Origin of the sequence: Kribbella sp. VKM Ac-2571, assembly GCF_004362255.1 — a bacterium.
Lineage (GTDB): Bacteria > Actinomycetota > Actinomycetes > Propionibacteriales > Kribbellaceae > Kribbella > Kribbella pratensis.
In genome coordinates, this window is the sequence record NZ_SNWS01000009.1 from 165,170 (window position 1) to 222,840 (window position 57,671).

Here is a 57,671-nt window from a genome sequence, read left to right on the forward strand (position 1 = left end):
ATCGGCGTGGCCGCGATCGGCCTGCCGCACGTCTTCTTCATCCCGGCGTGCCTGACCGCCCTCGCGATCGTCGCCTTCACGATCCTCAGCACCCGCGAGAGCACCTGACCGGCGTCCCCGCGGGCGCGTCACACCAGGTAGCGGTCACCCGGGCGCACGATCCGGAGCCAGCGGCAGCCGTACGGCGCGAGCTCCAGCGACAGCGCACCGTCGTCGCCGACGTCCGTCGTACCGTTGTTCTCCAGCAGATCGACCGCACGCAGGCCGATGGCACTGCCGGCGACCGCCAGGCTGACCCGGACCGCCTCCGGGGCGAAGTTGTGCACGGCGACGATCGTGCCGTCCTCGTAGTCCGAGCGGTGCGCGAACACCGACCGCACTCCGGTCTCGAGGATCGTGCACGACCCCCAGGACAACTCCGGGCACTCGCGGTACCGCCGGATCAACAGCTTCATCCAGCTGAACAGAGACTCGGGGTCATGCCGCTGCGCCGCCACGTTCACGTTCTCCGGGCCGAGCTCGCCCTCGACCATCGGGGCAGGCAGCCGGGACGGGTCGGCCGTCGAGAAGCCGCCGGACGGATCAGCCGTCCACTGCATCGGTGTCCGGACGGCGTGCCGGTCCTCGGCGGCGAGGTTCTCCCCCATGCCGATCTCCTCGCCGTAGAACAGCACCGGCGTACCCGGCAGCGAGAACAGCAAGCTGTAGACCATCCGGAGCCGGGCCTGGTCGTTGCCCAGCATCGGCGGCAACCGCCGGCGCAGTCCACGGCCGTAGATCTGCATGTCCTTCTCCGGCCCGAACGCGTCGAAGACTTCCTGCCGTTCGTCCTCGGACAGCTTGTCCAGCGTCAGCTCGTCGTGATTGCGGACGAACGTTCCCCACTGCCCCTCTTCGGGCGGGACCGGCCGGTCCCGCAACGCCTTGACCAGCTCGGCCGGGTCGTTGCGCGCCAGCGACAGGTAGAGCCGTTGCATGCCGATGAAGTCGAAGCACATCGTCAGCTCGTCGCCGTCCTCGTCACCGAAGAAGCGCCGTACGTCGGGATAGGGCAGATTGACCTCGCCGAGCAGGATCGAGTCTCCGTGCCGCCGCTGCAAGAACCCCCGCAGGTCCCGCAGGTAGTCGTGCGGATCCGGCAGGGCGGCCGCGTCCTCGGCGCCGGCCGTGTCGATCAGGAAGGGCACCGCGTCCACCCGGAACCCGGACAGCCCGAGTTCTGACCAGAAGCCGACCACGCGCTCGATCTCCTCGCGAACCTCACGATTCGCGATGTCGAGGTCCGGCTGGAACTTGTGGAACCGGTGCAGGTAGTACTGACCCGCCGCCTCGTCGTACTGCCACAGGCTCGTCTCCTGTCCGGGGAAGACGATGCCCTTGTCCGCGTCCGGCGGCGGCTGGTCGCGCCAGACGTACCAGCCGCGGTACGGCGACTCGCGCGACGCTCGCGCACTCTGGAACCACGGGTGCTTGTCCGAGGTGTGGTTGACCACCAGATCCGCCATCACCCGGATGCCGCGGTCCCGGGCGAGCGTGATCAGCTCGACCAGGTCGCCGTGGGTTCCGAGTCGGTGGTCGACGCCGTAGAAGTCGGTGATGTCGTAACCGTCGTCCCGGTCCGGGGTCGGGTAGAACGGCATCAGCCACAGGCACGTCACCCCCAGTTCGGCCAGGTGATCGATCCGCTGGCAGACCCCGCGCAGGTCTCCCCGCCCGTCGCCGTCGGTATCGAAGAACGTCTCGACGTCGAGACAGTAGATGACCGCGTTCTTCCACCAGACGTCTGCTGTTTCGGTCAGGCGCATGTCAGGCCCGGTACCCGAGGGTTGGCGGAGTACACGCCCGGGAACCTGCGGGGTCATGACGATTCAGAACTCGGTGTGGCTGGGCACCGCGAACCTGCCGCGATACGACGTGCTCGATACCGATCAGGAGACGGACGTGCTCGTGGTCGGAGGCGGCCTGATCGGACTCACCACCGCGATCTACCTGCAGCAGGAGGGCCTCGGCGTCATCCTGCTCGAGGGTGGGCGCATCGGTGCGCGAACCAGCGGCAACACCACCGGCAAGGTCACCTCTCAGCACGGTGCGATCTATGCCGGGCTGCTGGACCGGCACGGCCGCGACAAGGCACAGCAGTACGCCACAGCGAACCAGGAAGCCGTCGACGGCGTCGAGGAACTGGTACGCCGGCTCGGCATCGACTGTGAGCTCAGCCGCGGACCGTCCTTCGTCTACTCGACCGGTGACACCGACCTGGCGCGCGAGGCCGAGGTGGCGGGCGAGCTCGGTCTTCCCGCGCATCCGGCCGACCCGGCGGAAATGGGGTTGCCGGTCACCGCGGCGACCGCTGTTCGCTTCGACGACCAGTTGCTGCTGCACCCGGCCCGCTACCTCGCCGGGCTGGCGACCGCCTTCAGCGCGGCCGGTGGACGGATCTTCGAGCAGTCACGGGTGACCGACCTGGACGGCAAGGGCGATGGGGTCGAGGCACGAACGGCAGCCGGCCGCCGCGTCTCGGCCCGCCATGCTGTGGTCGCGACATTGTTGCCGTTCGGCACGATCGGTGGGTACTTCGCGCGGAGCCGCCCGAACCAGTCCCACGGCATCGCCGTCCAGCTCCCTGTCGAGGCACCCACGGCGATGACGATCTCCGCCGACGCACCGACCCGATCCACCCGGCCCTGGCCAGGCGGTGGGCCGAACGGCCTGATCGTGGTCGGCGCGAACCACGAGACCGGCGGGCAGGAGGACACCAACACGTCGTACCAGAGCCTTGTCGACTGGGTCGACGAGGTGTGGGGCACGAAGGTGCAGCCGGAGTACCGCTGGTCGGCCGAGGACTACAGCACCCCGGACCAGCTGCCGTACGTCGGCAAGGCGCCGGGCTCGCCGGCCCTGATCGCGACCGGCATGCACAAGTGGGGACTCAGCAACGGAACCGTTGCCGCAGGCATCCTTCGCGACACCGTGCTCGGCCGGGACAACCCGTGGAGCGAGGTGTTCGACGCCGGCCGGATCGGCGACGCGCGGTCGGTGGCGAAGCTGGTCCAGGACAACCTGAAGGTGGGCAAGGAGTTCGCCGCCGGCCATCTCCGCCGGCTGCTCGGCCCCGGGCTCGACCATGTGGAGGTGGGTGAAGGCGGCCTGTTCGACGTCGACGGGAAGACGGTCGGCGCGTACGTGGATCTCGATGGCCGGCTGCACACCGTTGTACCGGTCTGCACCCACCTCGGCTGCCCGCTGCGCTGGAACCAGGGCGACTCCAGCTGGGACTGCAACTGCCACGGCTCCCGCTTCGCCCCGAACGGCGCCGTCCTGGACGGCCCGGCAACCGAACCGCTGGCAAAGCCGGAGGACCAGTAGCTACGCGCGCTCGAAGTGCAACAACGGCTGGTGCGCGATCGTGTACGCCAGCTACTTCGAGAAGGACCAGGCAGTCCCCGGCAGCAGCCTCGGCGGCCACCGGCACGACTGGGAGCACGTCATCTCCTGGGTGAACCAGTCGACCGACCAGGTCGACTACGTGACCACGACCCAGCACTCCAGCCAGGTCACGTACACCCGTTCACAGGTCCGGTTCGACGGTTCGCACCCGAAGGTCGTCTACCACAAGGACGGCGCCGGCACGCACTTCTTCCGGCTCGCCAACAGCAACGACGAACCGCCGGAGAACCACTACCACGACTGGCGCTACCCGCCGCTCGTCGACTGGAACGGCTACCCGAGTACGGCGCTGCGCGACACCCTGATGACCGCGGACTTCGGGTCCGCGACGATCAAGATCACCGACAAGGACGACCGGTTCCGCAACCTGCTGAACGCGTCCAAGCCGTCCGGAATCCCCTTCGATCCCTGGGCTTGACCGGACCGGCGTGCGCGCTCACCCGTGGGCGCGCACGCCGTCCGTCAGCGACTCCGCGATCAGGTCGATCATCGCGGCATGCCGGTTGGTCGCCGTCTCGGCCTGCCCCAGCGGCGCGAGCGCGACCGTGTCGAGGAAGACCCGGCTGACCACAAGCTCCGCGGCCGCCTGCACCCGCGCCGGATCGGCCACCACGTCCTCGGCGCCGGCGAGGACGCAGGCCACGGTCTCGGTCGCCTCCGCGAACAACTCGGCCGCCCGGGACGCGATCTCCGGTCTCCCCTGCGCTTCGCGGAACACGATGATCCGGGCCGCGCGATCGTGTTCCAGTTCCTCGGCCATCCGCGCCACGATCGCCCGCAACCGCCGCCGTACCGTCCGGCCGCGCGCCGTGGACCGCAGTACCTCACTGGGCGCCGGCCGCTCCTGCACCACCGCGAGCAACAGGTCCAGCTTGGTCGCGAAATGGTAGAACACCAGCCCCGACGGTACGCCGGCCTCGGTCGCGATCCGGGCCGTCGACGTGGCGTCGTACCCATGCTCGGCGAACAGCCGCTCGGCGGTCTCGATGATGAGCTGCCGTTTGGACGGCCGGGTCGCATGGCGCGGGTGCGCGGGAGCGGTCATGAGCCTGCCGGGTGGACGGCAGGCCAGATGTCACCTTTCCGTTCGGCTGCGAGCACCGCGGCTCGCTTGAGGGACTTGAAGACATAGTCCGGCACCCGCATCCCCTGCCGGTGCGCCCACATCAGCTCGTGCTCGGCCCGTCCGACCTGCCGCGCGTACTCGCGCAGTTCCGCCTCGCCGCCGTCACTCATCTCCAGCGCCTCCATCACGTTCCCGAAGTCGGCCACCTGACGCTTGTTGTAAGCGCCGACCACTTCGAACGTACGCTTCCGCAGCTCGCGCGTCAGCCATTTCTGCCATCCCGACAACTGGTCCCACAGCTGCTGCGCGGCCATCTGGTAGTACGCGAAGTGCCCCGGCTCCTGGCGGCGGATCGGCGCGATCACCGTGGCGGCGATGGCCCGCTCGCCCAGCCCGACGAGCCCGGCATGGAACTTGTTGTAGGCGATGACCGCGGAACGCTCGGTGGCCAGCCCGGTCAGGTAGTAGAGCATCCGGCTGACGTCCTGAATGCCGGGCACCCGGCCGAGCGCGCCGAGGAACTTGAGGCTGAACGAGACGTCCGCCAGGTTCGGTTCGTGCGGCTGCACGCCGATCAGGTGCTGCAGCTTGTCGAGGATCTGCCCGTGGCGGGTCTCCTGCGGCATCCACACGTCGGCGTAGAAGTGCCGGTCGACCTCGGGCGGATCGGGCAGCAGGATGTTCAGTTCGAGCACGTTGCGCTCGACCTCGAGCTCGACCCGGGTCATGTACGCCAGCACCGGACCGAACCGCTCGGCCAGCAGGCCGGGCTTCTTCATCGAGTAGTCGACGCTGCCGAGCGGGATCGGCGGGTGCTCCTCACCCAGCCGATCGACATGGTCGGCAAGCCGGGACTCTTCCCGCCGGCGGCGGTGATTCCTTGACCGGCGCGGGATTTTCAGATCGCTCAACGACATAAGGCGGCACCTCGCTCGTTCGACAGGGATGCCCGCTCGATCCCCCCAGAGGCAAGCCTAACAAAGTAACTGACTGATCAGTCAGTTCGAACTTGTGACCCCGGCAACAGAACAGCGGGCGGCGGTCCCTCGGGACCACCACCCGCTGTTGTCCGGTCTACTTCGCGAGCGTGTAGCGGACTGTGTCGTTGCGGAGTACGTCGCCGTTCACCTTGACCATGCGTACGACGTGTTGCGCGTTCTTCAGTCCGGTCGCGGAGAACACGGTCCGGTTCGTCACCCGGGTGTCGTTGTGCAGGTTCACCCGGCGTACGAGCTTGCCGTCGACGTACACGTCGGCGTCGCCCTGATCCGGTGCGAGCGCCGTACTCCAGTCGACCCCGGTCCCGGTGAAGGTGAGGCTGACCGACGCGCCGTCGGCCTTGGCGGCATGGATGTCGTCGCGGTAGTCGCCGCGGAACCGGACGTCGAGCGCGGTGTTCCCGACCGGCAGCGTCGCGAGGTACGCCTTGCTGATCGTCACGACGTTCCCGTCAACCGTGTAGTCGGTGCCCTTCACCAGATCCTGGCCCGCCTTCGAGATGCCGGCGAGTTCGCCCGGGTCGCGTCCGAGCTGCACGCTGACGTCGGCCGGCGCGTTCTTGTCGAACGCAGCGGTGTCCGGGTTCAGCAGGCTCTCCTGCCGGATGTTCAGCTTGTCGAGCAGCATGAACTGGCCGGACTTCTTCACACCGCGGATCGTGTGACTGCCGTTCGGCAGGTCCGACACGCTGTAGACGACCTGCTGCGGTTTGTTGTGCCCCTGCGCCGGATCCAGGTACGTGCTCACGGTCTGCTTGAACTCGCCGTCGATGTAGATGTCGACGTCACCCTGACCCGGGTCGGTCTCGGTCACGTAGTCGACGCCGGTGCCGACGAAGCTGTACGAGAACGAGTCACCGTTTCCTTCCGTCCATTGCACGTCGTCCAGGTAGTCGCCGAGACCACGCCCGGAGCTGTAGTTCCAGTTGCCGGAGTAGGCGATCTCCGGGCTGTTGTTGTTGACCTCCACGGTCCGGGTCGGGAGGTCGGCCGCCGCCGAGGACTTAGCTGACGAGTCCGTCACGCCGACGGTCAGCGCCTGCGAGACAGCGGGTACTTCGTAGTTGCTGTTGCGCTCCCACGCGCCGTCGTACGAGACCCGGAGGTCGTCGTCGTTCACGCTGATCGCGGCGCCCTTCTGCGGCGTGACCTTCAGCAGCCGGACGCCGTGGATCGGGACGTCCTTGGCGGTGAAGCTCGACGCGAAGGTGCCGACATCCTTGCGGGCCCACAGGTCACGCACCTTGCCGGCGCCGTTCAGGCCGAGGTCGGCGAAGTTCACCGTCATGTCGGCGTCGGTCTGGCCGAGGTTGAACAAGGCAACGGTGTACGAGCTGTCCGGGTTCAGCGCGAACCACACCTGCCGGTTCGTCTTCATGGACAGCGGGTGCGCCGGACGACCGGCCTGGTTGACCGCGATCACCTCGCGGTTCGTCAGCAGTTCGAGTCCGTACGAGTCCAGCCTGGTCATGTCGTTGCCGATGTACATCGGCGCCGCGGACACGGCCCAGAGCGTTGCCGCCGTACGGCGTTCGTCCTGGGTGAGACCGTCCATCTGGCCGTTGCCGACGTCGAGCGAGTCGAGATCGTTCCAGCCGCCCGGTCCCGCGTGCCGCCACCATTCGGCGAGCTTGGGGAACAACCGGTTGATGTTGGGCCAGGCGGTCAGCGCCGTGCCCGTGCAGTAGCACTCGACGTCCCACTCGATCCGCCAGCCGTTGGCGTACTGCTTCCAGGTGTCGGCGTAGTTGATGTCCAGCGCCCAGGACAGCTCGAGCCAGATGTTGTGCCGCTTCAGGGCCTGCGACCAGGCCTTGACGTCGTCGCGGGCGTCCACCGACAGGTCGCTGATCCCCGAGCCCGGGGTGACGCTGTCGAACTTGAGGAAGTCCAGCCCCCACGAGCCGAACAGGTCCGCGATCGAGTCGACGTACTTCTGCGCGCACGGCTTGGAGAAGTCGATGCGGTAGCCGATGCCCCAGTAATCGCCCTTCTGCAGCGGCAGCACCGGCAGGTCGCCGGTCGTACAGCCCGGGGCGCCGTAGATCGGCAGCTTCGCGTCGATGACGGCCTTGCTGATCCCGGGGATCGTGTAGAGACCGACCTTCTGGCCGTTGGCGTGGATGTGGTCGATGACCGCCTGCAGGCCGTTCGGGTAGAGCTTCTTGCTCGGCGTCGGCCGGCCGTACTCGTCGATGCCGTCGTTCCAGCCGGCGTCGATGTTGATGTAGTCGTACCCGTACGGCTGCAGCTTCGCGTGCATCGCGTCGGACTGGGCGATCAGCTGATCCGCCGTGATCCAGCTGCCGCCGTTCGGGTTGTAGACCTGCATGCTGTAGCTGCTCCAGCCCATGTAGGGATGCGCAGCTTTGTCCCCCGCCGGCCCGGACAGCTCAGCGGCAGCGGTCAGGCTGGTGGTAGGTGTCGCTGGTGCTGCTGTCGACGTACTCAAACCTGCCGGCAGCAGCCCGGCGACCACGAGCCCCGCAAGCGCGGCCCGCAACACCCTGCTCCGAACGGATCTGGTCATGGCGGTGACCTCTTCCCAGAGAACTCAGGAGAAAACCGAATCGGATAGGATATTGGGTCTATTACTTAACCTTGTCAAGATTCTGGGCGAAAGTGGCACAGTGATGACGCGCCGCGAAGTCCGTCGACAACTGCGGCGCCGGCGGCACCAGCGACAGCACCCGACCGGTCTGCCCCGACGCCGGCCAGTACGTCGAGGGCGTCGAGGGGTTGCCGGTCTTCGCGAAGTTGACCCAAGCGGCGCGCATGGAGTCGGCCAGTGCGGCCTGTTCCGCGTTCAGCGGGACCGGGAAGGGAGCGTTCGGGAGGTCGAACAAGTACCACATCTCCGAGCCGTGCGTGGCCACCGAGAGCAGGCCGGCCGGGGCGAAGAGGAACGGCGCGGTGTCGTCGTTGAACTCATAGCCGTACGTCGGAACTCGCCGTGCGGTCCACTTGTTCACCTGGGCCGCGCCACACGCGAACGTCGCGTCGCCGACCAGCGTGCCGAACGCCTTGTCCGGGGTCGCGTAGGCCGACAGCGGGTACTCCTCGGCGATCGCGGCGGCCTGGGACGGCGACACCCGCAGCGCGGTGGCGATGTTGCTCTCGTAGTTCGCCGCGGTGACCGGGCTGGTGTAGGGGACGTTGTAGCCGCGGCTGACGACGCGGCCGCCGAGCGTGAAGAGCGCTTCTTCGTCGTGGTTGCTGCCGTTCAGGATCGTCACGTTGTTGAAGCGGCCCGCAGCGAGCGCAGTACCGATCGACTCCTTCAGCACCGCGCCGTCGACCACGCCCGGGATGAGGGCGGTCGCCGTCGAGATGTTGTCGACCAGCGTCTGCACCGGGACCTTGCGCAGGCAGTCCGCCGACTGGTCGGGGCAGCCGACCTTCGTGGCGAACTCGTTGCCGAACGTCTCAGCCTTGGCCAGCGGCTCCTGCTCCAGGGCGAACGCTCCGCTCTCCACAATCGCCCGCTGGAACAGGCCCTTCGAACTGCGGGAGGTGACGTGCGCGAGTACGGACAGGCCGCCCGCCGACTCACCGGCGATCGTGACGTTGTGCGGGTCGCCGCCGAACTGGCCGATGTTGCGCTGCACCCAACGCAGCGCGGCCTGCTGGTCCATCAGCCCGTAGTTGCCGGCCGGTCCCCCGGGGCTCGCCGCCAGTGCAGGGTGGGCGAGGAACCCCAAGGCGCCCAGCCGGTAGTTGATGGTCACGACCACGGCGCCGGCCTTCGTCAGCTTCGTGCCGTCGTAGTTCGAGCCGCTGTCCCCGACCAGGCCGCCGCCGTGGATCCAGACCAGCACCGGGCGCTTGGTGAGCGAGTGCACGGCCGGCGTCGAGACGTTGAGGTAGAGGCAGTCCTCGGACAGTTGAGCCGGCGCCACTACGCTTGGTGCCTGCGGACAGCCCGGCGCGTACGACGTTGCGTCGCGCACACCCTGCCAGCTCGCCGCGGGCTGCGGTGGCCGCCACCGGAGACTCCCGGTCGGAGCCGCGGCAAACGGCACACCACGGAACGAGTAGGTGCCGTCAACACTCACACCACGCACGGCCCCGTTGCCCGTAGCAACAACGGGATCGTAACCGGCGATGGAGCTCGCGGTGGTGGTGTTGGCGTCGGCTGCGGGCAGACCGCCGGAGCCGAGTGTCACGGCGGCGGCCGCGGTTGCGGCTACGGTCGCCGCGGCGGCGAGTAGGAGGCGGGGACGGATGGTTCTCACGATTTGAGTACCTCGTTCGGGGAGTGGTTGGTTACCGCAACCACTCTCCGGCGCGCGACCACCCGTCGCCCCAGGGAGAGTCCCTGGTTTCAGGCGGCGGACTCCCTGGCTGTCTGCCACTCGGCGGGGCCGTCGGACCCGGCCTCGTACTCCTCCAGCGGCACCTCGTCGGTGTGCCAGGCGTCGAGCACCGGCTCGACGATCTCCCAGCAGCGCTCGGCGACGTCACCGCGGACCGAGAGCAGCGGGTCGCCGCGCAGGATGCCGTTCAGCACCTCGCCGTACGGGAGCACGGCCGACGACGGCAGCGTCGCGTCCAGGAAGACCTGACCCATCGTGTACGGTCCGTCGACGCCGAGCGCCGGGACGGACAGCGACAGCTCCCCCGGGTTCAGACCGATCCGCAGGGTCTCGCCGTCGCGACCGCCGTGCAGGCCGGACGGCAGGTGCCGCAGCGGCTTGAACTTGATCACGATCTCCTTGCGCGCGGCGCCGAGCGCCTTGCCCGATCGCAGCGTGAACGGCACACCGGCCCAGCGGTTCGTGCCCACCTCGACCGTCACCTCAGCCAGCGTCTCGGTCTCGCGGGCCGGGTCCACGCCCGCTTCACCGGCGTACGCCGGAACCACGCGACCGTTAGCGATACCCGCGGTGTACCGGGCTCGCCGGCTCGCCGCGATCGCGGAGCCGCGGTACAGGTGCGTACTGCGCAGAGCACGAGCCATCTCGCTGCGGACCTCGACCGCGTCCATCGTGGCCGGGGCGTCCATCGCGAGCAGCGCGAGGACGAGCAGTAGGTGACTCTGGATCATGTCCACCAGCGCGCCCGCGTTGTCGTAGTACTGCGCGCGACCCTCCAGGCCGAGCGTCTCGTCGTACACGATCTCGACACTCTCGATGTGCTCGGCGTTCCAGACCGGCTCGAACAGCCGGTTGGCGAACCGGAGGCCGATCAGGTTCAGGACCGCGGTGCGGCCGAGGAAGTGGTCGACGCGGTGCACGTTCTCCTCGGGCACGAGCGAGCCGACCAGCTTGTTCAGCGCGGCCGCGGACGCGGCGTCGGTGCCGAACGGCTTCTCGAACGCCAGCTCGGTGCCCTCGGGGAGCTCGACCCGCTGGAGCGTCTCGACGATCGAGGTCGTCACGGCCGGCGGCAGCGAGAAGTACAGCACCGGCGCCGGACCGGCGAGCTCGAGGAGCGCGCGCAGGTGCGCCGGGTCCGTCGGGTCACCGGCGACGTACTGCGTGGTTGCCAGGGTCTCCGCCGCAACCGGACCGATCTCCCCTTGGGATTCAACTGTGCTTTCTGATTCCCTCGCTACGCTCGCGAAAGCCGTCCGGACGCGATCCGTCCACTCGCCCGCCGCCAGTGGCGACCGGCCGGTGCCGATGATCCGCACGGCGGTGGCGCGCGGGCCGGCGAGCAGACTGCCCAGGCCGGGCAGCAGCAACCGGGAGCTCAGGTCGCCGCTGGCGCCGAAGATGACGACGGTACGTTGAGTTGACACGGTCAAACTCAACCACGTGAGCGGCAACCGCATTCCCCTACCCGACGGTTGTCTCGAGGGCTGGGTACGGCGTGTCCGGCAGGCCGAGATTGCGCCAGACGAACCGCGGGACCCGGCCCAGGAACCCGCGCAGGTACGCCGAGCAGAACGCGATCGCGGGCTGGCTGTGCTCCGCCGGCGTGAACCAGACCCAGTCCTCCACGATCCGGAACGGGGCGCCCGGGGTCGCCATCAGGTACTCCATCTGGCGCGGATGAATCACGTCGTACGCGAACTTGGTATCCGCCGCGGTGACCGCGAACCGATCGTTGAACGCCGCGCTCTCGAAGCTGATGCCGCCGCGGAAGCCCTTCGGCCCGACGCTGAGCTGGGGCATCCGGACCGGCAACTGGAAGCCGAGGATCGGCTCGGAGTGGTTCTCGACCACGGTCCGGGTCTGCGAGTTGCCGTTGCTGTCGGTGTAGGTCTCGGTGCGCGAGGTCTTCCAGTGGTGCTTGAACGCGACGAACGGCGGCCCGTCACCGTCCCGCCCGCGGATCACCTCGTCGGTGCGGTGACCGTAACCGCCGCTCTTGACCGGCGTGTACTGCAGCAGGCTGTCGTCCACGCCGATCCAGTACCAGTCCGGGTGGTGGTAGAACCGCAGCCGCGGCTCCGGCTCCGGCTGGATCCAATGGTCGAGCGGCGTCGCATCGATCGCCGCCGCGATCGCACCGAGCTGCTCGAGCCATGGGCCGAGCTGATCGAGATCCTTGCGAGGTGGATTCATTACGACGATCTGGTCGCCGTCGACGCCGAGATTCACCCCCGGTTGCCCGGCCGCCAGCGCCTTCAGCTGCACGCACAGCTCCGGCGTCATCACCTCCTGCGCGAACGCCGGGTCCATCGCGCCGACCTGCCACCCCGGGCCGAGCTGCGGCGGAGCGGCGACGCCGTGCGCGAGAACGCCGTACCGGGGTGCGGTCTTGCCGCCCGTGATCCACAGCTCGGGCAGCCGCCGCGACAACGTCACCATGCCGACCCAGCCCGACCAGTACGCCGACTTGTACTCGATCACCTGGAACGCCCGCCCGGTCGAGGTCCGCCCGGTGATCTGGTCGTCGGGTTCGCGCACGAACCCGATCCCGAACGGCGGATTGCTCAGCCGGGCCACCGCGTCGAACGTCGGGCTGTTGACGAAGCTCCAGCCACGCTGCCGGATCGATCCGATGTACCGCTGCCGGCGGACGAGCGCGACGATCCCCCACACGATCGCAGCCACGGCCAGCAGCAGCGCGAGCACCATCAAAACGACCAAACCGCTCACGTAGGCCTCCCCGATCCGGCTGCTTGCACGTCGGACGATAGCGCCGGGACAGGATCAGGCGAGGGCAGCCGGCAGCGGTTCGGCGTGAACGATCTGAAGGCGGCTGACCGCTCGCGTGAGGACGACGTACAGGCGGTGCAGGCCGCGGGGCTCGGCGGCGACGATGTGAGCCGGCTCGGCGACCACGACCGCGTCGAACTCCAGGCCCTTGGCCAGCGTGGCCGGCACGCACACCAGGCGCACGGTGTCGATCTCGTCCTCGGTCTCGCCGATCAGGGCCACTTCGAGTCCGGCCGCCGCGATCGCGTCCCGCAGTGCCACGACCTGGTCGTCCGCCGCGATCAGTGCCACCGAACCTTCGCCCGCGAGCGCGGCACGACACTCGGCCACCACCTGGTCCGCGAACGTGGAGGCGTCGGCCGGCACGATGCTCAGCGCGTCGGCGACCGTTCGTATGCCGCTCGGGGTGCCGAGCGTCGGCGCGATCTCGGGCAGCAGCTTCGCCGCGAAGTTGATGATCTGGGCCGGCACCCGGAACCCGCGGTCGAGCTCGGCGACAACGCCGTCGCCCTTGTCCAGATGACCGAGCACCCGGTCCCAGGAACCGGCGGCCCACGGCGTCGTCGCCTGCGCGAGATCACCGAGCACCGTGGCCGATCCCGAGCGGCAGCGCCGACCGAGCGCCCGCAACTGCATCGCCGACAGATCCTGCGCCTCGTCGAGGACGAGGTGCCCGAGCGAGCCGGTACGCCGCTCGATCAGGTCCTCGAGCTCGTCGAGCAGGACGGTGTCCTCGAACGACCATTTCGCCGACTTCCACGAACGGGCCGGCTTCGGCCACAGCAGCGCCGTACGCTCCTCAGCTGTCAGGTCGGGGGCCGCGGCGGCCAGGAAGTCCGCGTCCGAGAAGAGCCGGTGCAGGACCTGCTCGGGGAAGACCCGCGGCCAGACCGAGTCGAGCACGTCCTTCACCGGCTTCGAACGCGCGACCGCGTTCTGCACGCGGTCGTCCGGCGACTCGGCGCGCTCCTCCATCCGGACCAGCACGACGTGCGCGATCCGCTGCGCGAGCGCGTTCCGACCAGGTGCGTACCGGGTCGACTCGCGCAGGTCCGACACGATGTCGACGACCTCGTAGTCGTGCACCCGATAGCGCCGAGACCCCTTGCTGTAAAGGACTCCCTCGGTCGGCGTACCGACGTACGACCACAGCGCACGACGCAGTACGTCGGCCATCCGCGCGTCGCCTTTCAACCGCGCGGCCTCCGTGTCGTCGGTGGTCGCGGTGGGGCGGGTCAGCAGCTCGTCGATCGTGATCTGCCGGACGTCGACCTCGCCCAGCGCGGGCAGGACCTTGCGGATGTACGACAGGAACGACCGGTTCGGTCCGACGATCACGACACCGCCGCGGCCGAGTCGTTCGCGTTCGGTGTAGAGCAAGTAGGCGACGCGGTGCAGACCGACCGCTGTCTTGCCAGTGCCTGGCGCACCTTGCACGCAGACACTCGGGTGCAGGGGCGCGCGGACCAGGTCGTCCTGCTCGGGCTGGATCGTGGCGACGATGTCGCGCATCGGGCCGGTGCGCGGGCGCTCGATCTCGGACCGCAGGAACTTGTCCGCCTGATCCGACTCGACACCGCCGATCAACGGCTCGTCCTCGAACCCGGTCAGCTCGGCTGTGCCTGATCGTGTATCGGAGAAGCCGTACCGCCGGCGCATCACCACCCGCCGCCGGTCGCTGGCGGTCGCGCGGTAGAACGGCACCGACACCGGTGCGCGCCAGTCGATCACCAGCGGTACGCCGGATCCGTCATGGACATGCCGGCGGCCGATGTAGATCTGGTCCAGGTCCTCGATCGTGCCGTGCTCGTAGTCGAGCCGGCCGAAGAACAGCGGTACGTCGGGCAGGTCGAGGAGCGCGTGGGTGCGCATCTCCTTGGCCCGCTGGTTGGCCTCGTTGGTGAAGCGTTCGTCGTTGTCCTCGCCGCCGATGATCTGCACGTCGCGGTCCACGACCTCGGCGTACATCTTGCTGAGTGCGGTGCGGGCAGTGGCGAGAAAGGCGCGTTCGGACGCTAATTCAGGTTCGACCATCGGTGAGAGCCTCGAATCGTGAGCTGGGTCCCGCCCCGGAGCAGATCCATCCGGTTCGATTCGATCCCGAAAAGACAGACCGGCGACGTTACCAGCGTGGCCGGCGGCCTGCCACCGATTTATCTGAGCCAGTCGGGCGTGTGCTCGGCGTCCCGCGGGAACTCGGCCAGATCGGCCGGGTAGATCGCCCGGTCGACAGGGATCGACCAGGCCGGTTCGTGGTCGTAGTCGAAGTCGGTGGCGAAGTGCCCGGTCGAGGTCACCGTGACCTTCGCGGTCAGCCAGGTGCCCTTGCCCGGCTGGTACATCGACCGCCGCAACTCCTCGAAATGATCCTCGAGGCCTTCGGGCAGCGTCTCCAGTTGGGTCTCCCCCGACGGCAGCACGACGTCCGCATCCAGCTCGGCGTACGACGTCGTTGCCCGGTAGACCGCGCTGACCTCACGCCACCCAGCCGGTAGATCCGCGACCAGGGCGCGGGCGATGGTGTCGATAACACCGATCTCGCTCATGCACGCTCCCGGGACGACACCGGCTTGGTCTCTTTGAAGATACGCCGTGGTGAGTGCTTGCCGTTGTGGCGGTCCACGACGGTGCGGGACGACGGGCGATCCGTCGTACTGTTCGCGTGCCGGATGTCGATGGCGGCGTGCACCTGGATGCCGGCGGCGCGCATCGCCTGCCAGGTCTGCTCCATCGCGCGCCAGTTGTTGCTTCCGGCCCGCGCTCGGTTCTGCTCCTGCGACTGCGCGGTGAGGTTGATCGACTCCCCCGGCCCGTCGAACACCGTCGCGAACAGGTGACCGCCGTCGTCGGTGCGTTGCCGATCGGGCTCGCCGGCCTCCCGTTGCGCGGACACGTTGCGCCGCTCGTCGTTCTGCTCGGCCGGCAGCCAGCCCAGCCAGCCCTCGGCGTGGGCGACCCGCCCGGCCTTGTCGGTCGCGTACAGGTACCGGTCGTCGACGACGTACACGGCCGACGGCTCGGGGTTCATCAGGTCGGTGTTCCAGTGGCCGACCCGCCCGGACGGTTCCTTGTGCACCGGCAGTCCGGCGTACTTCTCCGGCACCACCGGTACGTCGCCCGGGCCGTAACCGACGGCGCGGACGTCGGCCGGATCGGCGGGTTGCTCGATCCGGACCGACGCCCGCGACGGTCGTTCAGGCATACGTTCTTTCTACCGGCTGAAGGTGTCAGCCGTCGTTCTCGGCGGCCGGGATGACCGCACCCGGCACGTCCTGCGGCGCCACGATCTTGTCCTCACCGGGGTACGGCGTGGCCCAGTCGTGCGCCTCGTACCAGTCGAAGTGGTTCATCTGGGCCGGGTTGGCGAAGTCGGCTCGCGCGTTCGGACCAGTGGTCCGCTGCTTGGCCAGCCAAGCGTCCCAGGTCGCCGCCATCGCCTGCTGACCGGCCGGCACCGTGGCCTTCGGAACCGCAGCCACGTTGGGGTTCTGCGCCGCCGGCACATCCGCACCACACGGCGGCAACTCCTTAAGCCCCGCGGTCAGCGACGTCCGGTTCGGCACCGCCTTGAACGGAGTGTTGTCCGGCGTGTTGGTGAACGCGCCGAACATCGGCGTGGCCGCGGTGTCCTTCTGGTTCATCGGCTTCATCCCGAGGATCTGCTCGATCGTCCGGATCACCGTGATCTGGGTGTAGTAGTGGCTGTCCACCACACCGTGCTGGGCGTAGGGGCTGATGATCTGGATCGGCGCCCGGTGACCGTCGATGTGGTCCAGACCCGCCTGGGAGTCGTCCTCGAGGACGAAGATCGCCGAGTCCTTCCAGTACTTGCTGTGCGAGATCTCGTCCACGATGCGCCCGGTGGCCAGGTCGTTGTCCGCCACCCCTGCCGGCCCGCTGTTCGGGCCGCCGGTGTGGTCGTTGGACAGCCAGAACATGTTGAAGTTGGCCGGGCCGTTCTTCTCGAAGTCCTTCTTCCAGATCTCGGCCTTGTAGATGTCCGGGACGTTCAGGTCGAAGAGCGGGAAGCCCTGCACCGACACGGCGTTCAGCGACGGGATCGCCGAACCGACCTTGATCGGGTACGCCGTGTCCTGGCCGGTCGACTGCATGGTCTTGGTGTCGCAGTACAGGTTCTGCCAGGTCGCACCGGCCGGCTTCTCCTCGATCGACTGGAACTCGCCGTAGTCCTTGACCGTCTTGCCGGCCGCCTGCGCACCGGTCCAGATGAAGCCGCTGCTCTGGTGACCGAGCGCGTCGTTCTCGGTGTCGTAGGTCCGGATGTACTCACCCGCCGACGACTCGGAGTACTCCGGGTTGTCGGCCTGCATCAGCCAGTTGTGGCCTTCGGCGGAGTTCGTGCCGATGTCGTAGGTGTTGTCGTACAGCCCGAACTGCTTGGCCAGCGCGTGCTGGTTCGGCGTGACGTTCTCGCCGTACTGCGCCAGCGCCGGGTCGCCGTTGCCCTCCGGGATGTCGCCGTACACCTGGTCGTAGGTCCGGTTCTCCTTGACGATCAGGAAGACGTGCTTGATCGTCGACGGCTCGCCGAGCTTCAGCGGAACCGGGCGGGGCGCCGCGTGGCCCGTCGTACGCTGGGCCGAACCTGGCGTCCAGCCGTTCTGCTGGAAGACCTGCGCGGTCAGACCGCGGATCGCGTGGTCGTTCGGCAGCTGGAACTTGGTGAGACTCGACGTCGTGTCGTGCGTGCTGTGTCCCGCCGCCGTGGTCTCCCGGCGCGCGTCGACGCCGCGGGTGTTGGACACCACGATGTCCTTGCCGACCTGCGCGAGCTCGGCCGGGAAGTAGTCGGTCGGCAGCAGGCCGACGTAGCTGACCGGCTCGAGCGGGTTGCGGTACTTGTAGACCGCGACCGCGTTCGCGCGACCGAGCGACACCAGCAGGTGCCCGTCGTCGGTCAGCGTGACGCCGTCCGGCTCGTACCCGATCGAGGCCTCCGGCCAGGGCTGGGTGGCGATGGTCTGCACCACCTTGCCGCGCCCGGTGTCGATGACGGACACGTTGTTCGTCGCCGTGTTGGTGACGAACACGGCACCGTTCTTGGCGTACAGCGCCGTCGGGTGCAGACCGACGTCGATGCTCGCCGGCGCCGCGGACGGGTTCGCGAGGTCGATCACGCTGACGGTGCCCGTCGTGGTGGCGGCGGTGACCTGCGAGGCGACCACCTCGGTGCCGTAGGAGTTGATTGTCGGGTCACCCGGCTTCGCGGGCCGGCCGCCCTCGTTGCTCACGTACAGCTTGTCGCCGACCATCACCAGGTCGCGCGGCGCGTTGCCGACGGCCCAGGTCTGCTTGATGGCGCCGGTCGCGGTGTCGATCGCGACGACCTTGTTCTGGCCGTTGACCGCCGAGTACACGGTGGAGCTGTCGGCCGAGAACACGGCCTCCGAGGCCAGCGCCCGCTTGGCGCCGTCCTTCGCGAGCGCGACGAACGTCGGGGCGGCGAGCGATCCGTCCGGGTTCACCGTGAACCTGCGGTACCCGTCGGCCTGTCCCAGCCACAGCTGCTTGCCGTCGGGCGAGTACGTGGGCCCTTCCTGGCCGACGTCGTTCCCGGGAATCTTCAGGTCGGCAGCGGCGTTGTTGCCGATGTACTGCTGGACCTTCCAGTTCTTCAGATCGATGATCGCGAGCGCCATCCCGCCGTCGGTCACCGAGGCGGCCAGGTGGCTGCCGTCGGGGCTGACCGTGGACGACATGATCTTCCCCTTCTGGAGGAGAAGCCGGTCGCCGAGCGGCTTGATGTACTGGTCGGACGAGACGACCTGGCCCTTGTCGGTGACCTGGCCGACCTGGTCGTACCCGAACTGACGGGTGGATGCGACAGCGCTGCCGGCCAGTACCACGGCGACCGCGGTGGTCCCCGCGGTGACCAGTGGTATCCGGCGGCGAAGAAGGCCTGGGCGCTCCGCATGCCGTCTGCGGCGTGTGACCTGCATGGGAATTGTCCCTTCGGGTTGGGCTTTCAGTTGGCAGGCAGCAGTTCGATGTTGCCGTCGAACTGCCACAGGGGGTTCGGTTCGTCCCCGGACGGCGTGCGGACCAGGAAGAAGCCGTTCACTTCCTTCGGTCCGTCCCCGTCGGCGACGTACCGACCGAGTGGGTTGATGTCGAGTTGGTAGATCGCCGAGCCGGCCGCTTCCACCCCGGGGATGTGCCAGCTGACGACGCAGCGCCAGTCGTTGCCGGGTCCTTGTGCGGCGACCTGGTCGCCGCCCTTGGTGCATTCGGCGGCGCTCTGCAGCTGTTGCTCGGTCACGTCGGCCCGGTTCAGCTGCTTGGTCTGCAACCGGTACAGGTGCGCGAACTCGACCGCGACCGCGCGCTGCACCTTGCCCTGATCGATCCCCGACCCGAAGCCGGCCACCGGAGCGACGGCCGCGGTGGTGACACCGAGCAGTACGACGAGGGGCAGGAGGCCGGCCGTCAACGCGAGCCGACCGGAGCCGTCGTGCGTCGGGTTGGTGAAGTCACGGCGTACGAAGACGAAGTACGCAAGGCCGGTCGCGACCAGGGTCCAGACCAGGCTGACGATCACGCCGATCAGCAGCGGACCGAGTTGCGCTGGGCTGGTGAAGAGCCCGTTCCAGCTGATGAACGCGTAGCCGGGAAGCGCGAGGCGGAACGCGACCGGGACCGGAAGTTGCTGGACGAGCTGCATCGCAAGCGCGACGACCGCCGGGAGCAGGAGGCCCATCGGCGATCGGCCGAGCGCAACTGAGCCGAGCAGGCCGATCGCGGCAAGGGCGAAAGTCGGCGCGACGGCGCAGAGCCAGGCGAGGAACACAGTGCCGGCCGCGTTGCCCGGTGAGAGCAGGTGACCGTCAAGGCCGATCAGTTGCCGGTTGCCGACGACCAGCAGGCCGCTGATCGTGCTCGATACGGCCAGGCCGACCACCAGGACCAGGATCACGGTCAGGCTGGACAGCGCCTTCGAGATGAAGATCCGCCGCGGCGAGCGGACCGCCACCAGCAGGTGCCGCCAGGTACCGAGGCGGTCCTCGGACGCGAACACGTCACCGGCGATCAACGAGGTCAGCAACGGCAACGCCCACGAACCGGAGAAGCCCAGCAGTACAAGCGGACCGGCCCATCCGGTGGCGTGCATCCAGCGACCGAACAACGTGTCGACCGGGAGCGACGCCTGCTGGCTGATGACGGCCACGAAGAGAGCGGGCGCAAGCCAGCACGCGACGATCAGGACGCGGACGCGCCACTGCGTGAGCAGCTTGGCGAGTTCGAAGCGATATCCCCGGATGATCGGCACCCGGCGGGCAACCTCATGACGCTCGGGGGCAGCCACGGTGGCCGTCATCAGTTGGTCTCCTGCTGCTCGGTGAGGGCGATGAAGGCAGCTTCGAGCGGCGACACCAGCGGCGCGAGTTCGCGGACGGCGATGTCGTCGCGGACCAGCCGCTTCACGAACTCGTCCACGGCCGGCACGGCCGCCGAGATCACCAGAAGCGGTACACCTTCCTGTCCTGTGCGTCTTTCTGGGTCTTGGTCGCGCAGCCGGATGCCCTTGGTCTCGCGGGCCAGTCGACGAGCCGCTACCGGATCGGAGGTGAGGACGCGGTAGTCGAGTTCGCTGTCCTCCGAGGCCAGCTTGCTGATCGGGCCCGAGAACGCGACCCGTCCGGTCGACAGGATCGTCACCTCGGAGCAGAGCGCCTCGACGTCGTCCATCCGGTGGCTCGACAGCATCACCGCTGTACTGTCGGCGGCCAGCCGGGTGAGGACGCCGTACACGTGCTTCTTGCCGGCCGGGTCGAGGCCGTTGGACGGCTCGTCGAGGATCAGCAGCCGCGGTTTGGTGAGCAACGCGGCGGCGAGCCCGAGGCGCTGGCGCATGCCGAGCGAGAACCCGCGGACCCGGTCGTCGGCCACGTCGGACAGACCGACCTGGTCGATCGCGTCGTCGACGTTCATCGTGCGGTCGCCGCGCAGCTGGGCCAGGGCGGTGAGGTTCTGCTTGGCGGTCATCGACGGGTACAGGCCGGGGCCGTCGACGAAGCCGGCGACACCTTCGGGGACGGCGAGTGCGCGGCCGACCGGCGTACCGAGGATCTCCAGTTCGCCGCGGTCGGGCACGGCGAGTCCGAGCAGGAGGCCGAGGAGCGTGGTCTTGCCGGCTCCGTTCGGTCCTACCAGGCCGTGGATCTGGCCGGGTGCGACGTCGAGGTCGACGCCGTCGAGTGCGACGACCTCGCCGAAGTACTTGGTGATGCCGCGGGCACGGACAGTGGGCGGTGTGTCCATGGGGAATACATTAGAAAGCAATGTACGGTTACGTGAAGAGCAAAGGTTAACTATTGGCGAACTAGCGCGGACTCCTTCCCGCCAGGCTCTCAGCGGGCTCTCAGCTGCGTTGCTGCGGATCGATGTAGCGGAAGGTCGGTCCGGCCGTCGTGTGATCGTCCTCGCTCAGCTGCATCAACTTCAGGGCTTCGGCCTTCAGCCCGAACATCGCCTTGACGGCATCCCGGATCAGCGCGGGCTCGCCGGTGAAGCTCTGCTCCAGCAGGAACAGCAGCGTGCAGTAGGTATTGTCGAACTGCTCCTGCGCGGCCCGGATCTGCGCGTTGTCCGACCGGCGCGGGTTCGCCTGCATCGGCGACACTCCGGCGAGATCGAAGGTGACCGGCTCGCCGGTCGGACCGGACTGCGGCGTGTCTCCCCGCCGGTAGCGGCGGCCGAGCTTCAGTTCCTCGAACCGGTAGTAGTGCGCGACCTCGTCGCGGTCCGGGTGGAAGATGTCGTGGTCGCCGTCCCAGACCTCGCCCCGCGACGTACCTTCTCCTTGCTCGACGATCTCTTCCAGAGCGGCCAGCGCCGATGCCAGGTCGGTGACCGGCTGAAGCGTTCCGGCGGTGTGGTGGAACGGTCCCGCGGTCACCTGACGAGCCGGGTCGCCCGAGAACACCTTGTCCTCGCCGAGCGTCTCGCTCAGGTACCGCAGCCCGTCCTCGATCGCGTCGTAGAACTGCGCGATCGTCTCGTAGTGATCGCTCTCGGCGGGTGAACCGGGCGCCTCGGGCTTCTCGAGCCGCAGGAACATCTGCAGAGCGTCCGGCCCGAACGGGAGCAACGACAGCTCGATCGAACCGTGCGGCAGCTCCCGCGGGTACCCGGGCAGCATCTCCGGGACGTCCAGCCGCGGCTCACCGCCGACGGCGTTCAGCAGGTTGGCCGCCAGCGAGAGATGGATCATCTCCTCGACGAACACGCTGCCCACCAGTTCCACCGCGTCCGGGTTCCGCGCCGGATCCAGCGAGTAGAGGGCACAAAGGTACGGCGGAATCGTGGCGTGCTCGAGCTCGATCGCCCACTGCAGGTGCTGGTGAAGACTGTCAATTGTCTCGATGCGCTGAGTCATACCTGTTGAGACAGCACAACCGCCTCCTCTGTGACCGTCACAGCTCGCCGGTCTGAACTGTCTTCCACTACAGACCGATCAACTGGAAGGTGAGCTTCGATGACCAATACGACCTCCACCGCGTGGCAGACAGCGCTGACGATGCTGCAGGAGGTGGAGCCGCCCTTCGTTCCCGAGGGCTTCCACGTCATGACCGTCGACATCGAGTACCCGGCGGGTGACCCCGGTGCACCGCCGCACCGGCATTCGGGTCCGGCGTTCGGGTACGTCGTCGCGGGCGAGATGTTGTTCGAACTGGAGGGGGAAGCGCCGCGGGTGATCAAGGCCGGCGAGGCGTTCTGGGAGCCGGGCGGTGACGTCATCCACTACCAGGACGGCAACAACCGGTCGGACGTCCCGGTGAAGTTCACCGTGACGATGCTGTGCGCTCCCGGGCAGGAGATGTTCACACTCGTTCCTGAGGAAGAGCTGGCCGAGCGGGCGGAGCGTCGGGTTCAGCGGTAGGCGCGGGCCTGGAGTTCGAAGAGCTCGGCGTAGCGGCCGCCGGCGGCGAGCAGGTCTTCGTGGGTGCCGACCTCTTCGATGCGGCCGCGGTGCATGACGACGATCAGGTCCGCCATCCGCACGGTCGAGAACCGGTGCGACACCAGGACGGTGATGCCACCGGTCTCGGCCGCGGCGATCTTCGCGGCGGACGCGTACTGCTCGTAGAGCCGGTGCTCGGCCTCCGGGTCGAGAGCCGCTGTCGGCTCGTCGAGCAGCAGGAGCAGCGGGCGCTCGCGCATGAACGCCCGGGCCAGCGCGAGCCGCTGCCACTGCCCGCCGGACAGCTCGACCCCGTCGGTGAACTTCTTGCCCAATTGGGAATCCAGCCCCCGCGGCAGCCCGGCGATCACCGATTCGGCATCCCCGCGGACGATCGCAGTCCGTACGGCGTCCTCGTCCGCAGCCCGGTCGATGTCGCCGATGCCGACAACCTCCCGCGCGGTGAACTCGAACTTCACGAAGTCCTGGAACCCTGCCGACAGCTGCGACCGCCATGCGTCCGGCTGGACCGTCGCGAGGTCCACACCGTCGACGAGGATCTGGCCGGTCGTCGGGTCGTACATCCGGGCGAGCAGTTTGACCAGCGTCGTCTTGCCGGCGCCGTTCTCCCCCACCAGCGCGACCGCCGACCCGGCCGGCACGCTGAGGGTCAGGTCGCTCAGGACCGCGGAATCCGAGCCGGGATAGGAGAATCCGACGTTCCGCAACTCGATCCCGGTAGTGATCCGGTCGGGCGCCGACGTGACACTGGTCCGCCACGAGTTCTGCTTCGCGTACTCGCGCAGCCAGTCGTACCGCCCGAAGCTGCGCACGACCTCACCGACCCAGTACACGTTCTGCGCGATACCGCCGGTCATCTGATCCACCTGCGGCGCGAGCAGCAGGACGAGTACGACGTCACCGGCTGACGCCTGGCCGTTCCGTGCCCGCGCGACGACCCAGACGATCGCCGCGGCGTACGCGAGACCGAAGGCGAGTCGCACCGAGCCGTCCACCTTCCCGCCCCAGCGCGCGGCCGCGACCCGACGGTCGAAACGCTGCGTCTGCAGCGTGAAGATCCTGTCCAGCAAGACCTTTCCGAGTCCGAATACGCGCAGCTCCAGACCTGTCCGTGGATCCTTCGCCACCTCGATCAACCGGTCGACGAGCCGCTCCTGCGGCATCGACTCCTCCCACGCCTTGCTCTGCCGCGTGCTGCTCAGGTACGCCGACCAGATCCGCGCACCGCCCAGCAACGGGAGCACGAGCAACAGCGGATGCACCGATCCGAGCAACGTGAGCACGGTCGCGGTGTTCGTCACGGTGGCGAACGCCCACAGCAGCACCTCGGCGCCGACCCCCATCCGCCACGCCTTCTCGCGCACGAGCTCGAGCCGGTCCGCGACGTCGGGCCGCTCGTGATGCGACAGGCCGGGGATCGCTGTCGTCACATCGAGCAGGTCGGCGTGCACCCGGCCCGCCATCCGTTCCTGTGCGGTGTCCTGGAGCGGCCATCCGAGCCCGTCCGCGACGAACGACACCGCGAGGCCGCCGACGATGATGGCGATGCCCAGCGCGATCGTGCTCGACCGGTCCGACGCGATCCCGTCGACCAGCCGACTCACGCCGTACGTCTGGGTCGGTGCCGTGATCGCACGGGCCGCGACCAGCACCGTCGAGATCGCCATCAGCCCAGGTGCTGCCCGGAAGGACGTGGACAGCCACAGCCAGAGGATCCGCAGACTACGCATCGACTGCCTCCGGTCCCGTCACGTACCGCTCGGCCTGCAGCCGGAACATTCCGGCGTACTCGCCGTCCTGCGCCAGCAGCTCCTCGTGGGTGCCGTCCTCGACGATCCGGCCGTCGGACAGCACACAGATCCGATCCGCGTTGCGTACCACCGAGAACCGGTGCGAGATGATCAGCGATGCCACCCCGGAGGTCAGCTCCAGGTACCGCTCGACCAGCTCGGCCTCGGCCCGTACGTCGAGCGCCGCGGCCGGCTCGTCCAGCACCAGAACGCCCGCACCGGCATGCACCGCGAACAACGCCCGAGCCAGCGCGACCCGCTGCCACTCACCACCAGACAGGTCCACGCCGCCGTCGAAGGTCTTGTCCAGCACGGTGTCCCAGCCCTTCGGCAGGCGCCGTACGACCTCGTCGATCCCGGACTCACGCGCGACCCTCGCCAGGGTGAGCTCGTCACCCGCGCGTTCGACCGCGCCGAACACGACGTTGTCGGTCACCGACAACGGGAACCGCAGGAAGTCCTGCACGATCGCGGCCACCCGGCGCTGCCACACGCTCAGGTCGAGGTCCGCGAGATCGACACCGTCGACGAGAATGCGGCCGCTCGTCGGCTTGTACGCGCCGCCGAGCAGCTTCACCAGCGTGGACTTGCCCGCACCGTTGACGCCGACGAGCGCGAGCGCCTCCCGCGCGCGGATCGTGAGGTCGAGGTCGCGCAGTACGGCGACGTCCGAACCCGGGTAGTGGAAGCTCACCTGCTCGAACCGGATCTCGCGGGCCGGCATCGTCTCGATCCGATGCTTCGTGGTCACGGCCGGCTCCGGGTGCCGCTCCTCGATCGTCGCGCTGAGGTCCCGCATCGCGCGGTACGCCGACAGTCCGCGGCGGACCTGCGCCACGCCGTACCCGTTGCTCGCCTGACCGATCGCGAGGATCGCGGGCAGTGTGGTCGCGACCTGCGTGAGCGGCAGCGTGCCGTTGTAGGCGGCGCGCCCGACAGCCAGGATCGCGACGCCGTTGGCGATCAGGTGGACGCCGCCGATCAGCAACGACCACTTCGCGTTCCGCCGGCGGCGTGCCCACACCGGGCGGTAGCCGGCCGTCCATTCGCGGACATACCGCTCCACGAGCCAGTTGTGCAGCCCGAACACGCGCAACTCTTTCGGAGCGTCACGCATGCCCAGGTTGAACAGGTAGTTGGCTCGGCGCTGCTCCTCGGTGTTACCCCACCAGACGTCGACCTCGCGCTCGATCAAGCGACCGCCGTACCACTCCAGCAGCATCGTGACGGCGACCAGCATCGCCGCCACCCACCACGCGAACATCACGCCGACGATCACCGCGGAGCCGACCAGCGTCACCCGGCTCGCGATCAACCACGGCAGTTGCCCGAGCCCCTGCGCGAGATGGAAGCCGCCCTTGCCTTTCGCGCGCTCCTGGACGTCCAGTACTTCGGAGTCCTCGAGGTGCTCGATCCGGCGCGGTTTGAGCAGCGGCTCGGTGATGCCAGTGCCGATCGCGCGGACCAGGCCGGCGTCCATCACCAGCGACGCGACCTGCTGCACCGCGGGCGTCAGGCTGTCGATGACGAACACCGCGAGCAGGCCGCCCAGCAGCCAGCCGAACTCGCCGATCGGCATCGCGTCCGGGCCGCCGTCGATCACCCCTGGAACCGCCCCGACGACCCGGCCGGTCAGCAACGTGACCGCCATCCCCAGCAGCGAACCGAGGACAGCCAGACCCATCGTCAGAAGGGTGCCTCCAGGTGCAACCCGCACTCCGTACCGCAGCAGCGTCAGCACCCGATCGACCGTAACGGCCCGCACCGACAAAACGCACCCGAGTTTCCGGGCCGGACCGGAAAATCCGGCGGCCCGGAGCGGGCCGCCGGATCGGTACGTCAGCTACCGGTGGCGAAGAAGGTTGCGAAGACCTTCTGCAGCGCGGACGAGTCGACCAGGGTCGGATTCGCGCTGCCCTGGTTGCCCCAGCCGTAGGTGTAGTCCATCACCGGGGACGGCACGAGCCGCTTCCACTCCGTCAGGATCGCGTGCTCCTGAGTTGCGGTCGGCAGGTTGTAGTAGTGGCTCGTCGCCCGCTCCTGGCCGAAGGCCTGGTACACCGGCACGATCGCGGCCAGCGGGACGCCGGCCGCGCGGGCCGCGCTGACCTTCTCCCCGATCTTGCCGAGGTCGCACTGAGGGTTCGCGACCGAGCAAGGGTACGGGTCGAGTCCGACCAGGTCGACGTGGCTGTTGGGCGGCGCGAACGGCTGGTAGTCGGCGACCTTGCTGAGCACGATGAACGACTTCTGCCGGCCACCGCTCGCGGCGCGAATGTAGTCCGCTCGCGACCGCAGCGCCGCCGGACCGCCGGGGCAGTCCCCGATGTGCGGCTCGTCGGACAGGTAGTAGGCGAAGACCTTCGGGTTCGAGGCGAGGGCGTCGACCTTGGCCTTGAAGGTGCTGTCGGCCGGGCTCGGGCACTTCTGACCCAGCCAGAAGACGGCTTGCACGCCGGTCGGCAGCGCGCTCAGGCTGGACACCGAGGACTTGTCGGCCAGGTTGTAGCCGAGGGCGAAGGGTGCGGTTGCGCCCTGGAGATTCGCGACGAAGTGCCGGGTCGGTGTCTGCGCCTCGGCCTGAGCCCCGCCGGACGTGCCGGTCAGGGCCACGACGAGACTTGCGAGCAGCCCGAGCAGGCCGGCGCCGAGCGCGATCTTGGTGGTGCGCGTCACGGGCGGCCCCTCTCGCCGCGGGTCGCGACAAGGGTGGCGAATCGGGCCAGGAGCTGCTGAGGAGGGAAGGCGGGCATGCGGAAACCTCTCGGGGCGCGACGGAAACACCGGACGGCAGGGGTCCGTCCGGGTCGGCAGGTCACCACCGGTGTTCGTGCTGCGCCCCAGCCGACAGCCCGCGCTACGCGGCGGTCACTGACGGGCGAATCGGTCGCCCGTCACTACCTGGCGCGTGACACTACCGTGATCTTTCCGAGACATCGACCCGACCCCGGATATCGGTCGCTCTGGTCCGATCGCCGGGATGGTCAGAGGATGCCGCGGTCCGCGAAGGCCTTCTGGACGACGGTCGCCTGGCTGGGGCCGTACAGCGACCGCGCGGTCGCGACGGTCTGCCGGGCCGCCGCCCCGAAGCTGGTGTCCGGCGCGAAGCCGAACTGCGCGTCGACGATGATCCGGTCGGCCACTGCCGGGCCGAGCGCGGTCCGGATCTGGTACAGGGCCTGGGACCAGATCTCCCCGTCCGCGTGCACCTCGCCGACGACGTCCCCGGGGTAGTGCTTGCCCGCGTCGAGACGGCGCAGGCAGTGCGGCACGGTCGAGGTGTACGACGTCGCGTCCCAGTCCATCACGCAGGCGAGATCCGCCGCGACGGGTACGCCGTACTGCTTCGCCACCCAGGCGCCGACTGTCACCGCGAAGTAGTCACCGAACGCCTCGCCGATCGAACCGGCCTCCAGTGAGGACCCGAAGCCGGGGACCTGTGCGTCGTGCACGGCGTGACCGGTCTCGTGGACGATCACCTCGCCGTCCTCGGCGTCGTCCACGCCGCCCTTGCCGAGCGTGATCGTGTCGTGGTCGTCCCTGGAGAAGGAGTTGTCCTGGCCGTACTGGTCGACCTTGTAGTCCTGGCTTTCGGCGTTCACGGCCGGCAGATCGCGGCCGAAGCCGAGCGACTGCAGGTACTTCTGCGCCTGTGTCCCCCAGAAGTACGCCATCACCTGCTCGAACTGGTCGTCGTGCCGGTTGTAGAAGTAGGTGCCGTTCGTGGTGTACGCCGGAGTGCCTGTGGTGCTCTTCACGTTCGCCCAGGTGCCGTTGAGGTATCCCGAGCCGTCCAGGTCGGTCAGCGTCACCTCGTAGTAGTCGCCGCGCGGAACGGCCGTCGCCGAATCCTTCTGGTCCGTGAGCGCCTCGTTACCGCTCGACTGCACCGGGTTCGGAATGAACACCAGCGCCTTCGCGGTCGTGGCACCCGTCGGGGGCTTCGCGTCGGCGGCCGGAGCGGCCAGAGCCGCCAAGGTCAGCACGGCAGCGGAGGTCAGGGCAACAGAGGCCTTCAAGGTCTTCGACCGCATGGCTCACTCCGGATCGTTCGCAGGGAAAATGCTCCCACAAGGTAGATCCTGCTCCGCAGCGGCGGAAGATCTCGCTGTCCGAGGGTGGCCTACTCTCGTGACAGGGGCGTCGACGCGGAGGGGGCGTGATGGCCGGACCTCTCGTCGAGACCAAGCTGTACCGTCCGCGGACCCGACCGGGTCTCGTGGACCGGCCCCGGCTCGACAAGCGTCTACGGCGCAGGGACGGCACCGGGCTCACCTTGGTGTCCGCGCCGGCCGGATTCGGCAAGACGACGCTGGTCTCGGCCTGGGCGGCCGAGCGCGCGGCCTGGGTCTCGCTGGAGGAGAGCGACCAGGACCCGGTCACCTTCTGGACGTACGTCCTGACCGCCCTCGACCGCGCGGCACCAGGCATTGCCGGCGGCGCCTTGGTGGCGCTGCAGTCCGGTCCCGTGCCGATCGAAACGATCCTCGCGGGAGTCCTGAACGAGCTCAGTGTCCTGCCGGACGGCATCGACCTCGTCCTCGACGACTACCACCTCGCCGACGGCCTGGAGATCAGCCGCGGCATGACCTATCTGCTCGACCACCTCCCGCCCCAGCTGCACCTGCTGATCAGCACCAGGGCCGACCCCGCGCTCCCGCTGGCGCGCCTGCGGGCGCGGGGCGAGCTCGTCGAGGTCCGTGCCACCGATCTGCGGTTCACGCCCGACGAGGTGAGCAGCTACCTCACCACCGCAACCGGGCTGGAGCTCGGCGCCGAGGCGATCGCGACCCTCGAGGAGCGCACCGAAGGCTGGATCGCCGCGCTCGGGCTGGCGGCGCTGTCGTTGCGAGGCCGCGGCGACACGACCGCATTCATCGACGGCTTCGCGGGCGACGACCGGTACGTCGTCGACTACCTCGTCGACGAGGTCCTCGACCGGCAGCCGGAGCAGGTACGCCGGTTCCTGCTCGAGACCAGCGTGGTCGACCGGTTGACCGGCCCGCTCTGCGACGCCGTGACCGGTCAGACCGGTGGTACGGAGATGCTCGAATCGCTCGAGCGCCAGAACCTGTTCGTCGTACCGCTGGACGACCGCCGGCAGTGGTACCGCTACCACCACCTCTTCGCCGACGTACTGCGGGCGCGGCTGCTCGCCGAGCGCAGCGACATCGCGGAGCTGCACCAACGCGCCGGACAGTGGTACGGCGATGCGGGCGACACCGTGGCGGCCGTTCACCACGCGGTGGCCGGCGGAGACCTGGACCGCGCCGCGGACCTCATTGAACTGGCCGCACCCGCCCTACGACGGGAACGGCAGGAAGCCACGATCCGGCGCTGGCTGGACGACATCCCCGACGAACTCGTCCAGCGTCGCCCGGTACTCGCGATCGACTTCGTCGGGGCGTTGATGGCCGGCAACGAGTTCCTGGGTGTGGAGCAGCGGCTCCGGGACATCGAACGGCAACTGTCCGGGCCGGTGGAGGCGCTCGTGGCCGTCGATCGCGAAGAGCTAAACCGTTTGCCGAGCGCGATCGAGACGTACCGGGCCGCCCTGGCACTCGTGGGCGGCAACCCGGCCGGCACGATCGAGCACGCCGCCCTCGCCCTTCGGCTGGCCATCGCCGGCGACGACCTCACCATCTCGGCTGCGTCGGCCCTGTCGGGCCTCGCCTCGTGGGCCGGTGGCGATCTCGAGTCGGCGCATCGCGGATACGCCTCGGCCGCAGACGGACTGGAACGGATCGGCCACGTCTCCGATGTGCTCGGATGTTCGGTCACGCTGGCCGACCTCGAGATCACCCAGGGCCGGCTCCGGCAGGCGCAGGCGACGCTCGAACGGGCGCTCGAGCTCGCCGGGCGACAGGCACACCGTCTGCGTGGGACGTCCGACATGTACGTCGGCTTGAGCCGGCTCGCCTGGGAGCGGAACGATCTCGACGCGGCCATCACCTACCTGCGCCGCGCCGAGGAGCTGGGCGAGGCGGGAGAGCTGCCGCAGAACCCGTACCGCTGGAGGGTCGCGATGGCCCGGATCCGCGAGGCGGAAGGCGACCTCGACGGTGCGCTCGACCTACTGGATGCCGCCGTCAGCGTGTACGTCGCAGACTTCTCGCCGAATGTCCGGCCGCTGGCCGCGGTCCGCGCGCGGCTGCTGATCCTCCGGGGAGAGCTGTCCGCGGCGCAGGAATGGGCCGACGGATTGTCCGGGGACCTGTCGTATCTCCACGAGTACGAGCAGGTGACGTCGGCCCGGCTCATGATGGCCCGCGGCGAGGACGCCGTACCGCTCCTCGAGAGGTTGCGGACCGCCGCCGAGGCAGGCGGCCGAACCGGCAGTCTCATCGAGATCCTAGTGCTTCGGGCCGTGGCCGGCCGAGATCCGGCAGTGCTGGAACGAGCGCTCGCCCTCGCCGAACCTGAAGGGTACGTCCGGGTCTTCGTCTCCGAGGGCGCACCGGTGTTGTCGTTGCTGGCGACACTGCAGCGGCGCCGGCCAGGATCGGCGTACCTGCGAACACTTCTGGATGCGGCCCGCCGCCCCGCCCGCGTCAGCAAGCCGTCAACCCAGCAGGTGCTGCTGGATCCGCTCAGTGATCGCGAACTCGACGTACTCCGTTTGCTCACGAGCGAACTCGACGGGCCCTCGATCGCGCGTGAACTTGTCGTGTCGCTCAACACCGTGCGCACCCACACCAAGCACATCTACACCAAGCTCGATGTCAACAACCGGCGCGCGGCGGTCCGGCGAGCCCATCAACTCGGGCTGCTCACCCGCTGAGGATCACCACATGATGTGATGCGCGGTCACCAGGCCCGCTCCTACCTTGCGGCTATGGACCACGAATCAGCCTGGTACGAAATCCGCCTCCAAGGGCGTCTCGACCCACGGTGGACCGCGTGGTTCGACGGCATGACCCTCACCGCGCACAGCGACGGCACCACCGTCATCCACGGCCGCGTGGCCGATCAAGCAGCCCTGCACGGACTGCTCCAGCGACTCCGCGACCTCGGTCTGCCGTTGCTCTCGGTCGACCGCACCGACACCGAACCAGCTCCAAGGAGCCAGCCATGACCATCACCGCATCCACCGCGTCAGCACCGACCGCTACCGCCCGCTCGGTCGATCCGACCCGCAGCCACGTCCGCGCCGCCGGGATCTTCTACCTGGTGACCTTCGCCGCCTCGTTCCCGGCCCTGTTCCTGATCGGACCGGTACTCCACGATCACAACTACATCCTCGGCGCCGGGCAGGACACCCGTGTGCTGTGGGGCTGTCTTCTCGACTTCGTCAACGCGCTGGCCGGCATCGGTAGCGCCGTCGCACTGTTCCCGGTGATGAAGCGCTACAAGGAGTCCCTGGCCCTGGGCTTCGTCACCTCACGGATGCTCGAGGCCGCGGTGATCATGATCGGCGTCGTCAGCCTGGTCACCGTCGTGACGCTGCGCCAGGACCTCGCGGGCAGTGCCGACCCCAACGCGCTCGCCGTCGTCGGCCGGGCCCTCGTCGAGGTCCGCAACTGGACCTTCCTGTTCGGCGCCGGAACGATGCCCGCCATCAGCGCCATCCTGCTCGGCACGCTGATGTACCGGTCTCGCCGGATCCCGCGGTTCATGCCGATCATGGGCCTTGTCGGCGCTCCGCTGCTGCTCACCGCCAATGTTCTGACCGTCCTCGGCCACAACGCCCAACTGTCCGTGTTGTCCGGGATCGCCACCGCTCCGGTCGCCCTGTGGGAGCTGTCCATCGGCATCTACATGACCTTCAAGGGCTTCAAGCCGGTCAGCTGACAGCCGCCGCCTTCGCCGGGACAGTTGCCACCAGCAACTGTCCCGGCGGTGCGCGCCTCAGCCGACGATGGGCTCCGCGTGCGCTTCGGCGTAGCCGGCTGCGGCGAGGCGGTCGAGGGTGCGTTGCAGGACCGCGGTGTCCTCGAGGGTGCGGACCTCGGTGATCTTGCCCCACTTGATCCGGAGGAACTGGTGCACGACGTTCTCGTACGTCGACCCGTCCACGACGTTCACATGCACGGTGACCGCGGTGGCGACCCGCGTGTCCCACGGCCGGCCGGCGACGAGGACGTCCTGGACCTCGAACCGGGTGCCGGGCAGCAGCCGGAAGCAGCGCTCCCACCAGCGCCGCAACGCCTCGTGCGTACGCCGCTCGCCGCCGAGTGCGTGATCTCCGTAGAACCGGTACGTGAACGACGGCGCCATCCCGGCCACCATCGCCTCCCAGTTGCCGGCGCTGATCTGCGTGAACGCGTTCCGCACCTGCCGCGCCACGATCCGGTGATAGATGCCCATGCCGCCACCGTAGCCATAGTGAGTTCAATGACGCAACTGACTACACTCAGGGCATGCGGAACACCAGCTTCGCCTCGATGCACTGCTCGCTCGCCCAGTCCCTGGAGCTGATCGGCGACTGGTGGACGCCCTTGGTGCTGCGCGATCTCTACCTAGGGCTGAACCGCTTCGACCAGTTCGTCACGGACCTCGGCATCTCCCGCAACCTGCTCACCGACCGGCTCACCACGCTCGTCGACGGCGGCCTGGTACGACGTACGCCGTACCAGCAGAACCCGGTGCGCTACAGCTACGAGCTGACCGAGGCGGGGCAGGAGCTCGTGCCGATCCTGATGGCCCTCACCGCCTGGGGCGACCGCTGGGCTACTCCCCCGGCGGGCCAGCCGATCCGGTTCACGCACTCGACCTGCGGCAAGGTCACGACCCCGACGGTCTGCTGCTCGGAATGCGGCGAGGCGCTGGACATGGGCGACGTCGAGCCGTCGCCGGGACCGGGCGGGCGGACGGCGCCCGGGACGGCATTGATCGCGAGCGTTCTAGGACTCGAGCCGAAGGCGTAGCAGTTCGGCGAGCGGCATCGACTCGCCGTCGCGGGCGCCCTGGCCGACGACGAGCGGCGGATCGGACGGCTGGACGCGGACCCCGGCGACGCGGGACTTGAGGCTGGCGGGTACGCCAAGGATGTAGAAGTTGCCGTCGACGTCAACGGCGAGCGAGCGGTTGCGGCGCAGGTACCACCCGATGAGATCGGTGCGGTAGCTGGCGTTCGAGCCGATCACCTGAGCACGCAACGGCTCGGGATCGACGCCGCGCTCCTTGAGTGTCGCGATGAAGCCGGCCAGCAACTCCCGCGCCTGAGCGCTCTCGGCGGCCTTCTTACGGTCGAGCGCGGCCGCATGCTCGACCGCCGCCTGCCGTCGCTCCTCCCGCCAGCTCGTCACCCCCTCACCCTACGGTCAGTCGACGCACAGGCAGAACGGGTGTCCAGCGGGGTCGAGGAAGACGCGGAACGACGTACCGGGCTGGTGGTCGGCCTTGGTCGCACCGATGGCCAGTACTTCCGGTTCCGACTCGTCGAGGTCCCGCACCATCACATCGAGGTGCAGCTGTTGTGGCACGTCCTGGGTCGGCCACGTCGGCGCCTTGTAGTCCTCGACCTGCTGGAACGAGATGCAGTTGCTCCCGTCCTCCGGGCGGATGTCGGCCCAGCCCTCGCGGGCCTCCACCTTCCAACCCAGCAACTCACCGTAGAACTGGCTCAGGACGGCAGCGTCCGGGCAGTCCAGCACGAAACTCGGGTACTTTGCGATAGCCATGGCTCGCACCCTAGTAGCCATTGCGGACGGTTTGCGTCCGGTTAGCCGGCAGAATTTCCGGCGAGTGTCCGCCAGGCGCGATCGAGTCCGGCCGCGAGGCAGCCCGCCACCACTGTCTCGGTACCGAGCACACTCGCCTTCACCTCCGGCATCACCGGGGCCAGCTGACGCAGCTGCTTGGTGACGGCCTCGAGGAACCCCGGCGCCTGCCCGATGCCGCCGCCCAGGACGACCAGCTCGGGATCGACGACTGTGATCACCGTGCACACCGCCTTGGCGACCAGCAACGCCTCCTCGGCGACGACCGCGGCCGCAAGCGGGTCGCCCCGCACCGCCGCCGCGAACACCTTCTCCGCCGTCGACGCGCCACGGACACCGGCCCGGCGCGCCGCCCGTACGACGGCAGCCGCCGACGCCGACGCGTCGAACCCGCCCCGCTTCCGCGCGTCCCGCGGATCGCTGCCGCTGCCCTCGGTGAACGGCAGGTACCCGATCTCCCCCGCCACACCGTGCGACCCGTGCCGCAGCTTGCCGTCGAGAACGAGGCCCATCCCGATACCGGTGCCGACGCTCACGAACGCGAAGCTGTCGACGTCACGCCCATGCCCGTGCGCCCGCTCCGCGATGGCCGCCGCGTCCACGTCGTTCTCGATCATCAGCGTCGGCCCAAAACGCTCCCGCAGTGCAGCGAGGGTCGCCGGCGAGTCCCAGCCGGACAGGCGGCCGGTCAGCGTCAGCGCATCGAGCCGGGGATCGTAGACACCGGGACTGCCGAGAACCGTCTGGGTGAGCTGGGTGACCTCGATGCCGGCGTCGGCCGCGAGTGTCGCCGTCAGATCGACGAGCTCCTGGATGCGTGCCATCGCGTCCCCCGCCTTGGTCCGCACACTCATCCGCGCACGCACCGTCCCCGCGAGATCCGCGATCCCACCGCGCAGGTACTCGCGCCCGACGTCGAGCCCGAGCACGAACCCCGCGTCAGGCCGCACCTCGTACAGCCTGGCCGCCGGCCCGGGTACGCCGGTGCGCTGGCCCGTCACGTGCACGAGACCGGTCCGCTCCAGCGAGCCCAGTGCCGCGGACACGGTCGGCTTCGACAGACCGGTGAGCCCGGCGAGCTCGGTACGGGAGATCGGCCCGGACCGGCGGATGTGGTCGAGCAGCACCTGCTCGTTGATCTCGCGGATCAGCTGCGGGCGCGCAGCCGCGGCACCCCCTGCAGCACCCCCGGCACCACCCCCGGCGATCCCCCCGGCAATAACCGTCACGCCGAACCCCCCTCGCTCGCTAACAACTCGGTCAACTCGGCCAACAAGTTCTGGCGATCCCTTGTGGTGCCGCTGATAGTTAAGTTAGTTTCCTATTGATTCTATTGGTCGGCGCGAGGAGGTGCCACCCCGTGGTTTCGACACCCGTCGTTCTCGGGCTGGACTTCGGCGGCACGAAGATCGCCGTCGCGGTCGGGGACCTCACCGGTCGCCGCCTCGGCGCGACGACCCTCGACAGCCGGGACGGCGCCGGCGCCGCGGAGGCGATGAGCCGTTGCCTGACAGCGGCCCGCGAACTCCTCGCGGAGGTCGTGCCGGATCACGAACTGGCCGGTGTCGGCGCGGCGACACTCGGCATCCCGTACGACGACCGCGTGGAACTGGCTCCGACCTTTCCCGGCTGGGGCGAGCTCCCCTTCGGGCGGTTGATCCGGGACGCGTTCCCCGGCGTACCGGTGCGGCTGGCGACCGACGTCAAGGCGGCCGCGGCGGCCGAGTTGCGCTGGGGTGCGCTGACCGGTTGCGACCCGGGGCTCTACGTCAATCTCGGCACCGGTCTCGCGGTGGCGATCGTTGCCGGCGGCACCGTGATCACCGGCGCGCACGGCGCGTCCGGCGAGATCGGCTACAACCTGCGCTCCCCCGCCGACGTGTACGTCGCGGGTGACGGGCGCACGATCCTGGAACACGTCGTCAGCGGCCAGGCGCTCGAGACCACCGGGACCGCCCGGCTCGGGCGACAGGTCACGGCCGCCGACGTCTTCACGATGGCGCGCACCCACCCGGACGCCGCCGTCCTCACCGACCAATTCGTCCGGGAACTGGCCACCCACCTCGCCAACCTGGCCATCGCCGTCGATCCGTCCCGGATCGTCGTCGGCGGCGGGCTGGTGCGGTCCTGGGACCAGCTCGAACCCGGCCTGCGTCGCGCCCTCGACGCGGCCGTCCCGTTTCCGCCGGAGCTCTCGGTGGCACGGTTTCCCACGGACGCACCGCTGATCGGGGCGCTCGCCCTCGGCGTCGAGGCCGCAGGTGTCGACCTCGGCGCCGAAGCATTCGCATGAGCAGGACTTCCAGTAGTGAAAGGCAGAAGACGATGAGGGGCATCAAACGCATCGCCGTCGCCGCTGTGGCGGTCGGCGTACTGACCGCCGGGTGCGGCGGGGGTGACAAGCCGATCGGGAACGCGGCGTCGTCCAACCCGTCGTCGTCGAGCAGCAGCGGCGGCGGAAGTACCGGCGAGCACAAGAAGGGCGGCACCGTCACGATCGCCAACGTCGGCGGGCAGACCTGGCCGTGCCAGTTCAACCCGTTCAACCCGGCGGTCAACCAGGTCGCGCTCGGCTTCGTCTACGAGCCGCTGACGTTCGTGAACGTGCTGAAGGCCGGCGCCACGACGCCGATGCTGGCCACCGCGTTCACCTGGTCGCCGAAGAAAGACTCGATCGACTTCACCATCCGCGACGGTGTGAAGTGGAGCGACGGTCAGCCGTTCACCGCCGACGACGTCGTCTACACCTTCACCCGGATGAAGGAGCAGCCCGCGCTCGACCTGTACTCGCTGTGGACCGGCGCCGGCCTGACCAGCGTGTCGGCCGCCGGCAACAAGGTCACGCTGAAGTTCAAGGCCGCGGCCGAGCCGTACTTCTTCAACTTCGCCGGCCAGGTCGGCATCGTGCCCAAGCACATCTGGTCGGCCGGCGAGGCTGCCTCCAAGCCCGCCACCTGGACCGACCCGAAGCCGGTCGGGACCGGGCCGTTCACGGTCGAGTCCTGCAGCGGCAACAACATCTCGTACGTCGCCAACCCCAACTACTGGCAGCCGGGCAAGCCGTACGTCGAGAAGGTGCAGTACCCGGCGTACCTGGACAACAACCCCGCCAACCTCGACCTGGCCAGCGGCAAGGCGCAGTGGGGCGGTCAGTACATCCCGAACATCGACAACTTCTACAAGGCGAAGTCGCCGGAGAACAATTACTGGTTCCCGCCGACCGCGAACGTCGCCCTGGTCCCGAACAACGACCCGTCCCGTCCGGCGACCAGCAAGCTCGAGGTCCGGCAGGCGATCGCGTACGCACTCGACCGCGAACAGATCTCCAAGATCGGTGAGAGCGGGTACCAGCCGGCCGCGAACCAGACAGGTGTCGTCACGCCGACCTTCGACAAGTACTTCGACAAGGACGCGCTGACGGCCGCCGGGTACGACAAACCGAACCTGGACAAGGCCAAGCAGCTCCTGCAGACCGCCGGATACTCCGAGTCGAACCCGTTGAAGCTGAACGTCATCACGGTCACCGGCTACACCGACTGGGACGCGTCGCTGGCGGTCGTGAAGCAGCAACTGGCGAAGGTCGGGATCGAGCTGACGATCCAGGACCTGCAGCAGCAGTCGTACAACCAGAAGCTGTACACCGGTGACTACGACCTGGCGTACTCCAGCCTGTCCGGCGGGCCTTCGCCGTACTACGAGCTGCGGCAGCTGCTGTACTCGAAGAACTCCGCGCCGATCGGCAAGCAGGCGAACAGCAACTACTCGCGGTACATGAAGCCCGAGGTGGACAAGCTGTTCGACCAGTACGCGAGCGCGGACCCGGACACGCAGGTCAAGCTGATCAAGCAGATCTCGTCGTACATGATCAAGGACGTGCCGATCATCCCGACCACCGAGTCGGTCGACTGGTACCAGTACAACACCAAGGACCTGGACGGCTGGCCGACCCAGGACGACCCGTACGCGCAGCCCGCGCCGTACAACATCCCGGACGTCGGTCAGGTCCTGACCAACCTGTACTCGAAGTCCGCCCAAAAGTAAGGGAACTGGTAGAAGCGTGAGCACGAGGAGCTGGTGGGAGTGCGATACCTGATACGACGCCTCGGGTTCTTCGTGCTCACGCTGTGGGCGGCGATGACGCTGAACTTCTTCATCCCGCGGATGATGCCGGGCAGCCCCGAGGAAGCACTGCGGCAACGGCTGAGCAAGGGCGGCGCGGTGGTGACGCCCGAGCAGTTGCGCACCGTGCTGGCCGAGTTCGGCTTCGATCCGGACAAGAACGTGTTCCTGCAGTACGGCGAGTACCTGAGGTCGATGGTCACCGGGCACTGGGGCGTGTCGATCGGCAGCAGCCTCGGCGTACCGGTGACGACGCTGATCGGCGACGCGTTGCCGTGGACGCTCGGGCTGGTCGGCCTGTCGACCGTGCTCGCGTTCGTCCTCGGCACCCTGATCGGTACGGTGGCGGGCTGGCGGCGCGGCGGCCTGATCGACGGGATCGTGCCGCCGGTGTTCATCGTCACCTCGGCGCTGCCGTACTTCTGGGTGGCGCTGCTGCTGATCTCGTTGTTCGCGATCGGCAACAACCCGATCCTGCCGAACGACTTCAACTACGACCAGAGCCTGACGCCCGGGTTCACCGGTGAGTTCATCTGGAGCGTGATCAAGCACGGCATCCTGCCGGCCGGCACGATCCTGATCACGGCGGTCGGCGGCTGGATCCTCACGATGCGGAACAACATGGTGACCACGCTCGCCGAGGACTATGTCCGGATGGCCCGCGCGAAGGGCATCCCGGGCAGCAAGATCATGTTCGGGTACGCCGGCCGGAACGCGTTCCTGCCGAACCTGTCCGGGTTCGCGATGTCGCTCGGTTTCGTGATCTCCGGAACGATCCTGGTCGAGTACGTCTTCAACTACCCGGGTCTCGGCTACATGTTCTACAACGCCACGGTGAGCACCGACTATCCGTTGCTGCAGGCCCTGTTCCTGCTGGTGACGCTGGCGGTGCTGATCTGTGTCCTGCTCTGCGACTTCGCGGTGTTCCTGCTCGACCCGCGCGCCCGGACGAAGGGATAGAGGATGAGTGCTGTCGTAGCTGGCGCAGCCGCGCCTGTCTCAGCTTCCCCCCGCCGCCCGCGCGGTGGCTTGTTGCGGGCCGTCCTGCGGAATCGCAAGGCCATGGTCGGCGCGGTGCTGCTGCTCCTGTTCATCCTGCTCGCGGCGTTCCCGCAGCTGTTCACACCCGGGCTGCACGGCGATCCGCGCGCGATCGGCGACGTACCGCTGGCGAAACCGTCCGGCGACCACTGGCTCGGTACGACGGGTCTCGGCCAGGACGTGTACGCCGAGCTGATCTACAGCACCCGGGAGTCGCTGGTGATCGCGGTCGTCGCCGGTCTCGGCGCCACGATCCTCTCGGTGATCATCGGCGTCTCCGCGGCGTACCTCGGCGGGTTCGCGGACGACGGGTTGTCGATGCTGACAGACATCTTCCTGGTGCTCCCGACGTTCCCGCTGATCATCGTGCTGGCGACGTACGCCGGTAAAGGCAACCTGACCGTGATCATCATTGTGCTGATCCTCACCGGGTGGTCGTACGGGGCCAGACAGATGCGGGCACAGGCGCTGTCCCTGCGCAACCGGGACTTCCTGGAGTCGGCGCGGGTCCGTGGCGAGCGATCGTCGTACATCATCGTCGTCGAGGTGCTGCCGACGATGATCTCGCTGATCGTCGCGAACTTCCTCGGCGCGGCGCTGTACTCCGTGCTCACTGCCGCCGGCCTGCAGTTCCTCGGGCTCGGCGATCCCAACTCACTCAGCTGGGGCACGATGCTCTACTGGGCGCAGAACCAGGGCGCCCTGGTGAACGGCCTGCCCGCGTGGGCGCTCTCACCGGGTCTCGCGGTCGCGCTCCTGGGTGTGTCGTTCGCCCTGCTCAACTACGCGTTCGACGAGATCAGCAACCCCGCGCTACGGCCGGTTCGGAGGCGACGTGCCAAGTCTTGAGGGCCAGCCACTTCTCGAGGTCCGGGATCTGACGGTCGAGTACGACACCGGGGACCGCCCGGTCGTCGCGGTCGACCATGTGGATCTCGACGTCCACGCCGGTGAGTTCGTCGGCGTGGTCGGCGAGTCCGGGTGCGGCAAGTCGACGCTGCTGTTCGCGATCGCGCAGCTGCTCAGTTCGCCGGCCGCGATCACCGGCGGCAGCGTCACGTTCCAGGGACAGAACCTGGTGACGATGAACGAGAAGAAGCTGTCCGCGTTGCGATGGCGCGACTTCTCGGTCGTGATGCAGAGCGCGATGAACGCGCTCAACCCGGTGAAGAGCATCGGCGCGCAGTTCCGGGACACGATCATGGCGCACGACGAGCCGGTCGCCGACGAACGGCCGGCCGAGGTACTGCGGCTGGTCGGCATCGACCCGATCCACCTTCGCAGTTACCCGCACCAGTTGAGCGGCGGGATGAGGCAGCGGGCGATGATCGCGATGGCGCTGCTGTTCACGCCGGACCTGATCATCATGGACGAGCCGACGTCCGCGCTCGACGTGGTCGCGCAACGCTCGCTGATGGTGCAGATCAAGGAACTGCAGAAGCAGCTCGGGTTCGCGGTCATCTTCGTCACCCACGACATGTCGCTGGTCAGTCACTTCTCGGACAAGCTGGTGGTGATGTACGCCGGGCAGGTCGTCGAGTTCGGCGACACGCGCGCGGTGTTCGACCATCCGCAGCATCCGTACAGCGCCGGGCTGCTGGACGCGTTCCCGTCGATCCGCGGTCCGAAGGTGCCGTTGACGGGGATCCCGGGCAGTCCGCCGAACCTGGCCGATCCGCCGCCGGGCTGCCGGTTCCAGCCGCGCTGCCCGAAGGCGTTCGAGGACTGCCCGAAGATCGCGCCGGACCTCTACCAGGTCGGCGCCGTCCAGGCGCGCTGCTTGTTGCATGTCAAGGAACCGGTCCGGGAGCGCACATCATGACGTCGGTAGACGTGAACGAGGCCGGCGTGGACTCCGCCGCCGCGCCGTTGCTCGAGGCAAGAGAGCTGACCCGGCACTTCCGGGTCGGGCGCGGATTCTCGCGGCAGATGCTGCACGCGGTCGACGAGGTGAACTTCACCATCGGGCGGCAGGAGATCGTCGCGCTGGCCGGTGAGAGCGGGAGCGGCAAGAGTACGATCGCGCGGCTGCTGGCAGGGGTCTACAAGCCGACGAGCGGCGAGATCTTCTACCAGGGCCGGGCGATGTCGACGTACCGCTCACGGAAGGACCAGTTGTCCTATCGGGGCGACGTACCGATGGTGTTCCAGGATCCGTTCTCGTCGCTGAACCCGGCCTTCCGGGTGAAGCACGGAGTTCTGCGGAGCCTGAAGCTGCACCGACGGGACCTGACGACGAAGGCGCAACGCTTCGAGGAGGCGGAGCGGGTCATCGAGGCCGTCGGCCTGTCGCCGGCCGGTGACGTCATGCACCGGTACCCGTACGAGCTGAGCGGTGGCCAACGGCAACGGATCGGGTTCGCGCAGGCGCTGGCGCACAAGCCGAAACTGATCCTCGCCGACGAGCCGGTGTCGATGCTCGACGTGTCGATCCGGATCGGCCTGCTGAACCTGATGGCGGAGCTGCGGGAGTCGCAGGGCGTCTCGTTCCTCTACATCACTCACGACATCGCGAGCGCGCGGTACGTCGCCGACCGGTTGATGATCATGTACGCCGGGCACGTCGTCGAGACCGGTCCGACCGAGTCGGTCCTGCAGAACCCCAAGCACCCGTACACGGACCTGCTCCTCGGCGCCGTCCCCGATCCGCGGGCGCCGCTGAACACCGGCATCGAAGGCGACACCGGCGAACCGCCGAAGGTCATCGACCCCACGCCCGGCTGCCGCTTCCGCTGGCGCTGCCCACTCGCCGTGGACCGCTGCCACGTGGAGACCCCACTCCTCCGCGTCCTCGGCAAGAACCACGAAGCCGCCTGCCACGTCGCAGAGCCCGATCCGGACTGACGCAGCCTCGGGCAGGTTAGTTGGAAAACCCGTATCGCCGCAGGCCCCTGGCGAATAGGCTCGCGCTCATGGCCGACGGTGACTGGAGGGACAACGGGTTCAGACAGCGTCGACCCTCCGTGGAGACTCTCGCCTGGGTTGCGGCGTCGATGGGTCGAGGCAGTCGCGTCGTTGGCTATCGCCGAATGACCGGTGGCGTCTGCTCCGCCGTACACCGGCTGACTGTCGAGCGACATGGAGTGCGAACGTTCGTCGTACTGCGCCAGTACCCGGGCGGGCTTGGGCTGCAGGAGCCCTTGGAGCAGGAGATCGCCAACCTCGGTGTGGTGGCGGGAAGCGGGCTCCCGGTTCCGAGCATTCTGGCTACTGATGTTGCCGGTGCCTCGACGGGAGGCGCGCCATCGTTGCTGATGACCCGGTTGCCGGGGCACGTTGACCTCAATCCGGCGGAACCTCGGTCGTGGCTGACGAGGATCGCGGAGATTGCCGTCTTGCTGCATTCCCTCGATCTCCCCGCGAAGACGTTCAGACCCTGGACGGATTCTTGGATCGCTCCGCTGGACGGGTTTCAGGTGCCCGTCGACGCACAGAAGCCGGCTGTGTGGAAGGCGGCGTTCGGTCTCATGGCGGCGGCGCCGCCCAAGGACACCGCTGTCTTTCTGCACTGCGATCTCCTGCCTGTCAACATGCTGTGGTCGCGCGGGAGAATCACTGGACTGACCGACTGGAACTCCATCCATCGGGGGTCGCGCGCGATCGACGTCGGACACTGCCGGCGATACTTGGCGACGCTCTACTCGCCCGAGTGGGCGGAGCAGCTTCGATCGATCTACGAGTCGATCGCCGGCGTGAGCCTCGATCCTTGGTGGGACCTGTATGCCCTGCTGCACTATGACGCCGCCGACGCGCCGAAATGGCTCCGCGGTCAGGTCGCCGGCCGCCGACCCGTCGACGTGCCCGGCATGACTCCCCGGGTCGAGATCGCTGTCGAGACAGCGCTACGGCGCCTCGCTAGCTGAGGGTTGCGTGCAGGGTTTGGCCGGGTGTGAGGGTTGTCTGGTGGAGCAGGGTGACTACGGCGCGGTTGCCGGTGGCAACTAGCTTGGCTGGGATGCGGTCGCGGCCGAGGTGGACCACGGCCTGGTGTGCCGGGGTGGTGGTTTCGAAGGAGAGGGTGGTGAGGGTCAGCTGGCCGTACCGGACCTCGATCGACGCGGACAGCGTGCCAGGGGTGCGGCGTTGCTGGTATGAGCCCCAGCCTTCCGCGGCAGTGAAGGCGCAGCGGAAGTTCTCCGGGTGGATGCGTGGCGCGAAGCCGAGGTGGCCCTGGGGGCCGTGGTATTCGTAGCCGCAGGCGGCGACGTAGACGCCGTAGCCCATCATCGCGCGGGCGTAATGGTCGCTGGCCTCGATCTCGTTGTACGGGTTGCGTTTCTCGGCCGAGTAGCGCTCGTACATCGCACGTGTGACCGCCAGTCCCTCCGACGTCATCCCCTCGGAGAACAGGTGCGCGGCGAACTGGTACTCCTGCCCGGTCCACACCTCGTTGAAGTACATCAGCCCGCGAGTCTCGGACGACCCGCCGTGCGGCCAGGTCGCCATGAGCACGCCGCTCTCCCCCTCGGTCGTGTACACCCGCCCGGCCCCGATCCCCGGCGGCCGGTACGTCCCCGGATCGGCCCGGAAGTTCGACTCGTACAACCGCGCCAACGCCGTCCGCGCCTGATCGGCCGGGAACACCCGAGGCAGACCGAGCTGGGCCGCGTACGTCTGCCCGTACATCTGGTCGATGAACAACCCGCGGTTGCTGTTCTCGGCCGTCGGATGCGCCGGATCGACCTTCTGCACGTAGTACCCGTACTCCTCGTTCCACAACTTCTCGGCCAGGTACGCCGACCCGCGATCGGCGATCGCCGCGTATCTGGCAGCGCCGGCACCATCGCCGACCTCGCCCGCCATCGCGGCAGCGGCTCGGAGCGCGGCGACGTACAGGCCGCTGATCCACGGCACCTCGCCGAACCACTCGGTGTCGAGCGTGTTCCACTGACTGCCGCGGAAGATCCCGTCCTCGTCCGCGCCGTCCCGGTGCGTGACCAGGAAGTCGACCGCCGTCCGCACCCGGGGCCAGACGCGGCGCAGGAACGCCGAGTCCTTGCTCATCTGGTGTTCGCGGTAGATCCGCAGGATCGTCCCGGTCTGCCCGTCGGCGAACGAGGTCGACGCGTCGCCGGACTCGCCGCGGTTGCCGATCTCGCCGCTCGGGCGGAACGCGATCCCGAGATCGACCCGCTCCCGGGTGTCGCGTTCCAGGTCGGGGAACAGGCGGCCGATCGCCTGCGCGTAGTTCCAGACGTGCTCGCAGGTGCCGGCGCAGCAGTACGTCCCCTCCCAGGCGTAGAAGCGTCCGTTGTCCCAGCGATAGCACGTACTCGTCGCGATCGTGGACGCCGTCGCGAGCGTCCGTTCGAGGAACCAGTGCGGCAGCGACGAGTCGTCGTACCAGGTCTTCACCCACAGCTTCGTGTCGCGCTCGAGACGGTCCGCGTGCTTTCCGACGTACTCGACGACCTGGCGGGCCGACGAGAAGCGGGTCGCGTAGTGCCGGCGGAAGGTCGAGGCGCCGACGAGCTCGGCGAACAGCTCACGTTCGGGGTTCGGGAAGAACCAGCCGTACGCGAACCGGATCGTCCGCGACTCCCCCGGACGCAACGTCACCGTCACGGCTACTGTTCCGGCCTGCGGCCTGTCCGAATCACCCGGACCGGTCGCCGAGTCGAAGAGCGCATCGACCGAGGACCAGTCCGCGATCGACGGCCGCGCGACCCCACCCGGCGTCAACGCGGCCAGCGCGAACGTGCCGCCGTCGGGACGGTCCGCCACGGGCTGCCGGCGGATCGGCCGGTCGCTGAACAGGATCCGGTCCACGTTCACGTGGCCCCAGCCGCCGGTGTTGTCGTCGACGATCTGGATCCGCGCCGTGCGGCCGGCGAACGCACCCACATCCATCGACACCGCGGTGAGCGGTTCGATGTCGGTCCCCGTCGCCGAGGCCACGACCTGCCCGTCGACCACGACGTTGAAACAGGTCTCGCCCTTGTGGTGCCCGCCGCCGACCCACGCCGTGACGAACCGGCGCTCGATGACGAACTCCCGGCTGGTCAACGAGCCGGTGTACCGGTCCGGGTCGCCGGTGCCGCGGAAGTTGTACGACGTGACGAACCGCCCGCTCACGTTCAGCTCGGTCCGCACCCCGAACGCTCTGCGGAACCCGTCGGGCGTCTCGGCCGCGGTCACCGGGCCCGCGCCGAAAGCCTCACCCGTCACAGTCCAGCCGTCGTACGTCGGCTTGTCCCAGGTCTCGAACACGATGTCCGGCCGATCCGTGAACACGATCGCGTCGCAGCTCAGGTGCCCCCACGCGCCGGTGCTCGCGTCGACGATCTCGATCCGCGCCGTCCGCCCCCGGTACGCCGCCAGATCCAGCATCTGCGGGACCAACGGCTCGCTCTCGTCACCCGTCGCCGATGCCACGACCTGCCCGTCGACGACCACGTTCACGCACGTCTCGCCGGGATGACGGCCTCCGCTCACGCCGACCGCCACGTACCGGCGCTCGACGGTGAACTCCCGGCTCGTCAGCTTCCCGGTCGACCCGTCGTTCGTGCCGCCGCGGAAGTCGTACGACGTGACGAACCGTGTGCCCGACACGTTCAGGTCGCCGAACCGCTTCATCAGATTCGGTACGTCGAGGGGCCGCACGGGCCCCGCACCGAACGCGTCACCGGTGACGGTCCACCCGTCGTACGTGTCCTTCTCCCAGTCCTCGAAAAGGATGTCGCCCTGCTCCGCGGTGGTGTCATCGATCGCCCCGAACTGGATCCCGCCGGTGAAGGCCCGCGCCTGCAGCGTGGTGGGTTGCTGGAGACGGCTGTTGATGCAGACCGGGTTCTCGGCGTACCCGAGCAGTGTCGCGCGAACCGACGCGGACGACGTGTTCCGGAGCGTGAACGCCATGATCGTCGTCGGCAGCGTCGAATCCAGCGTGGCGAGCGGGACGAACGGGGAGAAGGCCTCCAGCTGGACCGACACCGGGCTGTCCGGGTCGGCGTACGCGACCCGGCCGATCGGGTACGAACCGGTGAACCGCACGTCCTTGAACCCGGCCGCGTCAACGGAACGCGTGGTGGTCCGGCCGCGAGCGGTCGTGCGGAGCGCGAAACCCTGGCCGAACTGCGAGGCGCCCGGCTGATCGGCGGAGAGCGGAAAAGCGTAGTTGTGCCCGGAGAAGTCAGCACCGCCGAGCGGGAACGACGTCGGGTTGAAGATGTCCCAGGCCCACAACCGCCCGTCGCCGGCCAGGTACACCTGTCCCGTCGTACCGCCGCCGACCGGCATCCCGATCCTGGGTAGTGCGGCACCGGTGTACGTCGTCGGCGTACCGCGATCGAACAGTACTGCCGGATCGCGCCGCGGCGGTGCCGCCAGCGCTGCCAGCGCCTGGCCCGGGACGGCCATGGCACCGACCGCAGCGGCGCTGAGGGAGATGAAGGTACGGCGGCTCAGGTGCGCCCGGGGACAGTCACCGGCACAGGATCGGTTCGCGCAACCGGGCGGCAGCTCATGCGTCGTCATTCGGTTCTCCTAAGCAAAGGCGGTGCGGGAGAAATCGATTTCCGACACCGTAGCCAGCCCTCGCTCAGAGGTCAACGGGTCCCGCCTCCCGGATACTGTTCGACGTACGTCGAACAACGTCGTAAGGTGGGTGGCATGCCTCTCGAGCACCGCCGGTCGGTCGTCGCGCTCGCGCTGATCGCCTCGTTCATGGTCTTCGTCGACAGCACGATCGTGAACGTCACCCTCGCCCAACTCGCAACCCACCTGCACGCATCCCGCGCCGAGCTCGAGTGGTCGCTGAACGCCTACACGTTGTCGTTCGCCGCGCTGATGCTCGGCGCCGGGGCGATCGCCGACACCCTCGGCGCGAGGCGCGCGTTCCTCACCGGGCTGCTCGTCTTCACCGTCTCGTCGGCGGTCTGCGCGACCGCCGGTTCGATGCTGATGCTGAACCTGGCCCGGCTCGTCCAGGGCGCGGGCTCCGCCCTCCTCCTGCCCAGCGCGCTCGTCCTCGCGACCGCGTCCGCAACCGACGAACACGCACGTCATCGCCTGGTCAGCTGGTGGGCCGCGGCCGGTGGCGCCGGGATGGCCGCCGGTCCCCTGCTCGGCGGCGGTCTCGTCGCGCTCGCGAACTGGCGAGCCGTCTTCGCGGTCAACGTGGTGATCGGCATCCCCGCCGCGATCTGGGCACTGCGCTCGATGCCTGCAGTGGTTCGACGTACTCGACGACTCGATCTCGCTGGGATGGCAACGGCGACCGCGTTCATCGGCGGGCTGGTGTTCGCCTTGATCGAGGCACCGGCACGCGGCTGGCGTGATCCCGCGGTGCTCGGCGCGGTCGCGCTGACCGTCGTCGGGCTCGTCGCCTTCATCGTGATCGAGCGTTCCGTCCGGGTGCCGCTGCTCCCACTCGAACTGTACGCCGAACGCGGCTTCGCGACCGCCGCACTTCAGGGCACGCTGCTCAATTTCGCCTTCTACGGCGTGCTGTTCTCGATGAGCCTGCTGCTCCAGCAAGGACGCCACCTCAGCGCGCTCGTCACCGGGTTGCTGTTCCTGCCGTTGACCGGCCTGATCTCGATCGCCAACCTCGGCTCCGCGCCGCTCGCCCGCCGCCTCGGCCGACCGGCGGTCCTCGCGATCGGCCAGGCGGTCCTGACGCTAGCGCTGCTGGCGCTCGCCTGGGCCAGTACGTCGTCCGCGGTCTGGCCGATGGTGCTCGCACTGATCCCGATCGGGTTCAGCTCCGGCCTGCTCGTCCCGACCATGACCGCCCAGTCAATCGCCGCGGTCGAACCCGACCTGCACGGTGCCGCCTCGGCCGCGTTCAACACGTCCCGCCAGATCGGCGGAGCGATCGGTGTCGCGACGTTCGGCCCGCTGCTCGGCACCGCGCACGACCTCGCCGGCGGTTTCGTCACGTGCGCGATCGTTGCCGCCGCCGCGAGCATCGCAGGTCTGTGCGTGACCGCGTTCGGCCGTCGTACGCCGGTCCTCGTTCCCTCGGCGGCATGCGATTCGTGATCTGCCTGCAACCAGGGCCGGGTTGAGCGGTGTTTCACTCAGACAGGTAGCTTTCCTGGGGCAGGGGTGGGTGGAGAGGGGGGGCGGGTGGCTGCACAGCCGAACGGGCAGTCGAAAAGACGGCTTGGGCCAACAGTCGCGCTGACGCTTGCCTGCGTCCTGGTCTGCGGCGTCGCCTTCGCAGGTGCCGTCTTCGTCCTGATGCCGGGCGCTCGCGACCGCAGTACGACGCCCATCGCCGCCGGTTCCGCGACGCCGTCGACTCCCAGCCCGCGACCCGCCCCGAGGCCGAGCGTCCCGGACTCGACCTCGAGCGAGGAGCCGCTGCCGGGCGTCGACACGCCGGCCACTCCCCCGCCGTCGACCCCGGTCGCGAACACCGGTACGTATGCATGCCCCGGATTCAGCGGCATCGAGTCGAACGTCCCGCTGTCGATGCTGATGAACGACACGTTCTCCTGGGGCGACGACCCGCCGTACAAGGTTGGCAACGGGAGCGGCGACATCAACTGGCGCACCGACCCGTACAAGAAGCCGAGCTGGTACATGTGGTTGCACTCGCTGCGCTGGCTGGGCAACGGCATCACCGCAGGACAACGCGGTGATCGCAAAGCGCTGACGCACGTGATGGCGATCATCCACGACTGGGTGCAGGACAACCCGTACACGTGGAAGGGCGATGTCGGCGCGTGGGAGGCCACGATGCACCGCACCAACGTGCTGCTGTGCGCCCGCCAGGCCATCCTCACCGGGTTGAAGGTCAGCTCACTGCCGACGCAGTACGCCTGGCTCGACAAGGCGCTGATCGACCATGCGCAGTTCATGATCGTGAACTGGAGCGGGCCGTCGAACCACGGGACGGACGAGAGCATCGCCCTGTTCGGCGTCGGATGCACGCTGAAGCGGCCGGAGCTGAAGACGCTGGCCGTGGACCGCTTGTCGCAGGCAATCACGAAGGCGATCGACACGCAGGGCTCGACGAACGAGCAGTCTGTCGGGTACGCGATGTTCAACTACCTGCTGTGGGGTCGCGCGACGACCGCGCTGCAGCGGTGCGGGTCGAACCCCGGACCGGTGATCGCGCAGCGGCGTGCCGCTCTGTCGGAGTGGCTGGCGCTCGCGACCAAGTCCACGGGTGAGCTGCCGCAGGTCGGTGACGCCGTACGGCAGAAGCCGACCGGTGCGGCCGGGACTGCGCTCGATTACGTCGCCTCGCTCGGGAAGAAAGGCACGAGACCGTCCAAGCGCGTCGCGGTCTTCGACGCCGGCTACATCTTCGGCCGGACCGGGTGGGGCGAGACGCGGCCGTTCGCGCAGGAGTCGACGTACAGCATCCGGTACGGCGCCGCGCGGACACTGCACGGTCATGACGACCACATGTCGATCACCTACTCGTCGCACGGCCGGGACGTGCTGATCGACCCGGGGCACTCCGGGTACCAGCTCGACAAGTGGCAGGCGTGGTCGAAGAGCCAGGCGGCGCACAACGTGATGACCATCCCGTCGGCGGACACCGCGAGCGTGGTGACCCAACTGGTCCGCGCATCGATCACGCCGACGTGGGAGTCGTACTCGCTCGCTGATTCACCGGCGCCGGGCGTGACCCGGAAACGCGACGTACTCGTGCTCAAGGATCCCGACTTGATCATCACGCTCGACCGCGGTCAGGCGACCGACACCCAGCGGTACGAGACCCTCTGGCACCTCGCGCCGGACCAGAAGGTGACGGTCCAGTCCCCGACTGCTGCAGTCGCAACGAAACCCGGCGACAAGGCGAAGACGTACCTGCTGCAGATCCCGTACCAGCAACAGCCGGCCGCCGACGGCATCACCGTTGTCCAGGGTCAGCAGGACCCGGTCCAGGGCTGGTACTACCCCGACATCTTCCACCGCCAGTCGGCCCCGGTGGTCAAGTTCAACCGCAACGGGACGAGCGCGACCATCCTGTCCGCGATCGTCCCCTCGGGCTCGACCGAAACCGTCACCTACAAGACTCGAACCGTCAGCGGTATGTTCTTCATCGACCTGACCATCGGCACCCGCAAGACGACCGTCCGGGTTCAGCAGGACGGCCGCCTTACCCGCATCAACTGATCCATTGCAGCGGTCACAACCGGCGTACCTGCCTGGTCTCTTCTGTTGAATCGATTCTTCGGGAGGTTGTGGATGAGTACGCATCCGGCGGCGCGGGACCACTGCTTGAGTTTGGTGCGCAGCGTGGATCGGCCGACAGGTGGTGCGCGGTACGGGCGGATGTTTCCGGACCTGGAGCCGTTGGGGACGGATCCGCAGGTGCTGATGCGGGCCGGCGCCGACGGCGGGATCTGTGACGCCGCGGCAGCGCTCGATCCCCGTAGCGACGGGGACGACGCGGAGCAGGCGGCCGGCTGGCCGTTCTTCGGGCAGTTGCTGGCCCACGACACGACTGCGGACCGGTCGCCGATCGCAGGCGGAGTCGGCATCGACGCGTTGCGGAACGCCCGCTCGCCGCGGCTCAACCTCGAGATGCTGTACGCCGACGGGCCGATCGGTGCGCCGTACCTGTTCGATCGGGACGACCCCGCCAAGTTCCTGCTCGGAGCCGGCGGGTACGACGTACCGCGGAATCCCCAGGGTGTGGCGCTGATCGGTGACCCGCGCAACGACGTCCACCTGTTCTCGCTGAGTCTCCACGTCGCGCTTCTGCACGCGCACAACCGGATCGTCGACAATCTGCGGGTGAGCGGCGTACCCGAGGAGGACTTGTTCGAGCAGGCACGGGTCACGCTCACGTGGCATTACCAGTGGATCGTCGTCCACGACTTCCTGCCGCGGCTGGTCGGGCAGCCATTGGTGGACGAGGTGCTCGAGGACGGCGGGAAGTGGTTCGCGCCGGAGCCCCTGCAGGCGTTCATCCCGCTGGAGTTCGCGGATGCGGCGTACCGCTACGGGCACGGCCAGATCCGGCACGCGTACCGACTGGTCGAGGGCGGTCCCGAGTTGCCGTTGTTCCCCGATCTGGTCGGGTTCGGGCCGGTGCGGCAGCGGCTCGATCTCACGCAGGTGTTCGACGTACCAGGACATCCGCCGGCGCAGCGGGCCAAGCGTCTCGACGGCCGGCTCGCCGCAAGCCTGATCGGCCTGCCGGAGCAGGTCACCGGCGCCGTCGACGAGACCGCGTACAAGTCCCTCGCGGTCCGGGATCTGCTGCGCGGCGACACGACCGGTCTGCCGAGTGGCGAGGAGGTCGCCAAGCTCCTCGACGTACCGCCGCTCACCGAAGGCACCTGGCCGGGCGGTACGCCGCTGTGGTTCTACATCCTGAAGGAGTCCGAGTACCTCGGTGCCGGTGACCGCCTCGGACCGGTCGGCGGGCGGATCGTCGCCGAAGTACTGATCGGGCTGCTCCGGGCCGACCCGGCCAGCTACCTCAGTCTCGAACCGGACTGGCAGCCGAACCTGCCGGCCGCCGCCGAGACGTTCGGCCTGACCGACCTGCTCATCCCGGCCGGCTCGCACTGAGCGACCGCGCCTTGGCCTCGGTCTGGAACGCATCGCGCGGACTCTGGACCGAGGCCAGCGACACGATGTCGCGGCTGTAGAACAACGACACCAGCCAGATCGACAGCACCCGCATCTTGCGGTCCCACGTCGGGACCGCGAGCACGTGGTACCCGCGGTGCATCAACCAGGCCAGCAGGCCCTTGATGACGATCCGCTTGTACTGGAAGATCCCGTTGCCGAGGCCGAGTGTCGCGATCACCCCGAGGCTGCTGTGCACGTAGTTCTTCGGCTCCCGTCCCCGCAGCGACCGCAGCAGGTTCTTCGCCAGCAGCTTCCCTTGCCGTACGGCGTTCTGCGCGTTCGGCACCGTGTACGCGTCCTTGGTAGGCGCCGCCAGGTCAGGCACGGCCGCGTCGTCGCCTGCCGCCCAGGCGTCCGGGATGATCTCGGTCTCGGTGCCGATCCGCAGATCGGCCCGCACCTGGACCAGCCCCCGCTCGTTGTGCGGCAGGTCGGTGTGGTTGCGGAGCAGCCGGGTCGCGGCGTTGCCCGCCGTCCACACGATCAGCTCGGAGTCGAACTCCGTCCCGTCCGACAGCACCACGTGCCCGTCGTCGGCCGACTGCATGAACGTGTTCAGGTGCACGACCGCGCCGCGCTTCTCGAGCATCTTCACCACCCACTCGCCGGGCTTGTCGCTCACCTCGGGCAGGATCCGCCCGGTCGCCTCGACCAGGTGGAACGCGAGATCGCTCTCGGACAGCTCGGGGTACTTCTTCAGCAACCACCGCGCCAGCGACAGCAGCTCGGCGAACCCTTCGACACCGGAGAACCCGCCGCCCACGAACGTGACCGTCAGCAGCCTGCGCCGCCGCGGCCCCGGTTCCAGCCCGGCCGCCTCGTCGAACGCGGTGAACAGCCGGTCCCGGATCGCCACCGCTTCCTCGACGTGCTTCATCCCGATCGCCCGATCGGCCACCCCCGGTACGTCGAACGTCCTGGTCACCGCACCGGCGGTCACCGCGATCACGTCGTACGTCAGCTGGTAGTCCGGCCCCTCCGCCGGGTGGACCGTCACCGTCTTGTCCGCGTGCGAGATGTTCGCGACCATGCCGGCCACGACCTTCGTGTGCTTCAGGTTCCGGCGCAGCGACACCGCCGCGTGCCGGGCCTCCACGGACCCGGCGACCACCTCGGGCAGGAACGGCTGGTACGTCATGTACGGCCGCGGGTCGACGACGACCACCTCGGCCTCACCGCGCCGCAACTTCTTCTCCAGCCTCCACGCCGTGTAGAACCCGGCGTACCCGCCGCCCACCACCAAGATCCTGCGCACTGCACTCTCCGTCCGTCGTCTCTCGAAGGTAAGACACCTCGGCCCGTCCGGATGTGACAAGTGCTAGGGGCGGAGCTGTTTCCGGGACGTGATGCCCAGCTTGGCGAAGACTTTCCGCAGATGCCACTCGACAGTGTGCTGACTGAGGAACATCTGCGCACCGATCTCGGCGTTGGTCAGCCCGGCACCGGCCAGGTCGGCGATATGCGCCTCCTGCGCGGTCAACGAGTCACGGCCCGAACTGTCCGCCGTACGACGCTCGTCCAGCACCTCGCCGGTCGCCGCGAGCTCTCGGCCGGCACGCTCCGCGAACGCATCCGCCCCGGCCGCGGAGAACAACTTGTACGCCATCCGCAGCTGCCCGCGTGCGTCCTGACGACGGCCTTCACGGCGCAGCCATTCGCCGTACACCAGATGCGTCCGGGCCAGATCCATCCGCATCCGCGTCCGGCTCAGCCTCTCGACCCCTTCCTGGTACGCCGCCTCCGCCGCGGGCCCCTCCGATCGCAACCCGGTCGCCCGCGCCAGGATTCCGAGCCCCCAGTTCGTCCCACTGGCCACCGTCTGTTCGCGCAAGCGGTCGTACGCCTCGTCCGCCGCCTCGAGACGTCCGGCGCGAGCAGCCGCCTCGATCAGCTCGGGCAACGCCCAGTTCGCCGGCCCGAGCTCCACCGGGTACGCCGTGGCTTCCAGAGCCGCCTGCAGTGCCACCGGGTACTGCGCGAGGCCGTTCCGCAGCAGAGCGTTCGTCATATGGGCGAACGTGATCGCGCCGCCCTCCCCGCGACCCGAGGAGTCCTCGAGCGTGGCGGCGATCAGCGACGCTGCCTCCGGCCGCCCACGCCAGGCCGCCAGCGAGATCTCGCCGTACGACGCCAAGGCGGCACCAGTCGCCTCACGGATCGTGCGGCTCTCGGCCAGCAATGCCGACGCGGTGCTCAGCTCGCCCGCGTAGAGGGCCAGCATCACGCGATGGTGGAGAACGAGGGGCAACTGGTTCAGATCGCCGACCTCGCGGGCGATCCGGAGATGCCGTGCGGTCAGCAGGTCCCAGCTCTCCTCGTCCCACAGATTGACCGCCAGCAAGGCGGACAGCCACATCCAGTTCAGGTCCTCGTGATCGGTGGTCCTGTCTTCTACGGCGAACCTCCTCATCGCCTCGCGGGCCGGCGCCACCGCGGCTTGGACGCCGTCGGCGAACAGGGTGGCCACCGCGTCGTACAGCACGTCACGCTTTCGGGGTTCCTCGAGCCGGGGCACGGCCCTCGCAGCACGGGCGACGTACGCCATCCCCCGCTCATCGCCGAAGCGGCCGGCGAACTGGGCGGCGGCGAGCGCGTTCAGGTAGGTGTCACGTGCCAGGCCGAGGTCGAGCGGTTCGAGCCGTCGAGCGGCCTCGAGCAGGAGCGGCGGTGCGTCCAGGCTGTGGCCGGAGGCGAACGTCAAGCGAGCGCGCATCAGGTTCACGCGAGCCTCGTGCAGGTCGTCGACCGGGCCTTCCTCCGCGGTGTTGAGGAGTCGCAGCGCGGTCTCGAAGGCGCCCGCCGCGAGGCTCGCCTGGGCTGCGGAGAGAGCGCGGACCGAGCGCGTGGCCGGGTCGGGCGTCAGCTCGGTCGCGCGCTGCAGGAACGCCGAGGAGGCCGCCATGCCGCCGCGGCGTTGCGCCCGTTCCGACGAGCTCACAAGCTCGGCGGCAACCTCTTCGTCCGGTCCGTCGGCGCCCTGGGCACGGTGCCAGGCACGGCGATCGGGATCGAGCTCGGGGTCGATTGCCTCGGCGAGAGCCTGGTGTACGACGCGCCGGTCCGCCGGATCCGCGGCCCGGTACGTCGCCGACCGGACGAGCGGATGCCGGAACCGGACCCGGCCTGCGATATCGATCAACCCGGCGGCTTCCGCCGCGGCCGCCGTACTCATCGGCACGTCGAGCAGCCCGAGGGCACGAACCAGCAGCGGTACGTCGCCGACGGGTTCGGCGGCCGCGGTCAGCAGCAGTCGCTGCGTGTCCTGCGGCAGTGTCTGCACGCGGCGCGCGAAGTTCTGCTCGATCTGGTTCGCCAGCGGCCGGGAGTCCGGTCGTTCGAACCCACCGGCCAGCTGCGCGGCGGTCAGTCCCCGCGGAAGCTCCAGCAGCGCGAGCGGGTTGCCCCGGGTCTCGGCCACGATCCGGTCGCGGACCGCTCCATCGAGCCGCCCGGGGACCACGGAATCCAGCAGCGTACCGGCGCACTCGTCAGCGAGGCCGCCGATCGGCAGCTCCGGGAACCCGCGCCAGTCGGGCCCGGTCACCGGCTCGCGCAGCGCGAACACCAGGCCGATCCGGTCGGCGAACAACCGGCGCCCGACGAAGGTCAGCGTCTGGACCGACGCCTGGTCCAGCCACTGCGCGTCGTCCACGACACACAGCAGCGGCTCCCGATCGGAAGCCGCTGACAACAGACTCAACGTCGCCGCGCCGATCAGGAATCGGTCCGGCGGCCCGCCGCCGCTCAACCCGAACGCGATCTCCAATGCCTCACGTTGCGGGCCCGGCAGGCGATCGCTCAGTCCTAGCAAGGGAAGGCACAGCTGGTGCAGGCCGGCGAACGGCAGCTCCATCTCCGACTCGACCCCGGACGCTCGCACGACCCGGCAGCCCTCGGCGCGGGCGGCCAGGTACTCGAGCAGCGCCGACTTCCCGATCCCGGCATCGCCACGGAGGATCAGCACCTGCCCCTCGCCGGAGCGCACCCCGGCCACGACCTGGTCCAGGCGGGCAGACTCCGCCCGTCGCCCACAGAGCTCCGGTTCCGTGCCGGTCATCGCTCCACCCCCTGGGCACAGGCTACGAGGGATCAGCGTTACGGGTACAGAACGTCCAAGTGTCGGAAATGGATCAGACCGCTTCCCGCGCCAGATCTCCTGGGGCCAGAGCTTCCCGGGCCAGCCGGTCGCGGGCGCGCTTGACGAGCTGACGCGCGTTCGGTGCGCCGATCCGCAGCGTCTCCGCGATCTCGCGGTACGGGTAGCCGAAGCCTTCTCTCAGGACGTACGTCGCCCGCTCGGCCGGTGAGAGCCGATCCAGCAAGAGCTGTACGGCGACCGCGAAGGCCTCGCGGTTCTCGGCGTACACCTCGGGATCGGGTCCCGTCGCCACCCGCTCGTCCGGAAGCCACGGCCCGACCGCTGTCTCGTGCCGCCGCCGCGCCGACTGCACCAGGTTGATCGAGAGTCGCGACACCACGGTCGCGAGGAACGCCTGCGGATCCGCGACCGCAGCCCGGTCCGTCCGCTGCCACCGGACCCAGACATCCTGCACCAACTCCTCGGCCTCGTGCGGGTTGCCGGTGATCCGGCACGCGATCCGGAACAACCGCGGCCGCGCCTGCAAGAACTCGTCCAAACCCGCCGTACTCACGATCTGGCCTCCTGACGCTGGGGATACGTGCAGCGTCGGCCGTCGACCACGGGGTCCGCGCCCTGGAAACCCCGTGGTCGAGCCCGTGGTCAGGCGCCTACGGCGTCCAGGATCGTGGCGGTCACCGCCTCCGGCCGGGACACGCTCAGGGCGTGCGAGGCGCCGGCGATCTCCCGGGTGTCCTTCGCGCCCGCGCGCTCGGCGAGGAAGCGGTGCAGGGCCACCGGGATGTTCAGGTCCTGGTCGCTGAACACGAACCAGGACGGGATCGTCTTCCACGCCGGCGTGGAGGCGGACAGACCGGCCGTCAGAGCGGCCTCGGTCGCCGGACGCTGGGTCGCGGCCATCAGCGCGGCCTGGTCGGCGGGTACGTCGGCACAGAACTGCTGGTGGAACACGTCCTTGCGGATCGCGAACTCGTTGCCTCCGCTGCTGACCGGGTACGCGTTCAGAGCATCGCCGAGCGTGCTGCCCGGGAACTGCAACGACAGCTGGAACGCGGTCTCGCCCTGGTCCGGTGCGAACGCGCAGACGTAGACGATCGCGGTGACCGCGTCGTTGCCGGCCGCGGCCTCCGTGATCACCATCCCGCCGTACGAATGCCCGACCAGTACGACCGGCTTGCCGATACCGGCGATGACGTCGCGGACGTACTGCGCGTCACCTTCGAGGCTGCGCAGCGGGTTGGCCACCGCGACCGTTTCGATCGACCGTGCCTGCAGCCGCTCGACGACGCCGTTCCAGCTGGCCGACTCGGCGAACGCGCCGTGCACCAGGACGACGACCGGATTCTCACTCATGGGGGTTCTCCTTCTCTCGGGACTACCAGGTGAGACCGGACAGACAGCGAGGTTGTGACCGGGGAGACAGTCACAGAACGCCTCGCTGCGGTGTCCTGATCAGTGAGTCCGTCCAACACTCGCGAAGGAGAACAGATGAGCGTCACCGAACAGCAGATCGCCACGTCGGTCCTGGTGATCGGGACCGGTGGTGCCGGGCTCCGGGCGGCGATCGAGCTGGCCGAGCAGGGCGTCGAGGTTCTTGCTCTCGGCAAACGCCCGCGCTCCGACGCGCACACGTCGCTGGCCGCCGGCGGCATCAACGCCGCGCTCGCCACCATGGACCCGCAGGACACCTGGCAGCAGCACGCGGCCGACACGCTCCAGGAGAGCTACCTGCTCGCGAACCCGGTCACCGTGCAGATCGTCGCCCAGGGCGCCGCGCGTGGAATCGAGGACCTCGAACGCTGGGGTATGCCGTTCGCCCGCGAGGCCGACGGCCGGATCTCGCAGCGG

General features: G+C 68.7%; 45 protein-coding genes and 1 pseudogene (2 of these 46 running past the window's edge). 19 read left to right on the top strand and 27 right to left on the bottom strand.

Features of this window, described 5'->3' with window-relative positions; genetic code table 11:
* Positions 1-108: the final stretch of an MFS transporter gene (locus EV651_RS21185; protein WP_133786945.1), read on the top strand. 1,086 nt of this gene lie to the left of the window's left edge; 108 of the gene's 1,194 nt are visible here — the last part of the coding sequence; its start codon lies beyond the left edge, outside the window; it ends in the stop codon at positions 106-108.
* 20 nt (positions 109-128) lie between these two features.
* Here the strand turns inward: EV651_RS21185 and EV651_RS21190 are convergent, their stop codons facing one another.
* Positions 129-1,805: an alpha-amylase family protein gene (locus tag EV651_RS21190; RefSeq protein ID WP_133786946.1), complete on the bottom strand. Its 1,677-nt coding sequence runs from the start codon at positions 1,803-1,805 to the stop codon at positions 129-131.
* Between the two features lie 55 nt (positions 1,806-1,860).
* Between EV651_RS21190 and EV651_RS21195 the strand changes: the two genes are divergently transcribed.
* Together EV651_RS21195 and EV651_RS21200 are read left to right on the top strand one after the other, a co-directional pair.
* Positions 1,861-3,366: an FAD-dependent oxidoreductase gene (locus EV651_RS21195; RefSeq protein WP_238157095.1), complete on the top strand. Its 1,506-nt coding sequence runs from the start codon at positions 1,861-1,863 to the stop codon at positions 3,364-3,366.
* Between the two features lie 34 nt (positions 3,367-3,400).
* Positions 3,401-3,865: pseudogene (locus EV651_RS21200) on the top strand (NPP1 family protein); the annotation flags it as partial.
* 18 nt (positions 3,866-3,883) lie between these two features.
* Here the strand turns inward: EV651_RS21200 and EV651_RS41920 are convergent.
* From EV651_RS41920 to EV651_RS21270, 13 genes are all read right to left on the bottom strand, one after another.
* Positions 3,884-4,492, bottom strand: a complete 609-nt coding sequence (locus EV651_RS41920; protein ID WP_202870439.1) for a TetR/AcrR family transcriptional regulator — start codon at positions 4,490-4,492, stop codon at positions 3,884-3,886.
* Complete coding sequence (locus EV651_RS21215; protein ID WP_238157096.1) at positions 4,489-5,430, bottom strand: GTP-binding protein LepA; 942 nt, start codon at positions 5,428-5,430, stop codon at positions 4,489-4,491. Before EV651_RS21215 ends, EV651_RS41920 begins: the two co-directional genes overlap by 4 nt.
* A 157-nt stretch (positions 5,431-5,587) precedes the next feature.
* Positions 5,588-8,041 (bottom strand): X2-like carbohydrate binding domain-containing protein, encoded by a 2,454-nt coding sequence (locus tag EV651_RS21220; protein WP_133786948.1) that lies wholly within the window; start codon positions 8,039-8,041, stop codon positions 5,588-5,590.
* A 61-nt stretch (positions 8,042-8,102) separates the two neighbouring features.
* Entirely contained in the window at positions 8,103-9,746 is a 1,644-nt protein-coding gene (locus EV651_RS21225; protein WP_166658690.1) for a carboxylesterase/lipase family protein, read from the bottom strand.
* An 89-nt stretch (positions 9,747-9,835) separates the two neighbouring features.
* Positions 9,836-11,254, bottom strand: a complete 1,419-nt coding sequence (locus EV651_RS21230; RefSeq protein ID WP_202870440.1) for a glucose-6-phosphate dehydrogenase — start codon at positions 11,252-11,254, stop codon at positions 9,836-9,838.
* 37 nt (positions 11,255-11,291) lie between these two features.
* The gene (locus EV651_RS21235) at positions 11,292-12,560 is read right to left on the bottom strand and encodes a hypothetical protein (RefSeq protein WP_238157097.1); all 1,269 of its coding nucleotides are present in this window, start codon (positions 12,558-12,560) and stop codon (positions 11,292-11,294) included.
* Positions 12,561-12,614: 54 nt separating this feature from the next.
* Positions 12,615-14,654: an AAA family ATPase gene (locus tag EV651_RS21240; protein WP_133786951.1), complete on the bottom strand. Its 2,040-nt coding sequence runs from the start codon at positions 14,652-14,654 to the stop codon at positions 12,615-12,617.
* Between the two features lie 119 nt (positions 14,655-14,773).
* On the bottom strand, positions 14,774-15,166 hold the full coding sequence (locus EV651_RS21245) for an immunity protein YezG family protein (RefSeq protein WP_133786952.1): 393 nt from the start codon (positions 15,164-15,166) through the stop codon (positions 14,774-14,776).
* Positions 15,163-15,822 carry a DNA/RNA non-specific endonuclease gene (locus EV651_RS21250; protein WP_133786953.1) on the bottom strand — a complete coding sequence of 220 codons (660 nt, stop codon included), beginning with the start codon at positions 15,820-15,822 and terminating at the stop codon, positions 15,163-15,165. The genes EV651_RS21245 and EV651_RS21250 overlap by 4 nt, the downstream gene beginning before the upstream one ends.
* 25 nt (positions 15,823-15,847) lie before the next feature.
* A complete protein-coding gene (locus EV651_RS21255) occupies positions 15,848-18,580 on the bottom strand; it encodes a phosphoesterase (RefSeq protein WP_133786954.1) in 2,733 nt (910 codons plus the stop codon).
* A gap of 26 nt (positions 18,581-18,606) precedes the next feature.
* Positions 18,607-19,956 (bottom strand): ABC transporter permease, encoded by a 1,350-nt coding sequence (locus tag EV651_RS21260; protein WP_133786955.1) that lies wholly within the window; start codon positions 19,954-19,956, stop codon positions 18,607-18,609.
* The gene (locus EV651_RS21265) at positions 19,956-20,900 is read right to left on the bottom strand and encodes an ABC transporter ATP-binding protein (protein ID WP_133786956.1); all 945 of its coding nucleotides are present in this window, start codon (positions 20,898-20,900) and stop codon (positions 19,956-19,958) included. Before EV651_RS21265 ends, EV651_RS21260 begins: the two co-directional genes overlap by 1 nt.
* Before the next feature lie 100 nt (positions 20,901-21,000).
* Complete coding sequence (locus EV651_RS21270) at positions 21,001-22,017, bottom strand: ferritin-like protein (RefSeq protein ID WP_133786957.1); 1,017 nt, start codon at positions 22,015-22,017, stop codon at positions 21,001-21,003.
* 99 nt (positions 22,018-22,116) lie between these two features.
* Between EV651_RS21270 and EV651_RS21275 the strand changes: the two genes are divergently transcribed.
* Entirely contained in the window at positions 22,117-22,521 is a 405-nt protein-coding gene (locus EV651_RS21275; protein WP_133786958.1) for a cupin domain-containing protein, read from the top strand.
* On the opposite strand, the gene EV651_RS21280 is transcribed toward EV651_RS21275, so the two are convergent.
* The 4 genes from EV651_RS21280 to EV651_RS21295 form a co-directional block, all read right to left on the bottom strand.
* The gene (locus EV651_RS21280) at positions 22,512-24,293 is read right to left on the bottom strand and encodes an ABC transporter ATP-binding protein (protein ID WP_133786959.1); all 1,782 of its coding nucleotides are present in this window, start codon (positions 24,291-24,293) and stop codon (positions 22,512-22,514) included. The genes EV651_RS21275 and EV651_RS21280 overlap by 10 nt on opposite strands.
* Complete coding sequence (locus EV651_RS21285; protein WP_133786960.1) at positions 24,286-26,037, bottom strand: ABC transporter ATP-binding protein; 1,752 nt, start codon at positions 26,035-26,037, stop codon at positions 24,286-24,288. Before EV651_RS21285 ends, EV651_RS21280 begins: the two co-directional genes overlap by 8 nt.
* A gap of 155 nt (positions 26,038-26,192) precedes the next feature.
* Positions 26,193-27,029: a hypothetical protein gene (locus EV651_RS21290; protein WP_133786961.1), complete on the bottom strand. Its 837-nt coding sequence runs from the start codon at positions 27,027-27,029 to the stop codon at positions 26,193-26,195.
* Positions 27,030-27,337: 308 nt separating this feature from the next.
* Positions 27,338-28,387, bottom strand: coding sequence for a M4 family metallopeptidase (locus tag EV651_RS21295; protein WP_133786962.1), 1,050 nt, complete (start codon positions 28,385-28,387; stop codon positions 27,338-27,340).
* A 128-nt stretch (positions 28,388-28,515) separates the two neighbouring features.
* On the opposite strand from EV651_RS21295, the gene EV651_RS21300 reads away from it, so the two are divergent.
* From EV651_RS21300 to EV651_RS21310, 3 genes are read left to right on the top strand one after another with little or no spacing between them, the layout of a single operon-like run.
* Complete coding sequence (locus EV651_RS21300; protein ID WP_133786963.1) at positions 28,516-31,134, top strand: LuxR C-terminal-related transcriptional regulator; 2,619 nt, start codon at positions 28,516-28,518, stop codon at positions 31,132-31,134.
* 54 nt (positions 31,135-31,188) lie between these two features.
* The gene (locus EV651_RS21305) at positions 31,189-31,428 is read left to right on the top strand and encodes a hypothetical protein (protein WP_133786964.1); all 240 of its coding nucleotides are present in this window, start codon (positions 31,189-31,191) and stop codon (positions 31,426-31,428) included.
* Complete coding sequence (locus EV651_RS21310; protein ID WP_133786965.1) at positions 31,425-32,144, top strand: DUF4386 domain-containing protein; 720 nt, start codon at positions 31,425-31,427, stop codon at positions 32,142-32,144. The genes EV651_RS21305 and EV651_RS21310 overlap by 4 nt, the downstream gene beginning before the upstream one ends.
* Before the next feature lie 57 nt (positions 32,145-32,201).
* Here EV651_RS21310 and EV651_RS21315 read toward each other — a convergent pair whose 3' ends face one another.
* A complete protein-coding gene (locus EV651_RS21315; RefSeq protein ID WP_238157098.1) occupies positions 32,202-32,660 on the bottom strand; it encodes a nuclear transport factor 2 family protein in 459 nt (152 codons plus the stop codon).
* A gap of 53 nt (positions 32,661-32,713) precedes the next feature.
* Between EV651_RS21315 and EV651_RS21320 the strand changes: the two genes are divergently transcribed.
* Positions 32,714-33,220: a helix-turn-helix domain-containing protein gene (locus tag EV651_RS21320; protein ID WP_133786966.1), complete on the top strand. Its 507-nt coding sequence runs from the start codon at positions 32,714-32,716 to the stop codon at positions 33,218-33,220.
* Here the strand turns inward: EV651_RS21320 and EV651_RS21325 are convergent.
* The 3 genes from EV651_RS21325 to EV651_RS21335 are packed head-to-tail and all read right to left on the bottom strand — an operon-like array spanning position 33,197 to position 35,244.
* Positions 33,197-33,601: a hypothetical protein gene (locus tag EV651_RS21325; RefSeq protein ID WP_133786967.1), complete on the bottom strand. Its 405-nt coding sequence runs from the start codon at positions 33,599-33,601 to the stop codon at positions 33,197-33,199. The two genes, EV651_RS21320 and EV651_RS21325, sit on opposite strands and share 24 nt — an antisense overlap.
* 15 nt (positions 33,602-33,616) lie before the next feature.
* Positions 33,617-33,976, bottom strand: a complete 360-nt coding sequence (locus tag EV651_RS21330; RefSeq protein ID WP_133786968.1) for a VOC family protein — start codon at positions 33,974-33,976, stop codon at positions 33,617-33,619.
* 41 nt (positions 33,977-34,017) lie between these two features.
* A complete protein-coding gene (locus EV651_RS21335; RefSeq protein WP_133786969.1) occupies positions 34,018-35,244 on the bottom strand; it encodes an ROK family transcriptional regulator in 1,227 nt (408 codons plus the stop codon).
* A 131-nt stretch (positions 35,245-35,375) separates the two neighbouring features.
* Between EV651_RS21335 and EV651_RS21340 the strand changes: the two genes are divergently transcribed.
* The 7 genes from EV651_RS21340 to EV651_RS21370 all read left to right on the top strand — a co-directional run bounded on the left by EV651_RS21340 (position 35,376) and on the right by EV651_RS21370 (position 43,038).
* Positions 35,376-36,308, top strand: a complete 933-nt coding sequence (locus EV651_RS21340; protein ID WP_133786970.1) for an ROK family protein — start codon at positions 35,376-35,378, stop codon at positions 36,306-36,308.
* A 32-nt stretch (positions 36,309-36,340) separates the two neighbouring features.
* Positions 36,341-38,056, top strand: coding sequence for an ABC transporter substrate-binding protein (locus EV651_RS21345; protein ID WP_133786971.1), 1,716 nt, complete (start codon positions 36,341-36,343; stop codon positions 38,054-38,056).
* Positions 38,057-38,095: 39 nt separating this feature from the next.
* Positions 38,096-39,094, top strand: coding sequence for an ABC transporter permease (locus tag EV651_RS21350; protein ID WP_133786972.1), 999 nt, complete (start codon positions 38,096-38,098; stop codon positions 39,092-39,094).
* Positions 39,095-39,097: 3 nt separating this feature from the next.
* On the top strand, positions 39,098-40,024 hold the full coding sequence (locus EV651_RS21355) for an ABC transporter permease (protein WP_133786973.1): 927 nt from the start codon (positions 39,098-39,100) through the stop codon (positions 40,022-40,024).
* The gene (locus EV651_RS21360; RefSeq protein WP_133786974.1) at positions 40,011-40,997 is read left to right on the top strand and encodes an ABC transporter ATP-binding protein; all 987 of its coding nucleotides are present in this window, start codon (positions 40,011-40,013) and stop codon (positions 40,995-40,997) included. The genes EV651_RS21355 and EV651_RS21360 overlap by 14 nt, the downstream gene beginning before the upstream one ends.
* Positions 40,994-42,019: an ABC transporter ATP-binding protein gene (locus EV651_RS21365; protein ID WP_133786975.1), complete on the top strand. Its 1,026-nt coding sequence runs from the start codon at positions 40,994-40,996 to the stop codon at positions 42,017-42,019. Before EV651_RS21360 ends, EV651_RS21365 begins: the two co-directional genes overlap by 4 nt.
* 185 nt (positions 42,020-42,204) lie before the next feature.
* Complete coding sequence (locus EV651_RS21370) at positions 42,205-43,038, top strand: aminoglycoside phosphotransferase family protein (RefSeq protein WP_166658691.1); 834 nt, start codon at positions 42,205-42,207, stop codon at positions 43,036-43,038.
* Here EV651_RS21370 and EV651_RS21375 read toward each other — a convergent pair.
* Positions 43,031-46,651, bottom strand: coding sequence for a GH116 family glycosyl hydrolase (locus EV651_RS21375; protein ID WP_133786977.1), 3,621 nt, complete (start codon positions 46,649-46,651; stop codon positions 43,031-43,033). The two genes, EV651_RS21370 and EV651_RS21375, sit on opposite strands and share 8 nt — an antisense overlap.
* A 135-nt stretch (positions 46,652-46,786) precedes the next feature.
* Between EV651_RS21375 and EV651_RS21380 the strand changes: the two genes are divergently transcribed.
* The 3 genes from EV651_RS21380 (at position 46,787) to EV651_RS21390 (ending at position 51,661) form a co-directional block, all read left to right on the top strand.
* Positions 46,787-48,160, top strand: coding sequence for an MFS transporter (locus EV651_RS21380; protein WP_166658692.1), 1,374 nt, complete (start codon positions 46,787-46,789; stop codon positions 48,158-48,160).
* Positions 48,161-48,247: 87 nt separating this feature from the next.
* Complete coding sequence (locus EV651_RS21385) at positions 48,248-50,254, top strand: heparinase II/III family protein (protein ID WP_238157099.1); 2,007 nt, start codon at positions 48,248-48,250, stop codon at positions 50,252-50,254.
* 72 nt (positions 50,255-50,326) lie between these two features.
* The gene (locus EV651_RS21390) at positions 50,327-51,661 is read left to right on the top strand and encodes a peroxidase family protein (RefSeq protein WP_133786979.1); all 1,335 of its coding nucleotides are present in this window, start codon (positions 50,327-50,329) and stop codon (positions 51,659-51,661) included.
* On the opposite strand, the gene EV651_RS21395 is transcribed toward EV651_RS21390, so the two are convergent.
* The 4 genes from EV651_RS21395 to EV651_RS21410 form a co-directional block, all read right to left on the bottom strand.
* Positions 51,639-52,979 (bottom strand): NAD(P)/FAD-dependent oxidoreductase, encoded by a 1,341-nt coding sequence (locus EV651_RS21395; protein ID WP_133786980.1) that lies wholly within the window; start codon positions 52,977-52,979, stop codon positions 51,639-51,641. The two genes, EV651_RS21390 and EV651_RS21395, sit on opposite strands and share 23 nt — an antisense overlap.
* A gap of 63 nt (positions 52,980-53,042) precedes the next feature.
* Complete coding sequence (locus EV651_RS21400; protein ID WP_133786981.1) at positions 53,043-55,781, bottom strand: AAA family ATPase; 2,739 nt, start codon at positions 55,779-55,781, stop codon at positions 53,043-53,045.
* A 73-nt stretch (positions 55,782-55,854) separates the two neighbouring features.
* On the bottom strand, positions 55,855-56,376 hold the full coding sequence (locus EV651_RS21405; RefSeq protein ID WP_202870441.1) for a sigma-70 family RNA polymerase sigma factor: 522 nt from the start codon (positions 56,374-56,376) through the stop codon (positions 55,855-55,857).
* A gap of 89 nt (positions 56,377-56,465) precedes the next feature.
* Positions 56,466-57,176, bottom strand: coding sequence for an alpha/beta fold hydrolase (locus tag EV651_RS21410; RefSeq protein WP_133786982.1), 711 nt, complete (start codon positions 57,174-57,176; stop codon positions 56,466-56,468).
* 135 nt (positions 57,177-57,311) lie between these two features.
* Here EV651_RS21410 and EV651_RS21415 point away from each other — a divergent pair, with 135 nt between their 5' ends.
* Positions 57,312-57,671 carry the 5' end (the start) of an L-aspartate oxidase gene (locus EV651_RS21415; protein ID WP_133786983.1) on the top strand. It continues 1,371 nt past the right edge of the window, so only the first 360 of its 1,731 coding nucleotides appear in the window; its start codon is at positions 57,312-57,314; its stop codon lies off the right edge, out of view.

Coding starts and splice junctions, on each gene's coding strand:
- EV651_RS21190 (WP_133786946.1), bottom strand. CDS start 1,805: ATGCGCCTGACCGAAACAGCAGACGTCTGGTGGAAGAACGCGGTCATC.
- EV651_RS21195 (WP_238157095.1), top strand. CDS start 1,861: ATGACGATTCAGAACTCGGTGTGGCTGGGCACCGCGAACCTGCCGCGA.
- EV651_RS41920 (WP_202870439.1), bottom strand. CDS start 4,492: ATGACCGCTCCCGCGCACCCGCGCCATGCGACCCGGCCGTCCAAACGG.
- EV651_RS21215 (WP_238157096.1), bottom strand. CDS start 5,430: ATGTCGTTGAGCGATCTGAAAATCCCGCGCCGGTCAAGGAATCACCGC.
- EV651_RS21220 (WP_133786948.1), bottom strand. CDS start 8,041: ATGACCAGATCCGTTCGGAGCAGGGTGTTGCGGGCCGCGCTTGCGGGG.
- EV651_RS21240 (WP_133786951.1), bottom strand. CDS start 14,654: ATGGTCGAACCTGAATTAGCGTCCGAACGCGCCTTTCTCGCCACTGCC.
- EV651_RS21245 (WP_133786952.1), bottom strand. CDS start 15,166: ATGAGCGAGATCGGTGTTATCGACACCATCGCCCGCGCCCTGGTCGCG.
- EV651_RS21250 (WP_133786953.1), bottom strand. CDS start 15,822: ATGCCTGAACGACCGTCGCGGGCGTCGGTCCGGATCGAGCAACCCGCC.
- EV651_RS21255 (WP_133786954.1), bottom strand. CDS start 18,580: ATGCAGGTCACACGCCGCAGACGGCATGCGGAGCGCCCAGGCCTTCTT.
- EV651_RS21260 (WP_133786955.1), bottom strand. CDS start 19,956: ATGACGGCCACCGTGGCTGCCCCCGAGCGTCATGAGGTTGCCCGCCGG.
- EV651_RS21265 (WP_133786956.1), bottom strand. CDS start 20,900: ATGGACACACCGCCCACTGTCCGTGCCCGCGGCATCACCAAGTACTTC.
- EV651_RS21270 (WP_133786957.1), bottom strand. CDS start 22,017: ATGACTCAGCGCATCGAGACAATTGACAGTCTTCACCAGCACCTGCAG.
- EV651_RS21275 (WP_133786958.1), top strand. CDS start 22,117: ATGACCAATACGACCTCCACCGCGTGGCAGACAGCGCTGACGATGCTG.
- EV651_RS21280 (WP_133786959.1), bottom strand. CDS start 24,293: ATGCGTAGTCTGCGGATCCTCTGGCTGTGGCTGTCCACGTCCTTCCGG.
- EV651_RS21285 (WP_133786960.1), bottom strand. CDS start 26,037: ATGGGTCTGGCTGTCCTCGGTTCGCTGCTGGGGATGGCGGTCACGTTG.
- EV651_RS21295 (WP_133786962.1), bottom strand. CDS start 28,387: ATGCGGTCGAAGACCTTGAAGGCCTCTGTTGCCCTGACCTCCGCTGCC.
- EV651_RS21300 (WP_133786963.1), top strand. CDS start 28,516: ATGGCCGGACCTCTCGTCGAGACCAAGCTGTACCGTCCGCGGACCCGA.
- EV651_RS21305 (WP_133786964.1), top strand. CDS start 31,189: ATGGACCACGAATCAGCCTGGTACGAAATCCGCCTCCAAGGGCGTCTC.
- EV651_RS21310 (WP_133786965.1), top strand. CDS start 31,425: ATGACCATCACCGCATCCACCGCGTCAGCACCGACCGCTACCGCCCGC.
- EV651_RS21315 (WP_238157098.1), bottom strand. CDS start 32,660: ATGGGCATCTATCACCGGATCGTGGCGCGGCAGGTGCGGAACGCGTTC.
- EV651_RS21320 (WP_133786966.1), top strand. CDS start 32,714: ATGCGGAACACCAGCTTCGCCTCGATGCACTGCTCGCTCGCCCAGTCC.
- EV651_RS21330 (WP_133786968.1), bottom strand. CDS start 33,976: ATGGCTATCGCAAAGTACCCGAGTTTCGTGCTGGACTGCCCGGACGCT.
- EV651_RS21345 (WP_133786971.1), top strand. CDS start 36,341: ATGAGGGGCATCAAACGCATCGCCGTCGCCGCTGTGGCGGTCGGCGTA.
- EV651_RS21355 (WP_133786973.1), top strand. CDS start 39,098: ATGAGTGCTGTCGTAGCTGGCGCAGCCGCGCCTGTCTCAGCTTCCCCC.
- EV651_RS21365 (WP_133786975.1), top strand. CDS start 40,994: ATGACGTCGGTAGACGTGAACGAGGCCGGCGTGGACTCCGCCGCCGCG.
- EV651_RS21370 (WP_166658691.1), top strand. CDS start 42,205: ATGACCGGTGGCGTCTGCTCCGCCGTACACCGGCTGACTGTCGAGCGA.
- EV651_RS21375 (WP_133786977.1), bottom strand. CDS start 46,651: ATGACGACGCATGAGCTGCCGCCCGGTTGCGCGAACCGATCCTGTGCC.
- EV651_RS21380 (WP_166658692.1), top strand. CDS start 46,787: ATGCCTCTCGAGCACCGCCGGTCGGTCGTCGCGCTCGCGCTGATCGCC.
- EV651_RS21390 (WP_133786979.1), top strand. CDS start 50,327: ATGAGTACGCATCCGGCGGCGCGGGACCACTGCTTGAGTTTGGTGCGC.
- EV651_RS21400 (WP_133786981.1), bottom strand. CDS start 55,781: ATGACCGGCACGGAACCGGAGCTCTGTGGGCGACGGGCGGAGTCTGCC.
- EV651_RS21410 (WP_133786982.1), bottom strand. CDS start 57,176: ATGAGTGAGAATCCGGTCGTCGTCCTGGTGCACGGCGCGTTCGCCGAG.